The organism is Enterobacter sp. WCHEn045836, assembly GCF_003965585.1.
GTDB classification, from domain to species: Bacteria; Pseudomonadota; Gammaproteobacteria; order Enterobacterales; family Enterobacteriaceae; genus Enterobacter; species Enterobacter dissolvens.
Genome location: NZ_RXPT01000010.1, coordinates 113,638 through 169,129 on the forward strand (window position 1 = coordinate 113,638; position 55,492 = coordinate 169,129).

The window sequence follows — 55,492 nt, forward strand, 5'->3', positions numbered from 1 at the left end:
ATTTCCGCTACTCGTAGGGGCCGTGGCTGGCATCGATGGGCAGCAATAGCGTGTCGAAAATCAGCGAGAACGGCAGATCGAGCACCGTCAGGTAGCGCCATGCGGAATCCCGGACATCCCATTTCACGCCCGGATAATACTGATTCCCGTGGCCCTGCCCTGGAATGGTGCGACTGATGATGCTGCCACAGCCACTCAGCAGACATGCCATCATGACGACGATGATTATTTTCATCCGTTACCTCTAAAAAAATACCGGCGATTAAGCCGGTATTTTATCTGGCGGGCGGCACATTGCTTATCCGCCCACGTAGCCACTTACTTCGCCTTCAGCGCCAGCGGGTTAAGCTTCAGATCGTTGTAGTAGTTCACCCACGACGAGTATCGCTCCGGGGACGACCAGACACGGTAGTGTAAACGCGACATGGTCACCGGATCGCTTAACAGCACCAGACGACGGTCGCGGTTAAGTTTTTCTGGCGTTTCGTTCAGCGCCTGCTCAACGTGACGATCGCGGGCAATCTCCAGCACCTTACTGGCACGGTGACGCGCGGTAGCCATAGCCGTTGCGAGGGCGTTAAACGACGGGTTAAACACCGCGTGCATAAAGCCATCATCCAGCGTACGACTGCGGTTCTGCTCCAGATACTTGTCGGTATCCACCAGCACCTGCGGCGGTGAATACTCTTCCGGGATCAGGAACAGTTTCCAGCGCTTGGTACGCAGGCCAACCGTTGAACGGCTTGAAATGACCGACACAAACGGCGACAGGATCAGCGAGAAGACGATCGGCGCCAGCCAGAACAGGAAGCGCAGATCCAGCCATGCCATCCCTGCAGCCCACACCAGACCCAGCAGCAGCTGCGAGCCGTGACGCATAAAGGCTTCACCCCACGGCGTGGAGTCATCGTCACGCTGCGGTGAGTTCCAGACCACTTCCCAGCCCAGGAACGCGCTGACCACAAACACGGTATGGAACAGCATACGTACCGGCGCCAGCAGCACGGAGAACAGCACTTCCAGCAGCAGTGAAACCGTTACCCGGCAGAAACCGCCATACTCTTTCGAGCCCTTGCACCAGATCAGAATGATACTGAGCAGCTTTGGCAGGAACAGCAGCACCATGGTGGAGGCAAACAGCGCGATCGCCAGTTCCGGACGCCACTGTGGCCACACCGGGAACAGCTGACGCGGTTGCAGGAAGTACTGCGGCTCCGTCAGCGCATGCACCACCTGCAGAGCCGTGGACAGCGCCAGGAACATAAACCACAGCGGCGCGGACAGATAAGACATTACGCCGGTCAGGAATACCGCACGGTGAACCGGGTGCATCCCTTTTACGAGGAACAGACGGAAGTTCATCAGGTTCCCGTGACACCAGCGGCGGTCACGCTTAAGTTCATCCAGCAGGTTCGGCGGCAGTTCTTCATAGGAACCAGGCAGATCGTAGGCAATCCAGACGCCCCACCCTGCACGACGCATCAACGCCGCTTCCACGAAGTCGTGCGACAGAATCGAACCGGCAAACGAACCTTCACCCGGCAGCGGAGCCAGCGCACAATGCTCAATAAACGGCTTCACGCGAATAATGGCGTTGTGACCCCAGTAGTGGGACTCACCCAACTGCCAGAAGTGCAGACCGGCAGTAAACAGCGGCCCGTAAACACGGGTGGCAAACTGCTGGCAGCGCGCGTAAAGCGTGTCCATGCCGGACGCTTTTGGCGAGGACTGGATGATACCCGCGTTCGGGTTAGCTTCCATCAGACGCACCAGACCGCTCAGACAGTCACCGCTCATCACCGAGTCGGCGTCGAGCACCACCATGTAGCTGTACTGGTTACCCCAGCGACGGCAGAAGTCATCAATGTTGCCGCTTTTACGCTTCACACGACGACGACGACGACGGTAGAAGATCTGACCTTCACCCTGTACTTCTGCAATCAGCTCCATCCAGGCTTTTTGCTCTGCAACGCAGATGTCCGGATTGTAGCTATCGCTCAGGATATAGACGTCGAAATGGGCGGCGTTACCGGTTGCCTTAACGGACTCCCAGGTTGCGCGCAGCCCCGCGAATACGCGGTCAACGTCTTCGTTACAGATAGGCATAATCAGCGCCGTACGGTGCTCAGGATTCAGGGGTTCATCCCCGACCGTAGACGCCGAAATGCTGTATTTGTCTCGTCCCATCAGCAGCTGCAGGAAGCCCATCAGCGCGGTCCAGAAACCGGCCGATACCCAGCAGAAGAGAACGGCGAACAGCAGCAGAATGCCACTTTGCAGGATATACGGCAGCAGTTGCATGAAGGAGACCCAGATATCCTGGCCCATCATGTCTGCCGGGTTGATCAGCGCCCAGCCCTGGTAAGGCAAAATGGTCTTCATGTACCAGGTTGCGACCACCGTCTGTGCCAGGGTCAGCAGCAGCAGGATGTAGCGACGGATCGTCCCCACGGTACGCCATTTCTGTTCGGAGGCCTGCTCTTCTTTCGTCAGACGTGACAGATAACGAGGCGTAACGTCACGCCCGCGCAGGCGATCCCAGAAGCGGCCAACCGGGTTGGTACGCCAGGGGTCGGGGAACATGGAAGAACGCGTTGCCTTTGGCATCGCCTGAAGCTGATCGCGCCCTTCATCGTCTTTAATCAACTGCCCTTCTGCCAGCGAGTCCGGCCATGCCTGCTCCAGACGTGCCTTCACTGACCCCAGCGGAGAATCGTCATCACGTGAAAACTGACGATGTTCCCCATCCAGCGCGGCATGTACCGCGCGGATGTCGCTCTCAGGCAGTGCCGCTTTTTCAATATCCGTCAGCGGCATGGCATCAATATATTCAGATGTATTATTCATTGGCAGGTAGCTGATAGCTCCAGGTTTCACTCAGCGGCTGATCGTTGCTGACCAGCGCAGCGCGCATTTCAGTGGTCTGTTTCGGATCTTTCACTTTCACGCGCAGGGTCAGACGCCACCCTTTCGTTACCGGGTTGTAGCGTACGGCGTTCTCAACGATCTCACCGTTATCACCGATGCTGGCCTGGGCGGTCACGGCAGTGTCCGGCGCCAGTTTCTTCATGTCCTGGCCTGTAAAGTCCACCACGAAAGCGACGGTACCGTCAGGCTGACGGATAAGGTTTGACTGTTTCACGTCACCCGTTGAACGGCGAGTCTGCATGACATACGCGTTATCCGGCGCATGCAGTTTGTCTTCGTCACGGCTAAAGGTGATCGTGTATTTGAAGTTCATCTCTTTCCCGGCTTCCGGCAGCTGATCCGGCGTCCAGTAAGCGACGATGTTATCGTTGGTTTCATCATTGGTTGGGATTTCAACCAGTTCAACCTTCCCTTTACCCCAGTCACCTTTCGGGGTCACCCACGCGCTTGGACGCAGGTCGTAGCGGTCATCCAGATCTTCAAAGCGAGAGAACTGACGGCCGCGCTGCAGGAGGCCGAAACCTTGTGGGTTTTCCATCGCAAAGCTGCTGACGGCCAGATGTTTCGGGTTGTTCAGCGGACGCCAGATCCACTCACCGTTACCGGCATGAATAGAGAGACCATTGGAGTCGTGCAGTTCAGGGCGGAAGTTGGTCGCCGGTGACGGCTGGTTCGGCCCAAACAGGAACATACTGGTCAGCGGCGCAACGCCCAGTTTGCCCACTTTGTCGCGCAGATACACCTTAGACTGCACGTCAACCACCGTGTCACGTCCTGGCATAATCACAAAGCGATACGCGCCGGTTGCACGCGGGGAATCCAGCAGTGCGTAGATAGTCAGACGTTTATCCGTTGGTTTTGGACGTTCGATCCAGAACTCGCGGAAACGCGGGAATTCTTCACCTGATGGCAGCGCGGTATCAATAGCCAGGCCGCGCGCAGAAAGCCCGTACACCTGCCCCGCGCCAATAACGCGGAAGTAGCTGGCACCGAGCATGCTGACGATTTCGTCGTTTTTATCTTTGCTGTTGATCGGATAAAGCACTTTGAAGCCTGCGAAGCCCAGGTCTTTAACCGTATCTTTGTCGTGCTGCACATCCCCAAAATTGAAGTAATCCGGGCTGTACTTGATTTTACGTACCGCTGTAGCCGTCACTTCATTGATGGCGACAGGCGTGTCGAAGTACATACCCTGATGATAAAATTCAAGCTTGAACGGGGTCTTAATATTGTTCCAGTACGCTTTATCGTGATTGAACTGGATCTGCTGATAGTCCGCATACTTCATGTCGCGGAAAACGGAGGGCAAGTTACTTTTCGGCGCTTCGTAGCTCTTGCCTGCCATCGATTTTGCCTGTTTTGCGACATCGTCGATGTTAAAGGCCAGTGCCGATGAGGTATACAGGGACAACACCACTGCAGCACCCAACCAACGCATTTTCATCATCTGTGGTTTATGTTTCATAATAAGTAAGCACTTCCCCCTTTGTGTGCTTATATCGATCCGATCCATTTTAATGGAAACTCAGGCAATCCGACAACATTATCACTGCTTTGTTCAGCTCGCTGGCTCAGGGATTAAGCAAATGAAAGAACCCGCTTTTCACTTTGCGTGCTTATCCTGGAGACAGGGTGTCGGTCTTGGTGTAGGGTTGGCTTCGAATGTAACCATTATGAGTCTTAGGGATAAGGCGAAAAGTCTGAGAATGCACAAAGTTATATGAGCACAACACCAGTAGAACGTGAATATTTCCTCGACTCGATCCGGGCATGGCTGATGCTATTGGGGATCCCCTTCCACATTTCATTGATATACTCCAGCCACACCTGGCATGTTAATAGTCAAATGCCCTCCTGGTGGCTGACGCTGTTTAATGACTTTATTCACGCCTTCCGCATGCAGGTGTTTTTCGTCATTTCTGGCTACTTCTCTTATATGCTGTTTCTGCGCTACCCGATCAAGCGCTGGTGGAAAGTGCGCGTGGAGCGCGTCGGCATTCCGATGCTGACCGCCATTCCCCTGCTGACGCTGCCGCAGTTCATTATGTTGCAGTACGTAAAAGGTAAGGCGGAGAACTGGCCTAACCTGTCGCTGTATGAAAAATACAACACCCTGGTCTGGGAGCTGGTATCTCACCTCTGGTTCCTGCTGGTGCTGGTGGTGCTCACCACAGTCAGCGTGTTTATTTTTGGCCGCTTGCGCCGTCATTTAAGCCATAAAGCTAACGCCTTCTTCGCCAGTATCACCCTCGGGAAACTGTCGCTGCTCTTTTTACTGCTGGGCATCGCCTATGCCGCGGTCAGACGCACCCTGTTTATCGTTTATCCGCCGATACTGAGCGACGGTCTGTTCAATTTTGTGGTGATGCAGTCGCTGTTCTACATCCCCTTCTTTTTAATCGGGGCGCTGGCCTTTATTTATCCAAAGCTTAAATCGCTGTTCACGACGCCCTCGCCGTGGTGTGCTTGTGGTGCCGCCATCGCGTTTGCGGCCTATCTGTTAAATCAGCGCTACGGCAGCGGTGATGCCTGGATGTATGAAACCGAGAGCGTCATTACCATGCTGCTGGGCCTGTGGATGGTGAATGTGGTCTTTGCCCTTGGCCACCGCCTGCTCAACTTTAAGTCCAGCCGCGTGACCTATTTCGTCAATGCGTCGCTGTTTATCTATCTGGTGCACCATCCCCTCACGCTGTTCTTCGGGGCCTATATCACACCGCATATCGCCTCCAACACGCTGGGCTTCTTTACCGGGCTGGTCTTTGTGATTGGAATCGCCATCGTGCTTTACGAAATCCATCTGCGGATACCGCTTCTGCGTTTCCTTTTCTCCGGGAAACCGCAAGTAAGAGCATCATAAAAAAACGCGGCGCACTCAGTGCGCCGCGTGTATTTCAGGTCTCTAATTCCTGTCCGCGCTGGGTCAACAGCCGCTGATAAAGATGCAGTGTCTCCTCATCGAAACAGACAAATGTCACTTTTTCGGGCATCGGTTTGAGCGACAGGTAACGATATACGGTGTCTACCGCAATCGTCGCTGCGGCGGCTTTCGGATAACCATACACCCCTGTGCTGATCGCCGGGAATGCCATGGTTTTATAGCCATTGTCGGCGGCCAGGCGCAGGCAGTTTCGGTAAGCCTCTTCAAGGAGACTCGCCTCGTGTCGATCGCCGCCATGCCATACTGGCCCCACGGCATGAATCACCGCTTTCGCGGGAAGATCGCCCGCAAGCGTAATAACGGCATGACCCGGTGGGCACTCCCCCTGTTGCTGACGCACAGTCTTGCAGGCTTCCAGCAGTTGCGGTCCGGCAGCCCGGTGGATAGCGCCATCCACGCCACCGCCGCCCATCAGTGACGGATTGGCTGCATTGACGATCACATCAACGTGCATCGTCGTGATATCGCCATGAATAACGTCAATTTGCGGTTTCATAAATACCCTCTGCTTCCCGCCATTTTCTTAAGTGTATCGCAGAGGTACCCGAGAGAAAAAACTATCGGGAAAAACCTCTTCCGCCGGCAGGCGGAAGAGAACGAATCAACGGTATTGAATTTCCACCACCGCGAGCGTTTTTTCAGGATTGAGGTATTTCATGCTGAGGGAGGCAAGGCTGGAATCGGTCACATGCCCATTAAGTGCCTCTTCATAACTGACCATGCGCGTTTGCATCTGGTTATTTTCCGGGCATGACAGCGCAAATTGCCGCTGTTGTGCAGTCACTTCACAGGGGTCTGCGACAATCGCGCCGCGAAAATGAATCACCCCGCCCTCCACAACCGTCGCCGCAAAAACCGGGGTAATAAAAAGAGAGACGAGCAGACTAAAACCAGAAACGAGTTGAGCGGTATATTTGGTCACTTGTATGTACTCCTCAATGAAAATCGTCCTTGAGGGGTAAAAGCGCTCCATTAAAGCAAACGTAGTTTCACGTCCCGGAACATAGTTGCTCAGTTCCTGTTAACAGCATAGCTCAACGGTGAAGGCCTGCCACATTGGCAAATCATTGATTTTATAAATGATTAAAGCGCCCTTCCCGGCGGTGACCACTGCTGTGATAAATGAAGCGATTTACCATCAGAGACGGTGACAATAATGTTCACCGTATCCCCCGTAGCAATATTTAAACTCAGCCGCATTAAATCGATCGTCTGATTAGCGGGGATAAAAAGCTTGTTCTGCTGCCGTGATGTACTTTGGCCACTTTGCCCTTCTCGTTGAGCGACTATTTGCACCAGACACTCACACGACTGCGTCAATATGACCTGAGGAATAATGGTGGTCATATCGCCCTGCTGCGCTGTGTTAAACGTTATCTGACTGGATAGTGCAGCAAGAAGGATTAAGGTATTCATGATCAACTCCCGAAAAAAAACAGGGCCGCAGCCCTGTTTTTGTCGCACATATTTCAGTATTAATACTGATAGGCTGAAGCGTGGTTACCAAAACCAATCTGGGTAACATTGACCGTAGAATTAGAGGCGGTCTGATCGACGAGCGCGCCGTTGAAACCACCGTACTGACTTACGTTCATAGTAGAGTCGTGGCTGTTCCACTGGTCAAGTGTTGCGCTGTTGGCAAAACCATTCTGGGTCAGAGAAATGGTGCTGTCGTCAGAACCTTGTCCGACATCCGCGCCATTACCGCCACCACTCTGGCTAATAGACAGCGTTGAATCTCTGGCATTTGTCTGCAAGGCGACAGCTGAGTTACCGCCACCGTTCTGGTAAATATTCAGGGTTGAATTTGGGCCATTACCGCCGTGACCATGACCATGTCCGTGGCCCCAGCCACCTTGATCAATAAGACCGGCCATAGCACTACCAGAAACTACGATTGCTGCAAGAGCTGCCACTTTGATAAATTTCATGGTAAAACCCCCATCGGATTGATTTAAGTCGCCGCGAATAACTAACGTTGAATAACGCGAATTGCCATTTGCGACTGTTTTTGCACTACAACTGCGTTTTTCTGTGTACCGTACTGCGTAATGCTTGCTCTATTACCCGACCCTTTCTGGATAATTTTCGCACTATTACCAAATCCGTCTTGCGTAATATCTGCATCATTCGCAAAGCCGCTCTGAGCGATATATGCAAAATTATAAGTCCCTGATTGATCAACGCGCGCCCTGTTACCTGACCCATCTTGGGAAACAATGGACAGTAATTTTGAACCGTCCTGGCGTACCTGAGCGTCATTTAATACGCCCTGTTGACCAATAATGGCTGCCTGATTTAATGATGAACGGCTTATTTCATTAACCGCAAAGTTATATTCAGCGTTAGCCAAATCTGAATTCGCTGCGGTTACAAACCCAGGCACTCCCAGTAATGTAAACATCATAAATAACGATGTGTTTTTCATGTTGTCACCCTGGACCTGGCTATATTTAAAATTTCATTGCCATGTAACTGTGGCTTCATGTTAGAACGACTCGTATTTTGTTAACGCGTCGTTACGGTGAAGAGTATGTCCGTCGAAACATTATAAATATCTCACCCGCGCGGCTTATTTTTATTTATCACGTCACCTCAAAGTAGTAATTTTTCAGAAAAACAGCTGAAAACAGGACAGCTTAATTTTTTATTGCAGCGTTTAAAAAATCAGGTTGTACAGCACCAGGAAGCGCTGTCCAGACTTTCTTTACAGAAGGTTAAACGTAACGGCAGGATGACATTTCTCTCAGTGCGTGACACAACGCGTGTTTTCTTAAGATGCAGAACCGTTCATTCATGGTCTTAGATAAATCCAGCAACTCATACCTGTTCACAACTCAAAAACAATTAATAATAATCAATATAATCAAAATAATATAAATATTTGCATGATTTTTAAAATTTGTGCACACTTATTTCCATGTACAACTTTCTCATCATTTTACAGCATCCATGAAAGCTCATTTTCACAAATTAATATTGATTTTTACATCTTGTTACACGTTTAACACTTGCTTTAAACTTCGTAAAAGCTAGATTGAAATTAGATGTACGAAATTGGTTTTATATTTACCTCCCCTGTGGAGGCTATGGCTTAATTCTACACACAGCAGCGCAACATCTGTCAGTACTTCTGGTGTCCTCTTTTCACAGGAGGACAACTGCCAGGTGTCAAAAAAAAGTGGGGTTTCATCATGTTTAATGAAGTCCATAGTTTACATGGTCATACATTACTGTTGATCACAAAACCTTCTTTACAGGCGACCGCTTTATTACAACATTTAAAGCAATCTTTATCACTGAACGGAAAATTGCATAATATTCAACGTTCTTTCGATGATATTGCACCTGGCAGCATCATTCTTTTCGATATGATGGAAGCGGATAAAAAGCTCATCCATTACTGGCAAGATACTTTAAGCAGGAAAAACAATAATATCCGCGTGCTATTATTGAATACCCCTGACGAGTACCCTTTCAGGGACATCGAAAGTTGGCCGCATATCAATGGCGTGTTCTACGTCACTGAAGAAGAAAATCGGGTGGTAGAAGGCCTGCAAGGTATCTTGCGAGGAGAGTGTTATTTTTCGCAAAAGCTGGCCAGCTATCTTATTACGCACTCCGGAAATTACCGCTACAACAGTTCAGAATCGGCATTGCTCACGCACCGGGAGAAAGAGATCCTGAACAAATTGCGCATTGGTGCTTCAAATATTGAAATCGCCCGTTCGTTATTTATCAGCGAAAATACGGTTAAGACGCACCTTTATAATCTTTTCAAGAAGATAGCTGTTAAAAACCGAACTCAGGCGGTTTCATGGGCAAACGATAACCTCAGGCGTTAATCACATGAAACGCACCTTGAGTTGGATTGCCGCAGCGGGCTTTCTGCTCGCTGCCGGGAACCTGCAGGCCGTCGAGGTCGAAGTTCCCGGATTGTTAACAGACCATACCGTCTCCTCTGTCGGGCACAGTTTTTATCGTGCTTTCAGTGATAAATGGGACAGTACGTACCCTGGTAATATAACAATCAACGAGCGGCCCAGTGCACGATGGGGAAGTTGGATAACAATAACGGCTAACCAGTTCGTTATATATCAAACTTTTTTATTCCCCACCAAAATAGACTTCGATAAAAACGTAGCCTTAGCGCTGGCACAATCAGAAGACGCTATAAATCGCATGCAAATAGATAAAGCGCTATTAAGCACCAGCGATTTAGCAAAAGACGAGTTCTAGCGAACCTATATCCGGAGGCTGTCATGCGTATTGCATATGCAGTTGTTTCGTTAATGCTAATAACCCCATTAAGCTGGGCCGGGAATATGACATTCCAGTTCCGTAATCCCAACTTTGGTGGTAACCCGAACAATGGGGCGTTCATGTTGAATGAAGCCCAGGCACAAAATTCTTATAAAGATCCGAGCTTTAATGATTTTAGCGTGGATACCCCATCCGCACTGGACAACTTCACCCAGGCTATCCAGTCGCAAATTTTGGGCGGTTTGCTGACAAACATTAATACCGGTAAACCCGGCCGCATGGTGACAAATGACTTTATTGTCGACATCGCCAACAGGGACGGGCAGCTCCAGTTGAATGTTACCGACCGTAAAACCGGAAAAACCTCCACCATTCAGGTTTCCGGTCTACAAACAAACTCAACTGACTTCTAAACAACCCCAAAATAAGGACAACGATCATGCAGCGCTTCCTGATACTTGTTGCAGTGTGCTTATTGAGCGGTTGTTTAACTGCTCCCCCCAAAGAAGCTGCAAAACCGACATTATTGCCTCGGGCTCAAAGTTATCGTGATTTAACCCATTTACCTGCGCCTACGGGTAAAATATTTGTCTCCGTCTACAACATTCAGGATGAAACGGGGCAATTTAAACCTTACCCGGCAAGTAACTTCTCCACGGCCGTGCCGCAAAGCGCCACCGCCATGCTGGTAACCGCGCTGAAGGATTCACGCTGGTTTATTCCGCTGGAACGTCAGGGACTGCAAAACCTGCTAAATGAACGAAAAATTATTCGTGCGGCGCAGGAGAATGGAACCGTCGCGGATAATAACCGTATGCCGCTGCAATCCCTGGCAGCCGCGAACGTCATGATTGAAGGGTCGATTATCGGTTACGAAAGTAACGTTAAATCGGGTGGTGCTGGCGCACGTTACTTCGGTATCGGCGCAGATACACAGTATCAGCTCGATCAAATCGCCGTTAACCTGCGTGTCGTTAACGTCAGTACAGGGGAAGTTCTCTCTTCGGTAACAACCAGCAAAACCATTCTGTCTTATGAAGTGCAGGCTGGGGTGTTCCGCTTCATCGACTACCAGCGCCTGCTGGAGGGTGAAATCGGTTATACCTCTAACGAACCGGTGATGATGTGTCTGATGTCAGCCATTGAAACCGGAGTTATCTTCCTGATAAATGATGGTATCGATCGCGGGCTGTGGGATCTGCAGAACAAAGCAGACGTGCAGAATCCGGTACTGGTGAAATACCGCGACATGTCGGTTCCTCCGGAATCCTGACAGGACGCGCATAAAAAAGGCGAGACAGGTATCTCGCCTTTTTTTTATTCACTCACCGCAGGAATGTTTTGCGCTTTTTCCCGTCGTGCCGCCAGCCACAGGCCGCTGTTCTTCATGGCATAGCCAAACAGTAATCCCAGCGCCAGTGAGGGAACCACCAGCTTCCAGTCCCCCTGCCCTGCAAAGGTGGCGCACGCCCCCATAAAGGTGCCAGGTACAAACGACAGCAATAAATGCTTTGCCTGAACGCACATCAAAAAGGCGACCACGCCCGTCATGATATAGCCGAGGATCTCCAGATGTGGCGCGAGCGCACTGCCTTTCATGATAACCAGCGCCCAGATAACGCCGCTCATCAGCGTGCAGCCCGAGATAAAGAGCCCTTTGAGGCCTCCCTGCGGGCAGGCGAAATAGGCCGTGCAGCCGAGGAACCCGGCCCAGCTGAGCAATCCGAGGGACACGGCCACCCATCCCCACAGCCCGGAGAGAATACCCGTCGTTATTGCGATACAAAGTAATATGTTCATGGCGCGCATCTTAGCAGAAGCGCGCCATGGAAATGAGATCAGAAGCACATTACATGCAAGATGATGCTCATTGTTGCAGAATTATTGTGATCTAAATCACTCTTCGTTCTCTTCTTCGAGCTCATCCCACATTGCAGCGATGGCATCACGTGTCAGCGGAGCCAGCGTTCTCCAGAATGGCGAGGTGGCATGCGCTTCAACTTTCCCAAGGAATGTCCCGACCCACGGCAGCAGGTAGGCTTCGAACAAGGTTTCGATGGCTTCGTTCTCATCATCTCCGGCGTGGTCTTCGATCCAGGACGCGGCCAGCAGCAGCGTACCGATATGATCGGCAGGCGTATCGGTCAGCGGCATACCCCGTTCGGAGAGAAATGCGCGCACTTCCGCTTCCGTTGCCCCTTCCTGCCAGGCTGAGCGGTATGGTGAAACACGGCACTCGTCACCCACAAACAGCGCGTTGTAATCTGTTGAAATCTGCTGCATGTCGCAACTTTTCTGCAGGCGCTCCAGCAAATCATCCTGTTCCAGCGGCCAGTTCTGTGCCAGTTTCCCTTCACGAATTAATGTAAAGAGCGGAACCAGCAGCGGGTCTTGTGGCTGGCGATAGTACAGCGTACCCAGCACGCGGCAGAGGATGGAAAACTCATTCATTTTTTTTATTCCATTACACAATTAAAGATCGGCAAATTCAGCAATCGGTTCCATTCCGCGTGACTCCAGGAAATCGAGCATGCGGCGTGGGGTCACGTTCAGGATTTGCGCTTCCGGGAAGTTAACATCTTTCAGCACTTTCAGGCACTCGCTGAAATCGCCCAGAGTGAACGCAGTATGGGAATCTGAACCCAGCGCCACCATGCCTCCGGCATCACGCACGGCGGCCGCCACTTCGCGACAGTTGGCTTCACTGCCCTTACGCGAGTGAACAAAGGAGGAGTTGTTAATCTCCAGCGCCACGCGGTGCTTCGCAGCCGCCTGTGCGACAGCCTGAATATCAATCGGGTACTTCGGGTTGCCGGGGTGGCTAATAATATGCACATTGCCGCTGGCAATGGTGGCAATCATCGCCGCGGTATTGGTCTCTTTATCCTGAGGTGCAAAGACAGGCTCATGGAAACCGGCGAGAATAAGATCAAGAGACGTCAGCATCGGGCCGGTGCAGTCGATCTCACCGTCGGTATTTTTGATGTTCGCCCCAATGCCGCGCAGTATCCCAATACCGTCCACCAGACGTGGCCAGATCCGCATATTCACAAAATGCCAGTAGTGCGGCGCATCCGCCATATCCGGGCCATGATCGGTGATGGCAAAAAGCTTGATGCCCTTGAGCTTCGCTTGCGCAATATAATCATGGAGGTTGCTATACGCGTGGGTACTGGCGACGGTGTGCATATGCAGGTCAACGGGATACATCTCTCTCTCCTCTGCGGTTTTTCCAAAGGATAGCAGTTATCTGCAGCGATTATTAGCAAAAACCCGGCTAACGCCGGGTTTCACTCAGTAGCCGCGCTGTCTGTTGACCTGTCCGGTCACCGCGTTGCCCTGCTCTATCTCACTGATGGTGTGCGTAATATAGGCCACCGCCTCTGCCGGACGCGTCACGGCGGCGACGTGTGGGGTCATCGCCACCCGCGGATGCGCCCACAGCGGACTTTCTGCCGGCAAGGGCTCGCGGCTGTACACATCCAGCATCGCGCCTTTCACCTTGCCACTCTCAAGGGCCTTGAGCAGATCGACCTCTACCAGATGGACACCGCGCGCCAGGTTCATCACGTAACTCTGATCCGCCAACTGATGCAGAAGCGCACTATTAATAATGCCGACCGTTTCCGCCGTATTCGGCAGCAGGTTGATCAGCACGCGCGTGCCCTTCAGAAACGCCGGGAGTTCATCTGTTCCGGCAAAACTTTCAACGCCAGGGTAGTCCTTGCGGCTGCGGCTCCAGCAGCGCAGCGGAAAGCCCCACGGCGCCAGCGCTTCCGCCACTTTTGAGCCGAGCACGCCCGCCCCGAGAATACCGATGGTAAAATCTTCACGCTGATACTCAGGCAGCGGCTCCCAACGGGATTGCAGTTTTAAGGCCTGATAATCATCAAAGCGGCGGAACCAGTGCAGCACCTGACTCACGGCATATTCCTGCATTTGCTGGCCCATGCCGGTATCTTCCAGGCGGAACAGGGGAATATCTTCCGGCAGCATTTCAGGGTGCGCGTTCAGTTTGCTCAGAATGGAATCCACACCGGCACCGAGGGCAAAAACAGCCTTCAGCTTGCGCCCCTGGAGCATCTCAACCGGGGGATGCCAGACCAGCGCGTAGTCTGCGTGTTCGTTATCACCGCGCTTCCATTCACGCACGCGCGCCCCCGGCAACGCCGCCGAAAGTGCATTAATCCAGTAAGCCGTATCAAAAGTGGGGTGATAGAAGATAATATCCATACTCATTCCTGCCTTTTTTGCGCTGTTTTATTTTCATTTTCAACTGGATTGCCAGCATAACAAATTTATCGCCGGACCGCGTTGCTGATAAAAAAGGCGCTTTCAGCACATTTAAGAATCATGTTGTTTGAAGTTTGTCTAAATGCGCTAATTTACTGAAAAAGTGAGTTGACGGCTGTTCGGCTTTTCCTTACATTAGCGCCCGTCCCGACAACAACGGGATGACAATATGGTGAGGTGTCCGAGTGGCTGAAGGAGCACGCCTGGAAAGTGTGTATACGGCAACGTATCGGGGGTTCGAATCCCCCCCTCACCGCCATATTCAAGGCAAGAGCTCGTACGAAAGTGCGGGCTTTTTTCTTTTATAGTCTCCGAAAGGGGGGATGAGAATCCCCGACCGGGGTTCGACAACTGGCGACAGCCAGTTGGACAGACTGCGAGCGCAGCGAACAGGCTGCCCGAAGGGCGAGCGAAGCGAGTCAATCCCCCCCTCACCGCCATATTCAAGGCAAGAGCTCGTACGGAAGTACGGGCTTTTTTCTTTTATAGTCTCCGAAAGGGGGGGATGAGAACCTTGAGACTCCCTGCGCTCTTTATGTCGGGTGGCGCTGCGCTTACCCGACCCAGACAAAGTTACTCTTCAACCATCTTCGCATACTCTTCAGTGAGAAAATCCACCAGTGCCCTGACGGACGGCAGCAAGCCGCGTCTTGACGGATAAACTGCATGAATCACCTCCCGTCGTGGTTCCCACGCCTCAAGCACCCGAACCAGTTCTCCTGACGCCAGCTGATCTTTCACCATCAATATCGGCAGTTGCACCACACCGATACCCGCCATAGCCGCTGCACGCAGTGCCAGCATGTCGGTGGTAATAAAGCGAGGAGTAAAATGGATTTCCGCTTTCGCCCCTTGCGGACCACACAAATCCCACTTATGAATGTGTTTACCCTCGCCCATACTTAACCCGGGCCAGGCGCTAAGTTCGGACGGCATCAACGGTTTCCCCAGGCGTTCAATTAACGCGGGGCCCGCGACCAGGCAATGTCCCCTGTCGGCCAGCACACGTAATACCAGATCGCTGTCATCAAACGGGCGCGGACGCACGCGGATCGCCACATCAATTCCCTCCCCCACCAGATCAACCCGCCGGTTCGTTGCTTCCAGCTGAAGGGTGATACCGGGGTAGCGCGCCATAAACCGCGCCAGCATCGGGCCGACATGCACATGCAACAACGTGACAGGACAGGTGAGCCTGACGATACCGCGCGGTTCCGCCTGCAGCGCGGCCACGGCTTCCTCCGCCGCTTCCGCTTCAACCATCATGGCTTTGCAGTGCTGATAGAACGTCTGCCCGACCTCCGTTACCGTAAACTGACGGGTTGTACGCTGTATTAACCGCACACCAAGCCGTTCTTCCAGCTGCGCAATCCGGCGGCTCAGCCTGGACTTGGGCAGGTCAAGCGCTCTTCCCGCCGCCGCAAAACCACCGTAGTCGACCACTTTCACAAACCAGACGAAGTCATTGAGATCCTGCATAAATCCTCATCGTTCTATTTTCAGAACAGTGAATGCCATTTTCACTCTCTACCGGGATATTAACGCTGAATATAAGCTAATTACATCGACAGAACATCAGGAGTTCATCATGAAAAACGTAACAGGCGTCTATACCGCACCCCGTCAACACTGGGTTGGCAATGGTTTCCCGGTGCGTTCGATGTTTTCTTATCAAACCCACGGCGAGTCGCTGAGCCCGTTCTTACTGCTGGACTACGCAGGCCCACATACCTTCCCGGCGGACGGCACTAAGCGCGGGGTGGGCGAGCATCCGCATCGTGGTTTTGAAACGGTCACCATCGTCTATGCCGGCGAAGTGGAGCATCGCGACTCCACCGGCAGAGGCGGCGTTATTGGTGCGGGCGACGTGCAGTGGATGACAGCCGGTGCAGGCATTCTGCATGAAGAGTTTCACTCCAGCGCGTTCGCGCACAAAGGCGGAGAACTCAAGATGATGCAGCTTTGGGTCAACCTGCCGGCGAAAGACAAAATGGCCACGCCGGGCTATCAAAGCATCACCAAAGCCGATATCCCGGTGGTGACGCTGCCCGATAACAGCGGCTCGCTGCGGGTTATCGCCGGTCACTACGACGATGTTAGCGGCCCGGCGCATACCTTCTCGCCGCTGAACGTGTGGGACATTGCCCTCAACCAGGGCAGCCACATCACGCTCAGTCAGCCAGAGGGCTGGAGCACGGCGCTGGTGGTGCTGGAAGGCCATGTCACGGTGAACGGTACGGCTCACGCGGGAGAAGCACAGCTGGTGGTCATGAGTCAGGAAGGTGAGACGTTACATCTGGAAGCCGGCAGCGATGCCAAAGTATTGCTGATGGCCGGTGCACCGCTGAATGAACCAATTGTGGGCTACGGCCCATTCGTGATGAACAGTAAAACCGAAATCAATGAAGCCATTCGTGATTTCAATTCCGGCCGCTTTGGCCAGATCTAACCGTAATAAAGGAGAAGAACATGTCTACACCTGCCAATTTTAATGGAGCACGTCCGGTCATTGATGTGAACGATGCGGTGATGTTGCTTATCGACCACCAGAGTGGCCTGTTCCAGACCGTCGGAGATATGCCGATGCCTGAGCTGCGTGCCCGTGCGGCGGCTCTGGCGAAAATCGCGACGCTTGCGAACATCCCGGTGATCACCACCGCTTCCGTTCCGCAGGGCCCGAACGGTCCGCTCATCCCGGAAATTCATGCCAACGCGCCGCATGCACAGTATGTGGCACGTAAAGGGGAGATCAACGCCTGGGATAACCCGGAATTTGTGGCCGCGGTTAAAGCCACCGGACGTAAGACGTTGATTATCGCCGGTACCATCACCAGCGTCTGCATGGCGTTTCCGTCGATTAGCGCAGTGGCGGATGGTTATAAAGTCTTTGCGGTGATTGATGCGTCCGGTACTTACAGCAAAATGGCGCAGGAGATCACCCTGGCCCGTGTGGTGCAGGCAGGCGTGGTGCCAATGGATACGGCGGCCGTTGCCTCTGAGATCCAGCGGACATGGAACCGTGAAGATGCGGCCGAGTGGGCAGACGTCTACACGCACATTTTCCCGGCGTATCAACTGCTGATCGAGAGCTACGGCAAGGCGCAGGAAGTGGTGAAAAACAGCGAAGCGCTCGATTCACAGCGTTAAGCGCCGATGATGTGACCTGAGCTGATTAAGGCTTAACCGAACACGCACTAAAGCTGAAAATCTGCTTGACCGTTTTAGCGCAACTCCCTATAGTAGCGCCCCGTTGCCCCCCAAGCGGTCAGGCAGCAAAACAATATGGTGAGGTGTCCGAGTGGCTGAAGGAGCACGCCTGGAAAGTGTGTATACGGCAACGTATCGGGGGTTCGAATCCCCCCCTCACCGCCATATTACGAGCGCATGTTATTAATTAACATGCGCTTTTTCTTTTGTACGTCTTTTCGGTATGCCATCCAGTATGCCATTGCCGTCTGGCTTGCGCTGGCTCACTTGCGAAGGCATCGGACAGGGCACTCCCCTTTCATCTCGCTGCCAGTGCTCCCGGATAGTGCCGGGCGATGATGTCATTCAGTTTATCAACCAACTCTGGTCGCTTAAAAGTTATGTGGGCTGTTCCCTTCTGAAAGTATTTGATTGCAAACATTTCATCCTCGTACCGATTGCTGTGCCTGTCATCATGGATGTGATCACCTAACCGACGGGTAACGTCAGCGCGGTTGTCAGGTACGGGCTTCCCATCCAGAAGAATCAGCATGCGCTCCAGGTCGGCTAAACGATCGCGCTGCCAGCCCCACCTGAGCCCAAATCCCCACCGGTCACATTTGACCAGCCTACTGACGATGATTTTCTTTCCAAATTTGCAAGGGCTGTTCGTCTCAAAATCCCAGCTAAGTCCTTTGAAGACGTTAATTACACCCCGTTCAAATACCTCGCCCTTATTCAGATGCAGTTGCTCGAATGTGTTGAGAATATTTTCTTCGCTTACGGCCGGAATATCCCCCTTTTCCAGGCTATTGTGCCACTCATCACGGGCCTGAGCATCCATCAGGCTCAGCATGCCGGAGCGCTTCATTAAATCCCGCCAGATGCCGCGATCGAGATTGCAGGTGATGGCTTTCATCGCCGCTTCTCTTTTTTCCATCAACCAGCAGCCGCAACGGAAATCCTGTTTCATAGCCCAGTCCAGAGCTGTTTTTCCGCCGATACTACGGGTCAGCGTCGAAATATCGTCAATCTGCTGTATCAGCGTCTCAATCTGTGCAATCGCGGCATTACGTCCGGTGACTATACGCTCAATGCTGGTGGAGCAAATCACGTCGGTGTGACCGATTAAAACCTCGGGGTCGGTGAGAGTCAGTTCTGACATCATTTCTTTCCTTATATAAAGCAAAGCGCCAGTCGGTGAGGACTGGCGCTTATGCGCGTGCGTTGAGTATGGTTCGGTGGCTAATTTGTTCTGGCCTGTTGCAGAAGCTGCAGATGGCGGAGATCGCGAACGTTCTGTAATGCCTGTTCAATCTAGGGCAACAGGGCTGCTGAGTCGGTGTTGTCTTCGTCGTTATCGAAGATAATCTCGCTTCAGAATGTTGAGAGCGGCTTCAGTGGTTAATTCTGGCATCAGAGCGCCTTGAGGTGGTTGATGTTGAATTACCAGTCAAAAGTGGTAAAACCCGGCAGCACTTCGCCAAAGGCATCCAGATGAATGATGCCCGCGGCGTAGCGACGGATAAGCGTCACTACTAACCGGCGGCAGGCTTTCGACAGACCGAGGCGTTTGAGGCGTAAAACTGGAAATGACCATGCGCCCAGGTAGAGCAGATAACCCGAGCCGGTATAGCTAATCCATTCCGACTCGCCAAAGTCTTCATGCTGGTGTGAAAGGGTAAACAGCAGAGCATTGTCTTCCACCGTGATATGCGCGGTGCTGCACTGAATGCCGTTTACGCGGGCGAGGGGCGGCAGCGGATCTTCCACGACCAGTTTTCCAGGCTCGTCAGCAACGCGAAGCGAATACCCGTTTTCACAGACCACATTGATCAGGTCAGCCAGTTCAATACCGTCAATATCTACAGCGATCCGGCCCATATTGAGGGCCAGAACGTTGATGCTATCGGCTTCCACGTTAACGGACAGCTTCACTGGACCTCCCCGCTGTATTTACCGGTGGTGATGTCGGTAACGGCTTTATACCTGCTGCGGGTATAAAGCCCGGTAGCCTTACGGGCGCGAAAAATATCGATGCTGCTGATAAGCGGTGACTGTGTTTCTGCGTTAAAACCGCGACGGTCCGTACGAACCAGGTCGTATTTCTCCACGATAAAGTTCACGGCGTCGCACAGTGAGATCCCGGCGTTGATGTGGTCCTGGATTACGCCATCGTTGCCAAACGGCGTGTCGTTAAGCGTCAGACCGTAGTGGCGGTCCAGCAGGTGGCTCAGGAGGCGCTGCCAGATCTCCACGGGTGACGGACGCGGATAAGCCTCCCGCGTTGAGGATAGTGATTGGGTTTGCATTGGGTTTACTCCATTAATAATGGCCGCGCCAGCCGTTACGACAACGGTTACTGCCGCTGGTGGTATCGCCTGTACCAGACGATGGTGTGATGGTGGGGAATTAGCTTCTGGCTGACGACTGTCCGCTGATAATGAGGGTGTTGTTGCTGCCTTCCAGACCCATCGCGTTTTGGGCATTCCGGATATCTGCTGGTGTGAGCAGTGGTGAGACGGGCTGGAGTGATTTTCCCCGATTATCAGTGCGTTCCAGGTCGCAGCCTTCAGCCACCTCGTTCAGGGCATCAACCAGAGCATCACCGGCATAAATGCATTCCTGAATGGCATCATCATCGCCAAACGGCGTGTCGTTGAGGGTAAGGTCGTAGTGACGATCCAGCAGATATGTCAGGAGGCGCTGCCACACGTAAATCGGTGATTTATGGGTTAACCGCTCAATCTCTGCGACCCGTTTTGCGGGTACAGGATAAATTATCATTAAGGTTATCTCTGTTAAATAAAAGAAAGGTGTTGGTGAGAGGGGATTTACCGCGGTACGTTACTGCCGGATGGCGTCAAGTGCAGCTTCCAGTGTGAACCAGTTAATACCCTGTTCTGCGTCGTGATGGCTGGCAGCATGGCGTAATGCCGCTCTGGCCTCTTCTGTGGTGGCAGCGTCATCCACATTGCGTACATCGTCTTCGTACCAGAGTGAACATAATACGAAGTCGTCATGTTGATGCTGTTGCAACAGTTCAATAACCTCGCTGATTTTACAGGCGTGTGGCATGGCGATTAGCCTCCCGGTTGTGCTTCATGTGGTGTCGGATAAATCGCCAGGTACACGTACCCGTGTGAACCGAGGGTATCTGCGTCGAGGGTCAGACCTTTTGCATACAGCGTGACACAGTGCTGATGGCGGGCATTGAGTTCACCGGAAACCAGCATCAGTTCCAGCAGCTTGAGCAGCTCCGGAAACGCCTGGTCCAGATGGCGTAAGTCCGCATCGCTGAACGTCCCGGTAATACTGGCGCGGTCTGCCAGGTAATGCAGGCGATTGCCCTCCTGCACCAGCCGTGCGCCAAAACAGGGCGTGATATTACGTTTAAGTCCCCACCAGGGTTTAGAAACATCGTGGTTTACTGCCGGTATTTCATTCGACAATTTTAGCGTTCCTTAAATTAACGTTAATTTAGCGTGACGCTGCGCAATACGACATACGGGCCATTGCGGTCCTGGCGACGCTCCGCGAAGACCGCGAGCACACCGCTGATATCCTGAACCTCCCGACCCGCGTAGTGGCAGATACTGCCGCTCCATTTGTATTTACCCGTGCAGAAGCGAAATAACCGGGACTGCGGATGCTGGCGGTATATCGCCATTGCCTGACGTTTGCTGATGATTTTCATCGCTATTTCTCTCCTTAAATCCAGCCTCTCTCAGAAAACGAAACTATTTCCATGCCGCCGACCACCAGGTGATCCAGCAGACGGATATCCACTAGGTCCAGCGCCTGCTGAATACGCGTGGTGACCTGACGATCGGCCTTGCTGGGTTCGGCAAGCCCTGACGGGTGGCAATGGGCGACAATGACAGCGGCGCAGTTGTATTTCAGACCGGCCTTCACCACTTCGCGGGGATGGACCTGCGTATGGTTGATGGTGCCGGTAAAGAGCGTTTCGTGGGCTATCAGGCGATGCTGGTTATCGAGGAAGAGTGCGGTAAACTCTTCGCGCTCCAGTGACGCGAGCTGCAGACGCAACCAGTCACGTACTGAGCTACTGGAGGTAAATGCCACGCCAGGTTCGCGTAGCTGGTACGCCAGCAGGGTTAAGGCTTCCCTGATGGTTTGCTGGTCAGCAGGGGCTAATTCACGTGCAAACAGCGGTAACTGTTGTTCCATCGTCTTATCCCTCAGTCGATGATGTGCATGATGGCACCACATTCCGCGTGGTTCAGCGCATAGTCGCGCAGGCGGTAGTAGTGCTCCGTCATGGCGTCGCATTCGGTACGGCAGGCGTGGTGGCTGTATGCCATCAGACAGACGGCTATTCCGGCAGCTTCGGCACTGAGTTCACCGCCGTTGCCGTTCATAGTGTTGAACAGCGACCACGACTCGCTGTTCTCCGCTTCCGGGGCCATAAACGCCCCGCCGTTGCTGAGAGTATAAAAATTCCAGATACCGCTGTTGTAGTCTGCGCAGAAGCGGTCCATCCACGTGAAGATGGTCGGCTCAAGGATTATCCACTGCGGGATACTGCCGAAGTGCTGCGGCCAGAAGCTGATGCGCTGCTCGTCCTGTACGAGGGTGGCGGTCAGCGCTGGCGAAGAACTGGCAGGTTGTGGCGGAAACGGGAGGGTATCGTTAAGGTTAATAATGTCGTTCATGCTGGTTTTTCCTTGTTTATTTATCGGGTTGGGGATGCTGGTTAAGCCGGAGTGACGGGCAGGCCTGCGCATAGCCATCCTCATCACAGCGTGACGGCCAGTGCCCCTCCGGGAGGCTTAAGCTGTACAGGCTGCGTTCACCGGGGCGATAAAGAAGGTGAGAGCACCAGGCGCAGAGGTCGTCGTCAGAGATGGAGCGGCTGCAGGGATTGTTCTCCGGAGCGGTCGGATAAAGGGTGGCCTGGCGGGCGTTATCAGGCTGCGGTGGCATCAGCTCAGCGCCTGCTGCAGTTCTTCTGCCATTACCCAGAGCGCCCGGTTGAGCTTCACATCGCCGTCGATACCTTTAACCTCGCGGGTATGGCTGCGTTTGCCTCTGGCAGTACGTCCTGGCAGACCCCCTTTCAGCAGGTTCTCCTGGCAACGATTGAAAACTGACCACAGGTCGTCCTGACGGTCTTCATAGCGTCGGGGCGTCAGTATCTGGGATGCCGTCACCGGCTGATGCTCTTCACCAAAGCGGTAAGTCAGCGCGGCTCTGGCAAACGCCTGTTGTGCAGGGGGCGGGAGTAAAAGCGACTCCATAACGCCACGTTTTTCTTCCACCTTGTCAAATATCCCCAGGACTTCATAAGCGCCTTCAATGACTTTCTCCACCACGTTACCCCGGTGCGGAACTCTGATTTCGCCAAACGACTGTCCGCAGACGAGCGAATTCGTGCAGACGCTTCGGAATATTCCAGGCAATAGCTGAAAACTGGACTCGCCACCGTGCGAATTGAGGATGATGATTTCAGGCACCTGCTGACCGTTTATCTGACCGGCGCGACGCAGGCGGAGCATATGCTTTGTGTGCTCCCTGCGGTCCGGGTCGCGGACGCGTGACTGGCAGGCAAAGAACGGCTGGAACCCTTCACGCTGCAGGTTCTCCAGCAGGGTGATGGTGGGAATAAACGTGTACTTTTCGCTCCTGGAAGCATGTTTATCTTCCCCGAATACGCTGGGGACATGCTGCATGAGTTCTTCACGGGTTAAGGGACGGTCACGGCGTATCTGATTTATATGCCCGAAGCGGCTTGCTAAGCGCATGGTGAGTACCTCTGTAGTTAATGAAACGGCATAAATAAAAAAGCCATGCTCCCCGAAGGGAACATGGCCTGTTGGTGTGGTTACTGGTGGAGGGAACTACGGTAAGTCAGTGTCGGGGTATACCGTGGCTGAGCGGATAGCGGTTAAGCCATTCTCCGGCACTAGTTTCAAAATTCCATGCTCGCCAGATCAGCAGCCCCTCGCTATCTCGAATGACCAGCCGAAAATGCGTGCCCTGGTCGTCTTCAATAGCAACGTTGGTGTACAGCGTGGCGACGGTTGCCGCCAGCTCACGGGTGAACGGACCGGGTGGTAACGGTGTATTGTTAGTGTCCTGCATGCTGAGTTCCTCTTATACCTGGCACAAAAACAAACGCCCCGCTCGATGAGCAGGGCGTCCGGAGTCTCTGGTTAAAACGCAGTGATGAGCTTACTGCGGGGGGTGTTCTGTCGTTGTAGTCGTGACGGGAGCCTGTGGCGCTGCAGGCGCGGCGGTTGCGCCATGAATAATCTGGTGCTTCGCCAGCGCCTGCTGCATGTCGTTGATACAGAAAGTGATGTAGAAGACGTTGAAAATCACGGTGTAAAAGGCGTTCATCTTCAGGTCGAAGCGGAAGGTGTTCAGCGCATAGTGGCGCAGTGCGGCTCTGGCCTTAAATGCCCATACCACATACATCACTGCGCAGGCGAATGACAGAATACCGCTTAACGCCAGCAACGTATCGCTGGTCGGATCATAGCCGTAAACGTCAGACGACACCATGCTGGCTAGCTGGCGACCGATGCCAGAGCAGACGGCGAGCCAGATAATGAACAGATGACCGCTGACCGGATAACCGGTAGTGTCGCTGATGATATCCTGCTTTTTATACAGCCAGAGCAACGGCCAGACGCCGCAGGTGACGAGGGTCAGTAAAACAAAATTCAGGGTACGGGTGTTCAGCCGCTGGCTGAGGGTGTTGATATCCGTCATCGGGAGATTCCTTGTTTATACGGTGTACGGGTGAAAATGAGAGTGTGTGGCGAGTATGGGCCTTGAGCCATTACGGAATGTCAAATTTCGCCACGCAGCCGTTATCGCCGAACGCAGGTATCACTCCGGCAGCGCCGTTCAGAGTGAACACCGCCGGTTTGACGCCGCTGCCGGAGACGACCACGCGCTTACCGGTACGCAGCTTGTTCCACGCCCACATCAGGTTGTCTTCTCCCACGTGAGAGTCGCTTTCGCTAATATTTGCCTCTTCTTCGTTATCAATTTTCATGGTCAGGGTCTGACCGCTGTCCATGCTGACCTGATGGCCGTTCGCGTCGGTGAAGATGACCGAGGCAGCCTGAGTGCCAGTGCTTTCACAGGCGAGGTACAGCTGTGACTGCCCCTTGCCGAGGATGGTGTATTCGGCTGTACCCTGCGCGTAGCCGCTTGTCCAGGTATCACGGTTACCGAAAGCCTGTGAGACGGAAGGCATCAGCGCCGATGCCAGAAGCGTGGAGATAATCAGTGTTGTTTTCATAGGCGTTTCCTGTCAGAAGCCAGCCATATTGCCGAGGGTGGTGATAATGAACAGCAGGCAGGCCATAAAGATAATGAGGGTGATGTACCAGCGGGTGAACTTACCGAACAGACGCAGAAGGGTTTTCATCAGCGGTCCTTAGCGATAAGCCAGTACAGCAGTCCCGCCAGTATCGGGTCGATAAGCAGAGCGAGAATGAACCAGCCCCAGAACGAGCGTCCGTTTGCGGACGCCACAAAACCCAGCAGCAAAGCCAGTCCGGCCCATAACAGTATTAATGGCATATACTTTCCTTAATGCGTGACAAACCCTGCGATATATCGCATTGATTTTTCAGGGGTAAATAATATAACAACATGATTCCCGGTGGATTATGCAATCACGGGATTCATCATGTACAACGATGAATGTCGATCTGTTCGATCGACAAAATCGATCGTCATTGAGCAAAAACACTTATCGATGCACGTCTTCAGGTTTATAGAAAGTGAAGCCGTTAACCGAAGAAAAATCCCCAGAGGGAGCCTGCTGCAAGGGCGACGGTGTGGGTCACCGCATGCAGTGCTGTGCGGGCCACCTGCGGCAGCGGTGCGAGGTCAATGATGTTATCAATCACCTCTACCACGGCATCGCCAAAGCTGCTGCTGGCGGTATTGATAACGGTATCAGTGCGATACCGGTTCTGCAGATGGGGAACCAGCGGGCTGCGGGCCTGCTTTGGGAGCCGGGAAATCATGGCCTCCACCAGGCGTGACAGACGGTAACGCCCCCGGACCGAAACCGGCATAATATCTGTTTCTGCTATCTGCAACTGCCGGGCCACTGCCTCCAGTTTTTGCGCAATACGTTCAGCCTGTAACGCCGAGGGCTGCGCCGATAACCAACGCCACTGCTCGGCGGGTTCGGTTTTATCCACCTGGTTGAGTATCCAAAGCACTGGCGGCAGCGGTCCACTGAACTGGGCGAAGACGTCCTGATAAAACTGCTCTTCCACCGCAAATGCGCGGTCATCGGCCTTGAGCACCCACAGCACCATATCGAGCTGTGGCATGAGGTCACGATACAGCTCACGGTATTCACCGTCGCGGGTAACAGACTCGCCCACGCCGGGCAAGTCGACCAGCGTCAGATAATGGCTACCGAAGCGCAGCCGGACACGCTGTGGCTGACGGGTGCAGGCTTCCACCGCGTTCACGGCGCAGACTTCGCTACGGAATAGTGCATTACACAAACTGCTCTTCCCGACACCGGTTTTGCCCATAATGCCAATCACGGGTTCATACGTGACGAGACGGTTAAGCTCCTGGATAAGGTGCTGACGCAGTGCGTGCGGATAACGCCGGAGATGGCGACGGATAAGGGCATAGCCTGAGGGATGTTTCATATCGGCCTCTGAATGAAAAAAGGCCATCCGGTGATGGATGGCCTGACTGGAAATAAAAGGGAGGGAATTCAGTAAGGTGATATATAACTGAGAATTATTTAAAATCACCCAACATCATATTAACTGGCAGGGTATAGCCAGATCGGCAGTATTCACCTGCTTTTTTGTTTTTCTACTAAAGGAAGTATCGATAAATGAAATTTCCGGAAACTGCCACTTAACTAATTTAGTCCAACGCTGTCGGACTGGACTAAATATCAGTTTTTCATATTGACTTGCGATCGCATTACAGATTAGTTTTCAATTATCAAAAAAAACATTTTCTGGAGGTATTGTCATGCAGGAGTTTCCATTTAACGCTTTCCCCACGTCATTACTTGAAACTATTTTTGATATTGAGGATTGTACACGGGCCCCGGCGGAAATGATTGCATTAACATTGCTGAGTGGATTATCACTGGCATGTCAGAGCCTGATTAAGGTGAAAATAACAGACACCATGAAGTCTCCGGTATCATTGTATTCATTCGTGATAGCAGATTCTGGCGAGAGAAAAACAGCGGTGGAAAAACTGCTTTTCAAACCTTTTCATGAGCATGATCTGCGTGTATTACTCCAGTATGAAGAGCAGAAAAAAGAACATGAGGTCCAGTCCAAAATATGGAGCAAGAAAGAAAATGCACTTCTGAAACGCATTGATAAAGACACTATGAAAGGAATGTGTACAGATGAACTTTCACGGCAATTAGAGAAGTTATCCGCTGAAAAGCCAGTACCACCGAAAGCCAGAAGGTATATTTATAATAATGTCACCCCTGAAGCCCTGCAGTTTGAAATGTATACCCACTCGCCACAAACAGGACTAATAACTGATGAGGGGGCTAATATACTTAGCAGACGGACCATGAGTGATTTGGGATTTATGAACTCCATATGGGATGATGAAAGTTTTCATGTCAATCGGAAAACAGGACCGAGTTTTACGATTAAGAATGGACGTATTACGTTATTAGTCATGGTACAAAAAGCAATATTTTACGATTTTTTAAAACGCAAGGGTGAAAATGCACGCGGGAGTGGTTTGTTTGCACGCTGTTTTATCTTGTATATTGATACGAAATTATCGACACAGGGCCAGCGTTTTATTAGTCGTCTATCTTCCCCTCAATCAGGTGAGCTGGAGAATCTTAATCGCTTCTACCAACGTATGAATGAACTGATAGAAAAAAGTGCTTCTCAACACGGGACCGGGCATCAGACATGTTTATCATTCGAGCCCTCAGCCCTGGAAGCGTGGAAAGAAATTCACGATGAAATAGAAAGCGGTATTGGCCCCGACAGGGAATATGCAAACATGAATGATTTTGCATCCAAACTTCCGAATAATGTTGCACGTCTGGCCGCGCTGCTGAGTTACTATACAGAAGGTGAATGCGCGATAAAAAAAGAATATGTTGAAAATGCCTGGTTGCTGTGTGAATGGTACATGCAACAGGCAATAAAGGTCTTTGGGGCTCAGGAGGGCTACTATGAGGCGCTGCTATTATCATGGCTGCGTCGTGAGTTCAATGAAACAGAGATGGATCATGTCAGATTTAATATAATACGAAATGCCGGGCCTAATGTATTACGTAAAGGCAAGTTACTGGAAAGAGTCATTGAGAGACTTGAAAAGGAAGGCGCGATAGACATCGTCCGCTCAAGGCGCAGGGCACGAATGGTTTATGCAGGTCGTTATTTCCGTAACAATCCATTTACAAAAAATGCCGCGTATAAGCACTACTGGCCGCGATAGTTGCGACTGATCGCAACTAATCGCGAGGTAAACCTTTGGAAATGCCTAAAATTGTTGAAAACTAATATCAGAGTAAAATTATTACCTTACTTACCATTTTCCGTGGGGGATACTCAGGCTGAGGGGATTATTGATATATTTCCACTGATGAAATTACTGTCGGTATAGTAATATATGTTTATTAGCAATATATACTTACTGGTAATATTATACTTATTGATAATATATCTACTTCCTACTAAGATTGATTATTATTAATATACTATACCAATGCAGTCAGCTAATTATACTAACCATGTAAGACCATACGGTTAATGATTATTATTCGATAATGTTCATGTACATATCTGCATGTAACATTACCACGATTGTTAATCGTATGGTTACTTATTCTTACTTATCTCAATGTTAATTATTGAGCAGGATATTGATTCAGGTTTACATATGCCAAACTATTCCTTAAATGCTGATTACCAGCAAGCATTTTACGATGTGATTAGTAATGCTACAGAAGAGTTTACACGTACAGTTACGTTACGTATTGATTTACGTTTTCCGGGAGATTATCAGTATGGTGATTCGAACAGAGAGGTTACTCGATTTATTGAATCACTGAAGGCTAAGTTGCTGGTCGATTGCCAGCGTAAAAACCGCCGCTGGAAACGTAACTGGCATAATCGATTACGGTATGTATGGGTCCGTGAAGTCGGTGAACGGAATCGTCGTAAGCATTACCATGTATTACTGCTGCTCAATAAAGACTTCTACCGTGGCGCGGGAACTTATAATGCCGATGACAGTTTATATGCATTAATCCAGCAGGCATGGTGTAGTGCGTTAGGCCTGTATGCTGAGCAATATTCAGGTTTAGCGAATATGACTGAGAACGGGTGTTTTTATTTAAACAAAAAATCCCCTAATTATATGCAGCAGGTTACCGAATTGCTGAAACGTATGGAATACCTAGCTAAAAACCATACCAAATGTTATGACGACGGCTATAGGTCCATTGGAATGAGTCGCAGGTAAGGTGTCGGCTAAGGTGGACTTAAATCATTTTGCCGGGTAATCCTGCGCAGTTGTTTCTCTGATAGCGGTGTATGGTAGAACAACAGACATATCCATAGAGAGTGTTTATCATGATGGTTCAATTGAATTTGATGCAGTACATTTAACACATTGTCTTAACAGGGGGCTATTCTCTTGTAATCAATAGGGGGATTGAGCACTATAACTGTTGCAGAACCGAGGATAAAAATGGTTGAGATAATTGACAGAAGCAAAGGACTGTTATTTTCAAGCAGCCATTTGGACAGTTCACTTCGCAAGACTATTGAGGCTATGCGGCAGGAGGTTGAAAAGCTGGACAGTAACCGCTTGCTCAACACGGCTTCTGAAGATCTAAAAAATTATCTTGTTGAAAAGTATTCCGTGACGCCAATCACGCTGCTATGTGATCAATGGTATGTCGAACACCAGGAAGTAGAGGTTGATGTTCGCTATGATGATCGTCGGTGGATTAGCGACCGAAGCCGACCGGCGATGATTGCAGGTGAAAGGGTGACCCTGTACACGATTCTGTGTAAATGCCTTTCTCAGAAGTGACCGTCCAGGCGGTCACCGAACTCGATATTAAAGCGACTCATCGCCATACGCCAGTCCCTCAGCGGCATCGTCCATTTCTGTGAAGCTGCCTGGATTGCCAGCCATACCACCTTCTGTACCGAGTCATCCGTTGGGAACACCTTGAGTTTTTTGATGGCATGCCGGATCGCGGTGTTCAGCGATACGGTAGCGTTGACAGTGTAGATCACTTTGCAAAGTTCCTGTGGTTATTCAAAGAACGTCGCCAAGTTGTTCCAGTTTGACTGCCAGTTCGGGCTTATCTACGGATAACTGTGATCCCATGTCCCCCCGAACGTCTCAAGAGCTGGAGCGTGGCCTTTTCGGTTGGGGTCTCATACGTGCCACCGCCTTATCGTCCTTCCAGGTGACGAAGTGCAGCCTGTAGCGTACCATATGCACGATACCCAACTGGATGTGGGCTTCCGGCTAGACCGTGTTGATGGCCCTTTCGGACCGTCCATAATACCTTGAACGTCTGCCCATGAGTTTCTTTCAGGAGGCACGAAACGAGAACTTCGAAAACCTTCCACCCAAGTTTGTAGAAATCGAACTGGAATGATTGCATTAAGTTACGCCAGAGAAAATGAATATGAGTATTGTTACCCTTTCCAGGGAACGCGCCAGGTGTTGCCATCAGCACCTTTGCCTCCCTTGCCACTGCGTTCATCTGTGCGGAAACATTTTTCTTTTCCACACATTCCCCAGTACAACGGAGCACCATCAAGTTGCTTATTTAAATCGGCCAGTTGCGCCCGGCGTTGCTGTATTTCATCTAGCGAAGGCACCAGAAATATAATGGATACGATAAATACCAACACCAGTACTATCTGAGTACCCAAGATATAGAACCAGTTTCTAAAGTTGAGGTTTTTTGAAGCTTCCTGGTACTGCTCTGTTGCTCTCAGGGCCGCCTCATTCGCCTGTCGAAATTGGACACTCAGCAGCTCAGCCGCACGATTGGCAGTCATTTCCGCTGAGCCGTTTATTTTGTGAGAGACATCGTTCTCCAGCCTTTTGAGACGAGCATCTAACCGGTTGATGAAAGAAGCCAATTCTGCCGTTGCTTTCCTGGCCTTCTCACCGTCGCATTCTGCAGCTTCCCGCAGTGTTTCTGCCGCATCAAAGAACAACTGGACATCATGATCTGTCAACCGTTTTTCCACGTTATCGCCCATATTCCCACCCTCGCTCCATCTTCGTTTCTTTTTGCTTAAACTCCATCTCCAACGCCCTCTCCAGCCGCAACTCCATTTCCTGTCTGTATGTCACCCATTTTCCATAAGACATGTTCAACGCCATCAAATCTTCCAGCGCGACAAACTCCATACCGCCGCCAGCACCCACAATAACAATCAATGCCCCAGCGCCTGTCTCGCCCACGCCCTGGCACCAGCGTACAAGTTTCAGATACTCCTTCTCCTGCACATCCCGTTCATCACTCCTTGAAGTAACCACATCATCAGCCACGGATTCAATGTATTTCTCCAGTGCAAAGAGTTGCTTCGCTGGTTTGACTGTGTCGAAGGCATCAAGGTAAGGAGAAAAAAAAGCTTCAACTCCTTTCAGAGGAGACGGTGCTGTTTCGACGTACCAGTGGACTCGGCGGGAAATAGTCAGCATTTCCTGCCCTCTACAAGAAATATTCCGAAATTCCTGTTTGCCTTTGAGGATCGTCGATAATTTACTGTGACGGCGGCGTTCCTTGGTTGAGTGATTCCCCTGTGCCTTGAATTCGATAAGACGCAATGTACCGGGAAATTCGAGCAGGACATCCCCCAACGCCTTATCCTCAGGAGTCTGCTGTAATAAACTGACAGTCCCCGGTAGGTATCCGGATTTGAGCCGATTTCCTATGGAAACACCCAACCCATAGAGAAAATTACCAATCACCACATTTTCGTACAGTTTCATGGTCCTCCCTTCGCTTCACAGTAGTCACGTCTTACCTGTTCACTTATCCACCGTTACCGAGAATGACTTCTACAATGAAGTATTCTGCGACAGGACACTACACATTCTTAATTTTAATCAAATCGCTATCCTTCGACACAGGATCCTGAGCATCGGAGATCTCTCAGATGCGTTTTTCATGAGCAAATTCAATTACATTATCCTTCTGTAGAATAAAAAATTCAAAAATGTTTACGCTACGATCTAACCAGTCCTGCTTGTGGAAAACGCACACCCTGGTGATGTACGAGCACGTTATCGTGCTTTTGGTGCTGAAGGGCTTGTCTGTCGTAAACGTGGGCAGCCCAGCAATTGGCGTTTAACAGAATCACTCAAACTGCGGGTACTCACGCTGATACGTGAAAACTAAAGTGACTTTGGTTCCACACTGGCCGCAAAAAAACGCAGCGAGCGCCATGGTATCCGGCTTTCAACCGAGACGGTCCACACCTGAATGACGTCTGACGGACTCTGCGTTCCACATGCCCCGTCGTAAGTTGCGAGTTAACCAGCCCCGCCATCAGGGGGATTGTCTGGGCGAATTTATTCAGATCTATGGCTCCCACCATGACTTGTTTGAAGATCGTGCGCCGAAATGCTGCCTGCTAGTCTTTATCGATGATGCCACCGGCCGTCTGATGCATTTGTGGTTCAGCGAGTCAGAAACAGCCTTTGACTACATGCTGGCGAGCCGGGAATACATTGAGCAGCATGGGAAGCCGGTATCGCTGTACAGTGACAAACTCGCAATATTTCGCGTCAGTGGTCCGGAGAAACGCACTACCACCGTTACCCAGTTCGGACGCGTGCTCTATGACCTGGCAATCGAGCTTAATTGTGCCAACAGCTCTGAAGCTAAAGGCCGCGTGGAACATGCGAATCAGACACTTCAGGAACGACTGATCAAAGAAATGCGTCTGGAAGGTATAACCGGCATTGAGGCCGCAAATGCCTGGCTTGCCACATTCATCGCTGACTTTAACAGCCGGTTTTCACGACCGGCCAGATTCCCTAAAGATTTGCATCGTCCGGTGCAAGAAAGCCCCGTTGAGTTAAGAGATATCTTTGCCTGGCATGATGTTCGTACCGTGTCGAAATCACTGACCTTTCAGTACGATAAAATCCTTTATCTCATGGAACCAACAGAAGAAAATAGCCGTCTTGCCGGTGAGAAAATTAAAGTGCTGGACTATCCCGATGGCACTATCGCCTTCCACTACGGACATGGGAGCCTTGAGTGCCAGGCATTCGATAAGCTGGCCTGTGTCGATCGGGGGCAGATTGTCGATAACAAACGACTCGGGACAGTACTCAGACTGGCTCAGGAACAACTCCGGGCAATCGAACCCGTTCTGGCAGACCCAAGCTTGTTTGTGGCAAATTCTAAGCGGTAGAATAGGCCATCAGTGATGCAAAGTACCGGGTAACGGTGAGCACCCAAAAGGATACTTGAGATGATTAAACTCCCGACTAAAAAGCGCGTTGATTTGTATAAAAATGCCGTTAGTTCTGAGCAATTACAGCTGGATCTGGCTGCGGCTCAAGAGTTTATGTTCGATGCTTGGGAAACTGATGACCTGGAAATTGTGCTGAAGCTCATCAGAAAAGCAATCAAGAAATCCCCGCTTTGTGCTGACGCATACTCATTCTATTGCGAGATATCTGAAGAAACTCCTGAGTCAAAAATCGGTACTCTGGAAACGGCTTTATATGCGGCCAGTGTCGCACTGGGCGAAGATTTTCGGGAATTTGCAGGCAATTTCTGGGGATTTGTCGAAACATGTCCTAATATGAGAGCAAAAGCAGCTTTGGCTGATGCCTTATGGGAGTCAGGTAATTTCTCCCCAGCCATGGCTCATTGCCGCGAAATGCTCAAGCTCAACCCGAACGACCATCAGGGGATTCGCCATTTATTAACTAAATATTACCTTGAACTCGAAATGGTGGATGATCTGACCTTGCTACTGGATGATTATTCAGGTGATATGCGCCCGTTTCTTCAGTATACACGCGCCCTCCTCGCTTACCGGCAGTCATCCCCAGATGCCGATGATATCGCTAAAGCAGCTATTAGCTCTAATAGACACATCCCAGATTTGTTATCGAACTGCAAATTGCAGCCTAAGTCTAACAGTGAATATATTACGTTAGGTGGAATGGATGAAGCCATATATTACGTGAATAATAATTTAAAACCCTGAATTCGCATCCCTGGTGCAATTGAATGGATAAATACAAAGTAAATACCAACTTAAAACAAGGATCTTTATGAGAGGAAAAGATGTTGTTAACTTATTCGGGGTCAAAATCTCGACACCTCTTGAAAGAGATACAGTCAAGCAAGTCCTTGATAATTTACCTAAACTAGCGATTGATAAATTTGCTAGCGAAAACACCACTATTGAACAAGTAATGCAGGCAGTAAATAATGAAATAAAAAACTTCCTAACCATACTTGATGAGGTTGATGCGGAGTTTTTTTGTGAGATTGCAGAGGAATATTTACCATTATCCAATGAATATGAATTAAATATAACGCAGTCTGAAAAAGATAAGTGGAATTTTTACATTAGATTTCAGATTCCAAGACCTCTTGGGATTGATTGTGATTCATTAGTGTTTTTAGATAAGTTTATCATAGAGTCAGATTCTGGCCTTTCATTAAAGGAAGCTAAAATTCTCAGGCTGAAAAACATAGAAACCGCAGTTTATAGAGATATTGCAGTGATTTCCAGAAAAGTAGAGCAGGCTTTGATATTAGCTTTCTCTGACTTAGGAATAGGTATTGCGTACCCTGATAATTTGGCATCCGCAGCATTGCTTGAAAGACTCAAGAGAGCGGCGGAAAAGATTTTGTAGAGCAACATACCGTGCGGCATGATGGTTTTTATGACGTACCGTTAATTCACTGGAGTGACAAGTTCGGAGTTCAGTTATTTCCGGAAAAATCTACTGCATGGGATACCAAAGCCGTTCAAGAATATGATGTTGTCGATGTCGAAAGATTAGATCACTTATTCAACCAACATTATAATCGTTTTAAAAATGTATTCATTGCAGGTGAATCGTTCCAAAAAATAAAAACGGCAACTTCGATTCTTGCCACTTCACTTTTTGATGACTCCCTCATAAATAAAATCATTTTATCAATGACTGCCATTGAGGTTTTGTCGGAAAGGATTCGTCGCCCTGATGCTGAGATTGACGCATTAGCATATTTATCCAAAAAAATGAATGAGTCGGAATTCGATGTTAATGTTAAAGAGGCCATCAAAAAAGGTTTGGATTCTTTACAGTACCAATCAATCGGAAAGAATTGTAGAGTTCTTGTAAAAAAACTATTGGGTAAAAAGGATTCTCAACTGTTTCATAAGCTATATGATTTTAGATCGCAATTAGTGCATGCAGGAGCTATAAAAAAAGATGAAAAAGAAGAGCAAATAGAGATGTTTAATATTTATATGGAATCTTATAGCTTGGCTAAGAGGCTACTAGTGGCATATGTAGAAAATTCCATAGAAGATGAAACCTAATATATTGACGTCAAATCGTCGAGGCAACGCCTTTATATGCGTAATGGTCAATGGCCAGCGACCACTGGCCGGATCTGGCTTACCAATGATAAAGTACTTCGTGATACCATTTAGTGACTTACAGCCATAAACCAAAGGAGCTTTTATGGAACGGCCTGTTCACCATACGGTGGCTATGAGCGTACATGCAACGGAATCCATTACCGATAGCAAAACAGCAGAATTTGGTTTTTACCCAAAGCGTCTTGATCTTAAGACCGATAGTTTTTCGCTCGATACACTTTCAGGCCACGATTCAGCGTCAAAATATATAAAGGACCATCCTAACGTTGAAAATGGATGGTTTTATTCCGAACTTCAAGAAACGTATGACCTAAGGGGTCATGTAATTACCAAACCTTATAGCGGTCGGGTTTTCTGCATGCCTAAAACTCATAAGTTGGTGCTGAATGGATCCTATAGTGAGAATGACGTATGCTTCGTTATATGGTGCCTGTCATTCTTCACAGGAATGCGTCTGACAAGTACTCAAGCTGGATTTTTAGATGCAACTCCGGTTAAACCCGGGACACTGGTCGATTTTTGTTTATCAGGTTCCAATGAGTCGGATGCTATACAGTTAGCTTTAAACTTTCTGAATAAAGAGGACCGTCAAGTAACAACTTGTATGCGCTTAGCAGCTGTCATACACGCCCTGTTTTTGTCACAAAACCCAAAAAACCTTCACTTTGAAAAATTCCAGTATCTATATATGGCTCTTGATGGATGCTTTTCCATTATATGGGATGAAAGAGATAAGACTAAAAAAATCAAAAAACCTCTACATTCGGAGAGAGTTTACTGGATGTGTGACACATTAGGGATGCCTATACCCTTCTGGGCAGATGGTAAGGATAATATTGCTGCTGTCCGTAATGAAAACTTCCATGAAGCGATTTTTTTTGGCCAACCATTAGGCTTCTCTGCATATGGGTCTGAACAGTCAGGAACAGTTCGGAATGCCATTCTTCTACAAATGGAAGCTTTGATATGTCGTTATCTTGTTGCATTACTTGGTGGGACAGATACTAGTTATATAAATTCACCATTAAATACTCGTGAGTATTTTCCCCTTAAATTAAAATAGTTTAGACCTGAGGCGATTTTAATGAGTGCAAAAGAAATTGAAAATATATCTAATAGACCTGAGGCACTTTACAGTATACCGTTCTATAAAGATATGCCTAACCTTCCCGTAAAAATAGATCTGGAGGGTATGGCGGGCGATTTTTTGAGTTATGATATTGCAGATTTGTTCGGGTTACAGCCGATTGAGAAAGAACATCTAGATACTTATGATGAGATAATTACTATAAATCCATCAAAGGAGTCCCTTGAACTTTATAAAAAGAGAGATGATTCCTTTCAAATGGTATTTTTGGTAATTAACGCCTATGGTTTTAAAGAAATTGATGGGGTAATGCATTGCAAGCCGTACAACATTTCACTCTTCCCAGCAAGCAAAAGAGGAGAGTTGACTTCACTCAAGACAGATTTGATTGAGAAGTATGATCTTGAGATGGATGCTAAAGTGCCGAAGCTTTACTATGGGTTCAATCCATTTAAGGGCGCTTTTGGACTTTATATGTATAATTCCGTGGATTATTCTGGAATTGAATCTGATATGATTGGTTTCGTAAATAATATGTATCTGTTGTCAGATAAATATAACTATCATAATGTCGTGCCGCCATTCATTAAATCTATTGATAACAGTCCGCAAGTTAAAGCTGATTACAAAAAATACAGAAAAGATAGATACTTCAAAAAATTTAACAAGATAAAGCCCAGGAAAATATGGGGTTGTGATTCTCCTATAGAACTTTTTTTACTTCAGGCAATGGATAGCCTGGGCTTAACGCCAGAAATTCAAACAATAATTACTGAAGACGGACTAACAGTCCCTAGCCTGCATAAATTATGGGAAAACTCGCGCTCACGTAGACGGTTAAAAGCCATAACAGATGCTGATTTCTATTTCCCTGAAAAAAAATTAGCAATTTTTTGTGATTCTAAAGAACATCATTCTTCCACAGAATCTATTGTTAAAGACAGAAATATTGATAAGTCGTTGGCGGAAATTGGTATTGTTAGCCTAAGAATATATGGTAAGGATATTGTCGCAGATCCATTAGCATGTGCCACGATAGTCAGAGATCGTTTAAGCGAGTTGTGAGCTAAAGATAAAGTGTTATTGGCCTGAATTCTCAGGCCAATAATATTCAACGATATCTTGCTTCACGGAACTTGAATCAATCTCTGGCTGTAAAATCAGGACTGTATAACCCATGCTCACAGGCAACTTCTCAGTTTTGAGCCCGCACTGCTCCAATAATGGAAATATCCCGTCTGGAACGCCAGTTACACGCACCTCAAGTGGCAGTATAAGATTTCCTGATTCTGTAAATGAACTATGGAGTCGAGATTTCTGTGTATACACAGCCGATACATCTGTACCGCATTTCCAACCATCCTGCCACTCGGTATCGGATAATAGGTGATCCTGCCAGCCCATTGAACGTAGCGTGTCAATCATGCAGGTGAATCTAAACAGCGTGCTCTGACTGGCTAACTCACCAGAGCTTGCCAGCCAGATATACTCCCCCTTGCTGTAAAGCCGTGCTGAGGGCCCTTTCAGTTTCCCTTGTCCCTGTAACCAGATAATGTCAGGCGCCAGAGATTTAGGAAAAACCTTGCGCTTCTGAGCGGTTGAAAGCCACTGCATTATGAACATGTGTGTTTGAAGAGACGTGAGAGATCTTCCCTCTTTCCGTGCAAGCTTTACCGCTACGATGATGCACCAGGCGAGATGAGCTAGTTCAGTATCAGGGCGCTTAGTAGTTAGCTCAGTCAATACTTTCTCCACGACTGTTAAGGAAAAATTTTAAGGCCGGAGATTATCATGAAATTGGTTGTTGGCGAACCGGCGAAATGAGGTCAAGTTTCGAGTTTCGAAGTAGTTAGAGGTGAGGTGTATGAAGCCAAACCGGCGTGTCTTCATCATTACCTGGTATGTCTAAACTCAAAATCTATTTTTGGTTGTTTGACGTGGCCATGATATAGGAGTTATTCAGTTGCCTGAGCTGTAGATCTGCCCGGTTGAGCAGGTCTCGGGACAGCGGTTGATCTTGCGGGGAATTTTGCAGTTGCCGGATTAATTCTTCAACTGGCACGCTTTCGTTTAAGGACTTTGATATTGAGAACACAGCCGTTTTAAGCTCACTAACGGTCAGGTATTTGCCCTTCTTCTCGTCGAGTTGATTAAGTCTGTCCTGAAGCGCCTGAAGCTCGGATACTCCCCTGTACCAACCTGAGATGGCGGCATTGGGCAAACTGTTGGCTCGCAGCTTTGACCGCCAGTCCGCCGACAGCTCCTCTGAAAATTTGGCGTTAGGGTAAAGATGGCGAGTTTGTTCTACCAACTGATTACCGTATTGCAATGGCCAATACGGTGGAAGAGTGCTCAGTTCGTGCAGACGGGAAGTTAATTGTTTTTCGTAGGTATCACTGGATTCAAGCCACGCCGGGGCGTCCTGGCGTAGCTGATCGACAGCCGGAAGAGGCATGCTGGTCGGTAAAGCTGCGAGAGAGTTGTTCAACGCATCTTCTCCGGGGTGGCTGAATACTATAGGTGTAAAAATATAGGCGGCTATGCCCAGTACGGCAGCGGTTAAAATACCGCCAAAATAAGCCACTAATGGAGTGACCCTGGAGGCTGATTTTCTGATTACTTCAACTTCAACTGCTGGTTCAGAATTCACCACATATACCCAGCGCTGACTATTCTGCCTTTCAGCCCTAACAGGTAGTGCTACATCTGTTAGATTGCTCTCTGTCTGGCTTGAGGGGACATCGCTATTCTCCAGCCTGATGGTTGTGTTTTGCAGCATCTGACGAAGCGGCTGAAATCCGCTTGCATTGTGGAGTTCGAGCCGTTGCAAAGCTTCACCTGTTGAGCTCAAAAGCCTTATGCTCTGATTCAGGCCAGGTAAATCTGACCTCTGGAGTGATAGGGTCCGGAACAGCTGCTGAAGACGTTTACTCAGGCTGCTGAGTATTTCTATTCTGGCATGCGCAGAAGCGGGCCACATTGCGGACCATTGATAGCGTATCAGGGCATCCAGAATCGCCATACCTTCATTGAAACCCTGTATACCCGCCTGTTGTGCCCTTGCCAGGGTATACCACGCCGCCGTCTGAAGCTCGACACCATTGGTATCGAAAAGGTTTAATGCCAGTTTTTCAACATTCATCCAGTTCACATCCGGACGGGCAGGATGGGAGAGTTTGCCAAGCTCATCACGTAGCGCTGAATAATCAGGCATTGTGCGTGGATCGTTTCCGGTCTTAAGGTGGCGTTCGGTTGTGTGGGACATTGTGAAATCCGTATCGAATGAGGGTATGAGTGGATTAGATAAATTGATGGTTTTCCAGATGTTGCTGCTGTTTCAAATGCCTGATCAGCACTTTCCCTTCAGGCATAAACTCGGTGCCATACCGTACAAGTCCGATACCTCTTAGTTCCGCATCGATGGCGTAGCGCAACTCCCCGGGCACATGCTGTTCGAGTAAAGTGACATTAAGGGACTGCAAACGGGGTTCATACTTGAGCAGAACACCGGCCAGCGTATCGATCAGCTCGTGGGCGGTCCCGGGCATGCCTTGCAGAATTTTGGTCATATCGGGCAAACCATAATCTGGTAGATGGGATATGGTCCCGGCCCGGGCGTTCAAAATACGCTGGATGTTATCCAGTACGGATAAAATGACCTGGTCTTCTTCGTTTACAACTTCAAGGGGAAGATCCCCTGTAAAGTTGCCAGTAAGAATTTCATATAAAGATGGGGATTTTCTATTTGGCATTTAGACCTCAAGAGTCAGCTTCAGAGTCTTTAAAAAGCGGGAGGCCTTGAGATTTTCTCCACTCCTTCACAATTTTGATAATATTCTTTGGTTTCCCTTCTTCTGGTGAATCAGGGTAGGCTATTAGGTCTCCTTGTTTAGGATGCTCGGTGACACTTATAAAGTGGTCCATTAGTTTATCCAAGTAAGAATCTAATTTTTTCCCTTTTAGAGATTTATCTTTCTTTGTTGCTCTTCTAAATTCATGTAAGAATTCGAGAAATTCATTTTCAGTGTAATCATTAAACGCACGCTTAAATTCAAACATATTTTTCTGTCTGTGATTATAGATTTTGTAAAGTGTCATTCTCTCTTGGAGTTACCTAGGGATAAACTGGTCCAGTTTAACTATCTTTGAACAGTGGGAGGCCTTGGGATTTTCGCCAGTTCAAAACTGTCTCAAGCAATCCTTCCGGAGTACATTTTGAATTATCCTCGGGGTAAAATATTAAATCGCTCTTTTCAGGATGCTCCGTTATTTTGTCAAAGTGATTCGATAATTTTGTCAAATAATCACTAAGGGCTTCTCCCTTTAAATTCACTTTCCGTGAATCCTTAAAAAATTCATTCAAAAAAAGCAAAAATTCTTGTTGTGTATATTCTGAAAATGAGTCTTTAAGTTCCATAAATCACCTTCTATAATGAATTTCATCGTGAAGTCGTGGTGTCACAACTCGCAAATTGTCAATATCATAAACAGCACCACCATCTTTTATTGGTTTAACATGGTGTATTTGGAATTTTTTCACAACTTCTTTTGGTCCCTCATACCATCCGGCTTTCGGTGATAACGGGGACCCGCTCTCTGAGATGATATCCTGATTTACTGGAGAAAACTGAGACAACAAGTCCGGATCCTTGCTGATTTCGCTCCAAATATCGCCTCTTAGATCATCAAATTTCCTATAGTTTTTACCTCTTAATTTGTCAGCGATGTGCGCTGGTATTGGAGCTCCGTCGCCTGAGTTGGTCACGCTCATGTCCAACCATCGTTGACCTTGGGGTAACTCTACGCCTTTTCCTGTCGCCGTTCCTGGTAAATTGCGAGCATCATCCTTCAGATAAACATAAATCGGCTTAATCCCAGAGTCCGCAGGGAACACCAGAATATAATCGTTAAGGTCTCGTTCATCCGGCACCGGGATTGGTGGGGTCGTGTATTCATCTTTGCCGTCAGGAATTGGCGTGACGATTATTGTAGCCTGGTCTATTGGCTTGATGTCGCTGCCGGTATGTGGGGGAAGGTCACTGCCTTCTGGTCTCTCAGGCGTCCAGGTAATCAGCGGACCATCGGCACCGTGAGCTGGAGTGAACTCATATTGATTATGTTCACTATTCCACACCATGTTTGCCGTACGAACACCTTCATACGGGGTACCTTCACCCGTATGGACGCCATAGACCCGCATGTTGCCCTGCTCATCCTGGCGCCAGAAGAATCTCACCCGGGTTGTCGCTTTTGCCCCGGTGATGGCTTTCTGCCGCAGCTCTTCCTCGTACCAGAATTCATCCCGGCCAGGGACCCTGTCACTCCCCTCACCCGCAGATGGAACGTAAAGCGCGGACATCATCGCTCCGACATACGGAATTCCCCGGGCCGCGCCCAATACGCCGGTCAGGGACCATTCCCCCCAGACCTGGGTCATCACGCCCGTAGCAGCCCCAAGAGCAAGCGGTGCAGCTGTTGCCTGAGCATGAGCATTTGCGCCCCCGGCGTCAGGCTTACGTTTTTTGGCTGACTGGGCATGCTGAACGACTTCATCATCAGCATGCTCATGCTCATGCTCATGCTGATGGCCGTAACCGCAGCAGTCGTCCTCGACAGGCTGGGCAAAAATTGTCATCTGTCCAAAGTTATCAACGGGCTCTTCGGCAGTACCGGCATCCGTGCAGCCTTTCTCCTTCAGGCAGGATTTTGCATACACCGGCGTCACCCACGGGGTGAGCGTTTCGGGATTGAATTCTCGCATGGTCGCCGGAGGCGGCAAGGATACGGCCTCCGGAGGTTTAGCACTGGCCGATGCAGCCATCGTCCGCTTCACTTTGCGCAAATACGACACTGTCGTGCCGTATTCGACCTTCCCGGCCTCAAGCTTCAGGTAACTGCCACCACCAATTAGGGTGATACGTTTTTTTCCGGCAAAGGAGATGTCACTCGCTGAGCTCAGCGTCAGCTTCTTCTCAGCAAATAACCGCATGTTAGCGTTTTGCGCCTGGACATCGATTGGCCCTTCTCCGGACTTCAGGCTCAGCTGACCGGTGCGGGCAAAGAGCCCCAGCTTCTCCCCGGTCAAAGCGGTCGCATTGCCCATCACGCCAACACTGAAGTCTTCTCCGGCGTTAAGCGCAAGATTACGGCCAGCGGCCAGCTGCATATCTTCTCCACTGGTCATGGCCATGCCTTCCGGCGCCGAGAAAAGCACCGCTTCATTGAGCAGTTTCAGCCGCTGCTCAAACATCTGTATTTGGCTGTCGACATCCCCCTTCAGCGCCTGCGCTTTTTCTGCGGCCATTTCCAGCTGTTGCAGTTGCTGATTAAGCCTGTCGATTTCCTTCAGCGCGGCATCCATGTCCAGCGCATCACCCTGCGCTTTCGCCTGCGCATCCGCAGCAATAAAGAGTCCCTTCCCGGCTCTCAGCGTTCCCCACTCATCGGTGCGCAGCTCTGTGCCTTTACCGCGAAGCTGCCCCTTGCTGTCCACCATGTGCCCGCTGTTGAGCTGCGTCTTGCCGTATTCCGTGGCGAGTTTGATGTGCTCCTCACCGCGCTTATCCTCCATCCGCAGCTTGTTGTTGGCTGGTGTGCGTAACACGTTACGGGTATGGTTGTCGCGGGTGACGTGGTCCGGGTGATCCGAGTCGTGCAGCGCATACGCGATGTACGGGAGGTCAATATCACCATTGCTGTACGCAATCGCCACTTCGGTGCCATCGATGAGCGGCGTATGCCAGCCCAGCGTTTCACCAGCATAAGGCTTCGCCATCCGCAGCCACAGGTAACCGTAACCGGGTTCAGTCCCCTCCCGGTCGAAGTCCAGCTTCACCCGGTATCGCCCCTGCTCGTCGAGGTGGGCGTATGTATCACTTTTTTCGCGACTTTCGATCCGGGCCGGAAGCGTACCCGGGATGACCGGGCGAGGGATCTCTACCGGACGGAAGCAGTAACGTTCCGTGTAAGGCAGGCCCCAGACCGACACCTGCAGACGGGAATCACGGGCGCCACGGAAGGTCACCAGCGTGAGGATCACGCCTTCTTGTAGGGCCGTAATGATATCCCCCTGCGGCTCCAGCACCTGCCCGGGAGTGAGGTGTGCAGCATTGCTGAACAGGTGAATGCGGGCCGACCTGTTGAGCTCTCGCTCGTGGTGAAGTCGGGCGTAGAACGCGCCAGATTCGGTTTCCGGCTCCGGGCTGGCGTCATCGCCCGCTTCACGATAAGGTACCGGGTAGCGGTAATGCTCCCCGGTGGTGACCGCATCACTGCGCACACTCACCGCCGCATCCATCGGCGTGGTGGCGGTCCGATAGTTGTAATCCCGCGTGACGACAGTGCCGGTGGCTATGTTGTGCCAGGTCCGCACATCCCAGACCGATTCTGCCGCACCGTCAAACAGGCCTGATGGTTCGCGGTACGGCAGGCGCACGTCAAACTGGTAGTTCAGCTGGCTGTCGGCAAAAATGTACGTATCCAGACCGCGCACGTCATCCATCTCCGTGCGCCAGTAAATCCCCACTTCAGACAGAATGCGCCGGATAAACTCAAGGTCCGTTTCCCGCCACTGGGTGATAATTTCACGCGGCGGGTAGATGCGCTCCAGGCGGAAGTCAAAATCAGGTCCCTCCAGCCCGTGCTTGCGCAGCACCTGCTCCACCACTTCCGGAACGGACTGGTTCTGATATACCGCGCACTGTCGGGTGTAACCCAGGAGCGCCAGGCGCGAACTGAGCGTTAGCCGGTAGTGAGACTGGTCCCTGGAGGTGGAAAGCCATTCCAGGCGAGTCACCATGCCGTGAACACTTTTGCCGCTCCGCATCCGGAAAGAGGCATACTTCATCAGCACCGCTTCCGGGGGAATGTTCGCCTGAAGCGTCGTGAACTCGATGTCCCAGCGGAATGGTTCGCTCAGTGCTTCCCTTCCGTAAAAGCGCAGAACATCCGGCTTCACTGAACTGTCATTGATATCCAGAAAATATCGGGTCTGTCCGTCAAAAAGCGCTAACCAGTTATCCATCACGTCACTCCTTCAGCGGCACGAGGCTGAGCCAGCCATCACCCAGTTCAATCGTGCGCGGTTTGTCCGGGTCGAGATCGTCACGGGTCAGAACCAGGCGCCAGCGGTTGTCCTTCTGATCCGGGCGGTTAAACAGTCCCACCACAGCCACGAATTGAGCATCTTCATCCATGGGCATATTGAGCGTCACGCTGCCTTTGGGCATCACCAGCAGCGATTTTGACGCCAGTACGTCGTCTTTAAGGACCGTATCGGCATTACGAAGCAGCGTCTGGTAATCGGCGGCATCAACCGCTTTACGATCCCTGAGCTGATAGACTCTCACCATTGCCGCCAGCGGTGTCTGTGCCCCATCAGCGTTAATGGCCGTACGCGGGGTAAAATCCAGATGCAGCATTTTGATTTTCTTGTAGAAGATGGATTTCGTGATGCTGACCGTACCGTCCGTAACGGTCTGAGTCAGACCGCAGCCAGCGAGCAGGCTACAGGCAATAAGCGTCAGCGCCCACCAGCGGGTTACTGTTGCCATTCAAAAGTTCCTTTATTGAGAGTGGGAGTACGTGATTATTCGAAGCGGTAGTGTCCGTCTTCAGCGGACGGTAACGCAGAACATTGCAGCCCTTCATAGCAGCCCAGACTGACGGTGAGACTCTCCCGGTTATTGCTGAGCTTGCCCGCTTTCAGGCCAAGCAAACCGGTACGGCCCAGCTGGATGCGTCTGCCTTTGCCAAGGCGAGGCTCAGGCAGCAATCGTACGGGTACGGTGAGACGCAGTCGGGCGTCACTGCGGTAGCCGAGATAAACGCGTAAAAGAACCAGCAAATCGGTATGGAGCAAACCACCAGGCAACCAGCCTTCCGCCTCGACCGGATCTTCCGTTTCCAGGGTCAACAGTACCCGGCTGCATGCTTCTTTTGCGTTTTTACCCAGCGTCGCCCGCTGAGAAAGACGGATGCGGTTCCCTGCACCCAGCCCGCTACGGTTATCGATATGGACCTTCACCGGATCCGGTTCGGTGATAATTGCCCGGGTATTCGGTGCCAGCAGGCTCACCAGGGCCCGGATGCCTTCTGCATTGCGGGTGGGTAATCGCATGGTGCCCAGCAGGGCCAGAAAGCGGGAAACCGGCGTCGCCACCTGCTCAGCCGTTCCCGGTATACCGAGTCCCACCAGCCCCAGCAGACACTGAGATGTGTCATCGCGGCCACCTGCCTCGAAGGTGGCCGGATAGGCGTATTTTCGCCAGATCCGGTAATACTGGGTGGTGATGCGGTGGCTGAAAATATCCAGAAACGAGGTGACCGCCTCGTGCCCTTCGCGGCGCTGCGCAATGTCGTCCAGATAGGACGTTGGCAGAGGGGAGTCCACGCCATACATTCCCAAAAATGTCGTACGGACCGTTGGGGGCAATGTCGGGTTGTCTTCGTCGGTCTCCACCGCTTTCAGGGTACTGACCGGGAATCCCATACCAGGCCAGGGCCTGAATCGTACCGGATCGTTGGCCGGATGGCTGGTGGTGCCCAGTTTCGGCGCGTCCGGATTTTCCTGCTCCAGCAGCTGGCAGAAACGATAAAAATTGGCCCGCCAGATATCTTTGCTCAGGACTAATGTCAGCCCGGTACGTGCTGGCTGTGATTCTCTCGCCATCTCAGTCGTTTTCCTGTTGGTTGCAGCACCAGCGTGAGCTGATTAAAGAGGTGAATATCCGCGTAGAGCGCAAAGAACCGATGCAGCATCTCGCCGAAGAGATTCACATCGCCCTCACCTGCAAAATTATCCATATTTAGCGTGACCTCTATATCCACGCCCCGGAGCATAAAGCCCTTCTCAAAACGGCGGATCAGTGTGTGCTTCACCGCGACGATTGCTTCAAGCCGACGGCGGTTCATCTCATCGTCAGTCCAGTCATAGAGCGCCAGCGTTCCCCGCAGAACCTCCGGATTGTCCATCATGCTGAGGAAGTTTGAGCCGAGGTGGCTCATCACTCGCCAGTGAAAACGATCATTTGCAGGGGGATACAGCGGCATTGTCGGTGCTGTGACGTTTAATACTCTGACGGGTACTTTGCCGGTTTTGACCACCCTGTCCAGCAGGGTACTTTCCAGTGCCTTACGCGGAAGCTGACCATTGGTTCCGGTGATCCGCATCGAGAGCGACTCTGGTTTCTCTGACAGCTGCTCCAGTTCGAACGAGCGACCGCCGAGGATCAACCAGGTGTCATACAGGCCAGAGGGGCCGCGTTTCACGCGGGTGTGATAATAACGTTCAGGGGCATCGTGACGCATCATACCGCCCCGGTGCCGGAAGCTGGTGAAAGGTACATAGGGGTGTTTGCCATTCTTCACCGCGCCATGGATGTTATCGACGCTGTAAATCTCGGTGTGGCCATCCTGAAGACGCAGCGGCCTGAGAAGGTATTCGTTATCCAGCGGATTAAGCGTTAGCGGGTCGGCTTCCAGGGTGAAGAGGTTGATGACCGGCGCACAGTGCAGCCGGAAGTTTTCCGTTTCAAAAGGCAGATCGGATGACCAGGCTTCACTGAGCACGATGTCGATTTCAAACCAGGAGCTGGCTTCATTTAGTCCGATGGTATCGAGACCGCGCAGCTCAACAAACATAAATTTCGGACGGAAGCTGAAATATTCCAGCAGCAGCTGGTAACCGCTGAAGGCTGTATCTGCTTTCTTCCACAGGCCGTCATTGTCATCAAAGCCCATGGGTTTGCACCAGCCATCAAACTGATGGCGTTCGATGTATGTCCCTGCATGGCGGGCATACATGGCGTGGACGCGACGGGTCATTGCCAGATGCAGCGCAGAGCTAACAGGACTCTCAGCGTTAAGGAATATGGTGACCTTGTCGATCCCGGCTTTACTCCAGTCCACTTTTTCAGGGCATTCGAAGCGCAGACGGATAGCAGAGCGGCCATCGGTTTCTGTATGCAGGCGGGCGTCAGCAAGGTGCAGCGGTTGTAGCGGCACATCGCGGGTCGTCCGGTACTGACAGGCGGTTTTATGCGGCCCCACAGGGCGTGAAAGCACGGAGAAGCCTTCAGCCAGCATTTCGGCCTGACGCAGGCCACGCCAGTCTGGCGAGAATTCGACGATGGCCAGCGACGGGATGGTCCGCATATAGTGCGGCCACAGCAGACTCACCAGCCCTTCGGTCAGTTCCGGCAGGTCATCATCCAGCTTTTCACGCAAACGGCCCATCAGGAAGGCGAAGCCTTCAAACAGACGTTCTACATAGGGATCGCGGGCGCCGGGTTTATCCAGATTAAGCATAGCTGCCCGATCCGGATGGGCACGGGCAAACTCTTTACCCGCCTCACGCAGGTAACGCATCTCAGCTTCGTAGTAGCGAAGGGTTAAATCATCCATGCACGGCATTCCTGAAAATGATTAAAAAAAACTTTAGCCACAGAGCACCATGGCACGGGCAGGATCGATGGCGATCAGACCCGCCAGTAGCGTATCCATCTCAGGCATCAGACGGGCTTTATCGGATTCGCTGCGACCGGCTTTCAGGCGCAGCAGTTTCAGGCGACGAGCCTGGACTTCAAACAACAGTGCGGGTTCCCAGTCTTCCAGCGTCAGCTTTGGTGCGCTGGTGGTCAGTTCGCCAAGCAGGTGAAGCGCCATATCGTTTCGACCATACTGCTCTGCCACCCGGGCCATCAGCAGGCGTATCAGCCAGCGATGGCGTGGTGTGTCCATCCCCGGTCGGGACTGGAGCCACGCAAGCGCCGCCTCGGGTCCTTCCGCGTCACCTTTTTCCATAGCTTCGGATTCAAGAAGCAATACATCGTCGGACTGGCTATTAACAACGGTGGCGGGTTCATCACCGTAAAGCAGACCTTCCTCATTCACTTTTTCAGCGATCCAGGCGGTGGTGACTTCATCAGCGAAGGGCGTTCCGTCATTCCATGCCAGCCCTTCAAGGCCAGGAAGGCGCTGAAGAAGAAGCCGCAGATCGAGAAGGACAGAGTTTGTCCAGGCATCCCACGGGTGACCGGCATGGCTGAGCCCCTGCCAGAGATACCACTGGAGATCGAGCCAGAAATGATTCACTCCCTCGCAAAACATCTGGCTGGCCTGCTCAACCAGTTCAGTCCAGTTTTTCTGAAGGTAGAGCCGCTTGAGTTGAGCCCGGTACTCGGCCTTCGGCGGTACCAGACGGGTGCGCCCGCTACTATCCAGCGGAGGGATCTGGTTGACCGTATCCCATCGCACGGTCTTTATCAGCCGGTGAGAGGCAAGCCAGCCCTGCGGCTGCTCGCTCAGCCAGCGGGAAAGTAACTTTGCCTGGTCGAGTAAATCGCGTCCCGATTTCACCGCTGACAGTTGTGGTGAATCCGAGTGGGCGGCTTCACGCCCGTGTTCCTGAGTACTGCTGTTCTGGGGGACCAGCACTTCCATACCACCCGAACGTGCCAGGCGGTTTTCAAGCGCGGTACAAATCCCTGCAAAAGACGGTTTCTCGGCTTCCGGCCAGTCTGCCACTGTGGATTCAAGCAGGCTTATGGCTCCCGCCGTCAGACCGGCGTCATTGCTGTCCACCTCGGGCCATAACAGCAATGCATCAATCACTTTTGCACTGTTCAGCCACTCCAGCGCAGCTTTCCGGGCTGTGGGGCGCCGGGGATGGCAGGCCTGCCCGTAGCGGGTCAGCATCGCAGCAAGAAGCAGTAAGCCTTCGGACAACCCTTTTTCACCGTCGCGACAGAGTCGGGCCTGCACGTACCAGGTCACAACACGTACGTCTTTGGCACATTCGCAAAGACATTTCTGGGCCAGCTCGCACAACAGCGTTGAATCTGTACCCGAAAGCTTATTGATCTCTTCACGCATAAGCTGAAAATTATCATCGTAAGCAGGATCGTCCCCGGTTTCAGACCCCGAGGTGAACGGGTGCAGCCAGTTATCCCAGAGTGACAGGGCATCATTTGCCCGGGAAATGAGGCGCTGCCTTTCTTCCAGGCTGGTGGCGCAGGCGGTTAACAGATCTTCCGGTGAACTCATTCTTTTTCCCGTTTGTTAGTCTCTTTCATAAATCTCACGACCGCTTCCAGTGAATCGTCGTCCTTGCCATTGACGATTTGTGGTGGCTTCCATTTCAACAGCATACTTTTCTCCTCCCCCTGAGTGGGTTTGCCCTTCCAGTAGCTTTGCCAGTGGGCTTTTCTGACATGGGGGCGAAGGCGCCGATGGGGTGTGGAGGGACTGTACCCTGATGTACTGGCTTCCGGCGCTCGCGGTACCTGCCTGAGCGCGGAACCGGCCCTGGCACCTGCAAAAATCTGCACAGGCTTGTCCGGCGGGATGAGGCGTTGATGCTTTCCTACGCGTCTGGGCGCGGGTCTCACAGGTTTCCCCTGCCTTCCCCACTCGCTGTTCTCCGAGCAAAGCCAGAACAGCACTGGCAGCACGGCGTGCCAGAATCCTCGGATCCCCTCCTCCTGCTGATTGATGGCAGTGGAGACAGGATCGGTTAAGGCGAGATACTCCATTCCCATCGGAATGTGCTCCCGGGAAAGTGGATCCTGAGCGAGCGTCAGGGCGAGCAGTGCATCCGTCTGGTTATCATGATCGGCAAGGGTGAAAAATGCGCCCATCAGCGCACCCTGGCCTTCAGCAAAAACCATGTCAGCCGGAAAATCGAACCAGAATCCCCAGAATGGCAGGCGGCGAAGCATTACGCCTGACAGAGCATCGGTCTGACGGGTTTCACCCAGCATCCGGAAGAGAGATTCGTCGCAATGAAGCAGTGTTTTACCGGTTCGCCAGGCTGCAAGCGTCATGTAAACAATATGCGGCGGGAAACGCTTCATAATTTGAGGACAAAGGAACCCTTCTTCTGGCGCCGGGTTACGCTTCAGCCAGTCCGCAAGCCAGTGTTTACACTGGCGAAACGACATAAACCGCCATGGGGCAAGTGAATCGGTCTCCCGCCACTTATCAACCTGACTGAATACGCCCGGAGACCAGCCCTCTACCTGTTTAGCAAAGGCCAGCGCAGGATGAATGCCCCTGTTCATCTTTACTCAACGCCTTCGGTGCCAGCGGCAACGTTAAAAATGGACGCTGGTAGCCTAAATCCCTGTAGCTTCAGTAAGGCAAGCGGACCGTCGCCCAGCTCGCTGCGCATGACGAACTTCAGAGGATTGCCATCGGCGGTGATCCACACCAGCTGTGTACGGCTGGCATCGAGTGGAGTGATCAGGGCTTTGTCCAGCAGGCGAATGAGACCCCAGTTGCCCTGGTTACTGGCGTAGAGCTGCATACCGCTGTTGACACTTCGCCAGCTGAGTGACACGCCAGGATAGTACGTATTCCCCGGCCAGGTGAAGCTCTGCCAGCTTTCCATCTGATTGAAGTAATCCAGGTTCTGCTCATCGAGGGTAAGCTGCACTCTGGCAACATCCCGTGAAGGACGCGCCATCAGTTCGAAGTGAACACCCGCATCGCCCTGTGAGAACACGATATCTGACAGTTCCGCCAGCTGATTAATCGCCCGGAGAAAATCCGGACTGACAACCATCCCCTGACTTGCGGAAGGATCAACGATCCAGCGATTCCCTTCCTGGTGAAGGATCCCGCCGAGATTCGTTTTCAGGAAGGTAGTGATTCGACCCGAGTCGCTGCGCAGGAACTGAGCCAGTAGCGGCAGGGAAGCATCGCTGCCGGTGGCTTTAAACGGGTACCGTCCCGCAAAGGCCTTATTCCACTGATCGACAATGGTTGTCTGCCAGCGGGCATTGAGGCTACCCGCAGCAGGGGCAAGAACCTGCCGCCAGGCCAGATCCAATGGTTGCACAAACAACGACTGGCCAAATCCGTTCCACTCCTGCCCCAGGCTTGCCGCAACCAGACTGCCATAATCGCGGGTATCGGTCAGATCGATGGCTTTGCCCTGGAACACGGTCTGGGCCAGCATCTGCGACATAGCCTGCGGATCCGGGGCGCTGGTGACCTGCTGAAGCTTCAGCCGCACCTGGGTTACGCGAGCCAGCCAGGACTGGAAACTGAGGTTACCGTTGGCACCGGTGCCCTCTTTACCTTCCATCAGCCCCATCAGCGGGCCAAACACGCCATCGAGCGGACCTTTAGGGCCCTGTGCCTGTTCAATAAACTGTCTGGCATTTTTTTTCTGACCGATCAGCTTTTTCGCTGAGTCCACTATCGAATCAGCCAGTGCCTCACCCTTTTGCCCTGTTTTTCCCTGGAAGTTTAGCGTGTTCATCAGTGCCACGAGCGGTGACTGGCGGACATCGCCGATCAGACTGAGCTGGGCAATCGCTTCGGAAAGTGACGTGGCTTCCTGCCACTGAATGCTGTTGACCATGTTCAGCCAGGCGTTACCAAAATCGGTAAAATAGCGTTCTGTCAGACGGGCTTTCAGCGCCTCCGGGGAGATATCGCTCCCTGTCTGGTGCGTCTTATCCGTCAGTACCCAGTCAATTTCATCGCGGCGTGTCTTGACGGCCTCGTTAATCGCATCCTGAACCTGCTCTTCCCAGGCCTGACGCGTAAACATACCCGGGACGACTTCGTCAGTGCTGAATACCGTTGAGGCATCGGTGTCGCCGGTCATATCGGCAAGCGTTAAATCAGGCCAGTTGCTGGCCACGCGCTTAAGCATGTCCTGATATAACCCGGACTCAGCGTTCCGCTGGCCAATCTGCTTGAGCAGGATCTGACGAACCGTGCTGATTAATTCAGCGTCGGGCTTAATTTTCCATTCCGGATGAGCCGGGAGGTTCTGCGCATAAAAGCCCAGCAGTTTCGGTGCCAGGTCCTGCCATATGCCATCCGGCACATTCTGGCGTTTCGGTAAGGCTTTCAGGACGTTTTTTGCCAGCCAGTCTGCGTCTGCTTTGTCAGGACGGGCCAGCATCAGATAACTCTTAAGCACGTCATAGGTATGCTGTGTGCCCTGCGTTCGGGCATCACTGGCAGGAGGAAGTTGCACAAACGCATTAAGCTGCTGCCTGAGACTATCTGCTGTAGCATCCCTCATCAGCTGTGCGTTATTTTTCGCATACAGGGGCCAGAGTGCGGCCAGCGTATCGCTGTCCTGATTAAGACCAAATCGGGTGTACCACGGAGCACCGGTCGCCTCACGATGTTGCAGACGGGCAATCGCTTGCTGGAGGACGAGCTGGTTGTGCAGGCGTTCTGCAAGTGGTTTTGCGGTATCCGCTGCCTGCCTCGCCGTTTCCTGTGCCTCATAAATCTGGGTACGGTTAACGATCAGGGACAGCAATGTACCGGTCCCCCACAGGACAATAAGGGAAAGCAGAATTAACCTCAGCATCTTCTGCCAGTCGAAGCCCAGTTTCCTGCCGTTGACGGCATCACAGTCATCAATGACGGCTTTCCATGTCGGTGTGTCGAGGCGCGTGTTCGGTACCGTTCCGGCAATGGCCAGTTCAGGGCTGAACATGACACCGCGTAAACGCCAGGCCGCAGATCCCTGCATCAACCCGCTGAGCAAAACAGTCAGACTGGCTTTCAGTTCGTGTTGCAGACGGGAAGATAACTGGAGCAGGCCGTTATGAGCCGGATTATTCAGTATCTGTGCCATACCGACTTTTTGCAGGCGCTGAGACAGCGTAGTCAATGCCTTATCCGCCTCTTTTACAGTGCCTTCCGGTCCGAATATCACCCCTGTCGCAGCCGTGTCCGCGTCCTGCTGAGCACCTTTGGCTTTATCAGTCAGCCACAGCCAGACAGGGGCCTGCCAGCCCAGCTGATGATCGGCTTTCTGGCGGCAACGCAAGAAAGCATCCCGTTCGCTGTCCGTCGGGAGGGCTGAAGTACTCATCACCTGAATAATGCCATCAACCGGCTGGCCAGATCGCAGACGCTTCAGTTTTGAAAGGAAGGTCTCATCCGGAAGTGACTGCGCATCACCGCCATAAATCAGTACGTTGCCGTCACCTTCCTGCCAGAGGTCATGGCACAGACCCGGGGCTGTTTTATGGACGTCGTCCGGGTTGCCCATCACCAGCAGGAGTCGCACCTTACGCTGCCATCGGCGTCCATAGCGAAAGCGCAGGTGTTCGGACACGGCGTCTTCGCTGAAGACCGGTTCATCGTCATCTTCTTCACCGGGAATGGTGTTCGTCACCGGAGTGATACTCTCAGCCTTTTTCTGGCCCCACTGGAAATACAACCCGGATTTACCGGCGAAGTCGAAAGCCTTCTCTGTCAGCCAGCCGAGTAAAAACATCGCGGCAACCATAATGGCGCAGAATGTGAGTATGCGCTGTCCGTCATACGGTCCGAAGCCGGTGGCTGAGGCCACATTTTCCGGAAATGCATAAAACAAAAATGCCACGATGGCTGTCAGGAAAAAGGCGACAGTCACAACCGAGCCGATGAGAGTTTTTACTTTTACCTTAGACATTCTTAGGCGATTCCTTGCGAACTTCTTCTTTGGTGATGACGGCGACCCAGATGTCGTCCTTATCAGCGGCGGGTTGTGCGGCGATAACCTGCGCCCCTCGTTGTTCAACGTCAGCATTAGCAAGCGTGATGGCCAGCCATGGAGCAGCATGGCCGGTAAATCCCAGCACGGGATCGATACTGGAATTGTCTTCTGAAAGACTAAATTCCACTTCACTCTCTTCGCAGGCATTATTCCAGCCGCTGCCCGACGTCAATGTGGGACCGGAGATCCAGCTTCCTTTGAGTTCATTGGGCAGGGTCTTCGACCAGAGCAGCGCCCGGGTAAGTGTCTTTGTAAGCGTTGTTTCTGTACCCCTTTCGGGGCGATGAAGGCGAAGCGCATCCGGCCAGGCATGGGCTTTGCGGTTGCTCAATACCACCATTGAGACGGCATCTGCGTCATCTTCCCGGGGGGACGCCGGTAACGACAGCGTGATGGCAACCAAAATGCCAGGGTTGTCCCATCGCTTGTCCAGCCAGGCATCAAACGCACCCAGCCCTTTTCCGGCCATCAGGCGAAAAATCCTGCCCGTCTTGAGTGAGAGATCGGCTTTAAGCTGCTCTTCAATCAAGGGGTACAGGTCGTTATCACAATCCAGCACCAGCCAGCATGGCAACTCCGGCGGGAGCGGCTTAACTATCCCCTCTACACGCGTGGTCAGTTTATTAACCGCTGCATTCAGGGCCTTCGTTAAATCAGTCTGATATTCTGGTAATGCCGCGTATCTGACCGGTTTGTCACATCCTCTTGGGCGAGAGAATTCGATAACAGGAGCTGCGACTTTCATTGCCTTCAGCAGGTCATCGGCTTTGTTTCCGGCCGGACTCTGAATATAAGTACCGAGGATCCAGGCGCAGCGTTGACCGCGCAGAATTTCACTGTCAATAAGCGCTTCTCGCTGGACATTTCGGGACTCGGCCCCCACCTGTTCGGCTTTGTAGGCAAACCGGCGTAAGCCGAAAATAAGCCCCCAGGTGCAAAATGGAAGACCCAGCGCGGTGAACCAGAAGACAAATCCGGTTCGCTCTGACGTCCAGCACCATAGCGTGAGCGCTATGCCCCCCAGCATGACAAACGCGAGGAATAGCAGCCAACGGCCGGTGCCGGGACGCGCTACCTTAGGAGCCTTTTCAGGGATGGCATCCAGCCAGACGGGCATAATCAGGCAACCTTTGCTGCGGCAAATGAACTGATCAATGTGCAACCACAGGCACATTTGTGACCGTGAAAGGCAACCGGGATACCATGATCAAGGTAATCAGAGTTGCCTTCTACGATGGTTGTAGGGCCATGTCCCGGAACCGGGCAGGACACTTTGTCACCTTTACGGGCAACGCCAATACCGCCGAATTTCATCGTTTCTGAGGCGGTCAGTACTGAACCACCGTGGGTAGTTTTATCGCCTTTGCGGATAATCTGGAGCATTAATAAGGACCTCTGCGAGTTAATAATTTTCATTAGGTTAAAGTAACTAGCCTCCAGAAATATTAATCCTGAATCTGTTCCAGTAAGTCATTTAACTCATTCACTCTTGAAATATTCATGTCCATACGGCATACGCTGTACATTGGCGAACCGATTATAAATCCTTGAACATCACACCTATTTTCACGTGAAGCAATCCAGTTTTTTTGCGCCGTCTCGAATTTACTTGTAATGTCAGGTATTCCACGCGCTTTAATGATTCTGTA

The 55,492-nt window shown here is 51.3% G+C and carries 62 protein-coding genes, 2 tRNA genes, 1 other RNA gene and 4 pseudogenes (2 of these 69 running past the window's edge); 20 read left to right on the plus strand and 49 right to left on the minus strand.

Translation table 11 applies throughout. From position 1 onward, the window contains the following. Position 1 carries a 1-nt sliver of a MysB family protein gene (locus EKN38_RS14825; RefSeq protein ID WP_014831418.1) on the plus strand. Its footprint begins 374 nt before the window's first position, so a 1-nt sliver of its 375-nt coding sequence is all that appears in the window; its start codon lies off the left edge, out of view; only part of the stop codon is in view: it crosses the left edge, with 1 base visible at position 1. Between the two features lie 6 nt (positions 2-7). On the opposite strand, the gene EKN38_RS14830 is transcribed toward EKN38_RS14825, so the two are convergent. The 3 genes from EKN38_RS14830 to mdoG form a co-directional block, all read right to left on the minus strand. Continuing rightward, positions 8-235, minus strand: coding sequence for a YceK/YidQ family lipoprotein (locus EKN38_RS14830; RefSeq protein ID WP_013097162.1), 228 nt, complete (start codon positions 233-235; stop codon positions 8-10). Between the two features lie 83 nt (positions 236-318). After that, complete coding sequence (gene mdoH, locus EKN38_RS14835) at positions 319-2,847, minus strand: glucans biosynthesis glucosyltransferase MdoH (RefSeq protein ID WP_014831417.1); 2,529 nt, start codon at positions 2,845-2,847, stop codon at positions 319-321. Next, complete coding sequence (gene mdoG / locus EKN38_RS14840; RefSeq protein WP_043951602.1) at positions 2,840-4,393, minus strand: glucans biosynthesis protein MdoG; 1,554 nt, start codon at positions 4,391-4,393, stop codon at positions 2,840-2,842. The genes mdoH and mdoG overlap by 8 nt, the downstream gene beginning before the upstream one ends. A 255-nt stretch (positions 4,394-4,648) precedes the next feature. On the opposite strand from mdoG, the gene mdoC reads away from it, so the two are divergent. Then, the gene (mdoC, locus tag EKN38_RS14850) at positions 4,649-5,788 is read left to right on the plus strand and encodes a glucans biosynthesis protein MdoC (protein ID WP_043951601.1); all 1,140 of its coding nucleotides are present in this window, start codon (positions 4,649-4,651) and stop codon (positions 5,786-5,788) included. 34 nt (positions 5,789-5,822) lie between these two features. Here the strand turns inward: mdoC and ymdB are convergent, their stop codons facing one another. The 5 genes from ymdB to csgB form a co-directional block, all read right to left on the minus strand. After that, on the minus strand, positions 5,823-6,365 hold the full coding sequence (gene ymdB, locus EKN38_RS14855; RefSeq protein ID WP_014831414.1) for an O-acetyl-ADP-ribose deacetylase: 543 nt from the start codon (positions 6,363-6,365) through the stop codon (positions 5,823-5,825). A gap of 105 nt (positions 6,366-6,470) precedes the next feature. Then, complete coding sequence (locus EKN38_RS14860) at positions 6,471-6,791, minus strand: type 1 fimbrial protein (protein ID WP_014831413.1); 321 nt, start codon at positions 6,789-6,791, stop codon at positions 6,471-6,473. A 161-nt stretch (positions 6,792-6,952) separates the two neighbouring features. Next, positions 6,953-7,285 carry a curli assembly chaperone CsgC gene (gene csgC, locus EKN38_RS14865; protein ID WP_014831412.1) on the minus strand — a complete coding sequence of 111 codons (333 nt, stop codon included), beginning with the start codon at positions 7,283-7,285 and terminating at the stop codon, positions 6,953-6,955. 59 nt (positions 7,286-7,344) lie between these two features. Continuing rightward, positions 7,345-7,800, minus strand: a complete 456-nt coding sequence (gene csgA / locus EKN38_RS14870) for a curli major subunit CsgA (RefSeq protein WP_014831411.1) — start codon at positions 7,798-7,800, stop codon at positions 7,345-7,347. Positions 7,801-7,841: 41 nt separating this feature from the next. After that, positions 7,842-8,297 carry a curli minor subunit CsgB gene (gene csgB / locus EKN38_RS14875; RefSeq protein WP_046888595.1) on the minus strand — a complete coding sequence of 152 codons (456 nt, stop codon included), beginning with the start codon at positions 8,295-8,297 and terminating at the stop codon, positions 7,842-7,844. A gap of 766 nt (positions 8,298-9,063) precedes the next feature. On the opposite strand from csgB, the gene csgD reads away from it, so the two are divergent. The 4 genes from csgD to csgG are packed head-to-tail and all read left to right on the plus strand — an operon-like array spanning position 9,064 to position 11,405. Further along, the gene (gene csgD, locus EKN38_RS14885) at positions 9,064-9,714 is read left to right on the plus strand and encodes a biofilm master transcriptional regulator CsgD (protein ID WP_014831409.1); all 651 of its coding nucleotides are present in this window, start codon (positions 9,064-9,066) and stop codon (positions 9,712-9,714) included. Between the two features lie 4 nt (positions 9,715-9,718). Beyond that, complete coding sequence (gene csgE / locus EKN38_RS14890; protein ID WP_014831408.1) at positions 9,719-10,108, plus strand: curli production assembly/transport protein CsgE; 390 nt, start codon at positions 9,719-9,721, stop codon at positions 10,106-10,108. Between the two features lie 23 nt (positions 10,109-10,131). Next, positions 10,132-10,545, plus strand: a complete 414-nt coding sequence (csgF, locus tag EKN38_RS14895; protein WP_014831407.1) for a curli production assembly/transport protein CsgF — start codon at positions 10,132-10,134, stop codon at positions 10,543-10,545. Between the two features lie 26 nt (positions 10,546-10,571). Continuing rightward, on the plus strand, positions 10,572-11,405 hold the full coding sequence (csgG, locus tag EKN38_RS14900) for a curli production assembly/transport protein CsgG (protein WP_014831406.1): 834 nt from the start codon (positions 10,572-10,574) through the stop codon (positions 11,403-11,405). Between the two features lie 44 nt (positions 11,406-11,449). On the opposite strand, the gene EKN38_RS14905 is transcribed toward csgG, so the two are convergent. The 4 genes from EKN38_RS14905 to ghrA all read right to left on the minus strand — a co-directional run bounded on the left by EKN38_RS14905 (position 11,450) and on the right by ghrA (position 14,365). Then, positions 11,450-11,932 (minus strand): DUF1097 domain-containing protein, encoded by a 483-nt coding sequence (locus EKN38_RS14905; protein ID WP_072095085.1) that lies wholly within the window; start codon positions 11,930-11,932, stop codon positions 11,450-11,452. Between the two features lie 96 nt (positions 11,933-12,028). Further along, positions 12,029-12,583: a molecular chaperone gene (locus EKN38_RS14910; RefSeq protein WP_014831404.1), complete on the minus strand. Its 555-nt coding sequence runs from the start codon at positions 12,581-12,583 to the stop codon at positions 12,029-12,031. 21 nt (positions 12,584-12,604) lie between these two features. Continuing rightward, positions 12,605-13,342, minus strand: coding sequence for a phosphatase (locus EKN38_RS14915; RefSeq protein ID WP_126522279.1), 738 nt, complete (start codon positions 13,340-13,342; stop codon positions 12,605-12,607). Between the two features lie 84 nt (positions 13,343-13,426). Further along, positions 13,427-14,365: a glyoxylate/hydroxypyruvate reductase GhrA gene (ghrA, locus tag EKN38_RS14920; protein ID WP_050861031.1), complete on the minus strand. Its 939-nt coding sequence runs from the start codon at positions 14,363-14,365 to the stop codon at positions 13,427-13,429. A gap of 231 nt (positions 14,366-14,596) precedes the next feature. Here ghrA and EKN38_RS14925 point away from each other — a divergent pair. Together EKN38_RS14925 and EKN38_RS14930 are read left to right on the plus strand one after the other, a co-directional pair. Next, positions 14,597-14,684, plus strand: a tRNA-Ser gene (locus EKN38_RS14925). A gap of 43 nt (positions 14,685-14,727) precedes the next feature. Continuing rightward, a non-coding RNA gene (locus tag EKN38_RS14930) (RtT sRNA) lies at positions 14,728-14,865 on the plus strand. Between the two features lie 133 nt (positions 14,866-14,998). Here the strand turns inward: EKN38_RS14930 and EKN38_RS14935 are convergent. Next, complete coding sequence (locus EKN38_RS14935; RefSeq protein WP_014831401.1) at positions 14,999-15,904, minus strand: LysR family transcriptional regulator; 906 nt, start codon at positions 15,902-15,904, stop codon at positions 14,999-15,001. A gap of 109 nt (positions 15,905-16,013) precedes the next feature. Here EKN38_RS14935 and EKN38_RS14940 point away from each other — a divergent pair, with 109 nt between their 5' ends. The 3 genes from EKN38_RS14940 (at position 16,014) to EKN38_RS14950 (ending at position 17,797) form a co-directional block, all read left to right on the plus strand. Further along, a complete protein-coding gene (locus EKN38_RS14940) occupies positions 16,014-16,874 on the plus strand; it encodes a pirin family protein (protein ID WP_014831400.1) in 861 nt (286 codons plus the stop codon). A 20-nt stretch (positions 16,875-16,894) separates the two neighbouring features. Further along, positions 16,895-17,572, plus strand: a complete 678-nt coding sequence (locus tag EKN38_RS14945) for an isochorismatase family protein (RefSeq protein ID WP_014831399.1) — start codon at positions 16,895-16,897, stop codon at positions 17,570-17,572. A 137-nt stretch (positions 17,573-17,709) separates the two neighbouring features. Continuing rightward, positions 17,710-17,797 (plus strand) — tRNA-Ser (locus EKN38_RS14950). 133 nt (positions 17,798-17,930) lie between these two features. Here EKN38_RS14950 and EKN38_RS14955 read toward each other — a convergent pair. The 17 genes and pseudogenes from EKN38_RS14955 to EKN38_RS15040 all read right to left on the minus strand — a co-directional run bounded on the left by EKN38_RS14955 (position 17,931) and on the right by EKN38_RS15040 (position 26,271). Continuing rightward, complete coding sequence (locus tag EKN38_RS14955) at positions 17,931-18,776, minus strand: DUF4942 domain-containing protein (protein WP_126522397.1); 846 nt, start codon at positions 18,774-18,776, stop codon at positions 17,931-17,933. An 80-nt stretch (positions 18,777-18,856) separates the two neighbouring features. After that, positions 18,857-18,988: pseudogene (locus EKN38_RS25795) on the minus strand (hypothetical protein); the annotation flags it as partial. 69 nt (positions 18,989-19,057) lie between these two features. Further along, entirely contained in the window at positions 19,058-19,549 is a 492-nt protein-coding gene (locus EKN38_RS14965) for a DUF5983 family protein (protein WP_126522281.1), read from the minus strand. After that, positions 19,546-19,923: a TA system toxin CbtA family protein gene (locus tag EKN38_RS14970; RefSeq protein ID WP_126522283.1), complete on the minus strand. Its 378-nt coding sequence runs from the start codon at positions 19,921-19,923 to the stop codon at positions 19,546-19,548. Before EKN38_RS14970 ends, EKN38_RS14965 begins: the two co-directional genes overlap by 4 nt. Before the next feature lie 100 nt (positions 19,924-20,023). Further along, entirely contained in the window at positions 20,024-20,398 is a 375-nt protein-coding gene (locus EKN38_RS14975) for a TA system toxin CbtA family protein (RefSeq protein ID WP_126522285.1), read from the minus strand. Positions 20,399-20,458: 60 nt separating this feature from the next. Then, positions 20,459-20,689, minus strand: coding sequence for a hypothetical protein (locus EKN38_RS14980; RefSeq protein WP_126522287.1), 231 nt, complete (start codon positions 20,687-20,689; stop codon positions 20,459-20,461). 5 nt (positions 20,690-20,694) lie between these two features. Further along, positions 20,695-21,063 (minus strand): type IV toxin-antitoxin system YeeU family antitoxin, encoded by a 369-nt coding sequence (locus EKN38_RS14985; RefSeq protein ID WP_126522289.1) that lies wholly within the window; start codon positions 21,061-21,063, stop codon positions 20,695-20,697. Positions 21,064-21,086: 23 nt separating this feature from the next. Beyond that, positions 21,087-21,308, minus strand: a complete 222-nt coding sequence (locus EKN38_RS14990; RefSeq protein ID WP_049857616.1) for a DUF987 domain-containing protein — start codon at positions 21,306-21,308, stop codon at positions 21,087-21,089. A gap of 14 nt (positions 21,309-21,322) precedes the next feature. Then, on the minus strand, positions 21,323-21,802 hold the full coding sequence (gene radC / locus EKN38_RS14995) for a RadC family protein (protein ID WP_126522291.1): 480 nt from the start codon (positions 21,800-21,802) through the stop codon (positions 21,323-21,325). An 11-nt stretch (positions 21,803-21,813) separates the two neighbouring features. Next, positions 21,814-22,287, minus strand: coding sequence for an antirestriction protein (locus EKN38_RS15000; RefSeq protein ID WP_126522293.1), 474 nt, complete (start codon positions 22,285-22,287; stop codon positions 21,814-21,816). A gap of 16 nt (positions 22,288-22,303) precedes the next feature. Further along, complete coding sequence (locus EKN38_RS15005) at positions 22,304-22,558, minus strand: hypothetical protein (protein WP_126522295.1); 255 nt, start codon at positions 22,556-22,558, stop codon at positions 22,304-22,306. After that, positions 22,558-23,376, minus strand: coding sequence for a DUF932 domain-containing protein (locus tag EKN38_RS15010; protein ID WP_126522297.1), 819 nt, complete (start codon positions 23,374-23,376; stop codon positions 22,558-22,560). The genes EKN38_RS15005 and EKN38_RS15010 overlap by 1 nt, the downstream gene beginning before the upstream one ends. 106 nt (positions 23,377-23,482) lie before the next feature. Next, positions 23,483-23,716: a DUF905 domain-containing protein gene (locus EKN38_RS15015; RefSeq protein ID WP_126522299.1), complete on the minus strand. Its 234-nt coding sequence runs from the start codon at positions 23,714-23,716 to the stop codon at positions 23,483-23,485. Positions 23,717-23,806: 90 nt separating this feature from the next. Further along, complete coding sequence (locus EKN38_RS15020) at positions 23,807-24,349, minus strand: DUF4234 domain-containing protein (RefSeq protein ID WP_126522301.1); 543 nt, start codon at positions 24,347-24,349, stop codon at positions 23,807-23,809. A 70-nt stretch (positions 24,350-24,419) separates the two neighbouring features. After that, on the minus strand, positions 24,420-24,887 hold the full coding sequence (locus tag EKN38_RS15025; RefSeq protein ID WP_126522303.1) for a hypothetical protein: 468 nt from the start codon (positions 24,885-24,887) through the stop codon (positions 24,420-24,422). A gap of 128 nt (positions 24,888-25,015) precedes the next feature. After that, on the minus strand, positions 25,016-25,171 hold the full coding sequence (locus EKN38_RS15035) for a hypothetical protein (protein ID WP_126522305.1): 156 nt from the start codon (positions 25,169-25,171) through the stop codon (positions 25,016-25,018). A gap of 212 nt (positions 25,172-25,383) precedes the next feature. Next, positions 25,384-26,271: a GTPase family protein gene (locus EKN38_RS15040; RefSeq protein ID WP_185812850.1), complete on the minus strand. Its 888-nt coding sequence runs from the start codon at positions 26,269-26,271 to the stop codon at positions 25,384-25,386. A 337-nt stretch (positions 26,272-26,608) separates the two neighbouring features. Between EKN38_RS15040 and EKN38_RS15045 the strand changes: the two genes are divergently transcribed. From EKN38_RS15045 to EKN38_RS15055, 3 genes are all read left to right on the plus strand, one after another. Further along, positions 26,609-28,066 (plus strand): YfjI family protein, encoded by a 1,458-nt coding sequence (locus EKN38_RS15045; protein WP_126522310.1) that lies wholly within the window; start codon positions 26,609-26,611, stop codon positions 28,064-28,066. Positions 28,067-28,510: 444 nt separating this feature from the next. Next, on the plus strand, positions 28,511-29,095 hold the full coding sequence (locus EKN38_RS15050; protein WP_126522312.1) for an inovirus Gp2 family protein: 585 nt from the start codon (positions 28,511-28,513) through the stop codon (positions 29,093-29,095). A 228-nt stretch (positions 29,096-29,323) separates the two neighbouring features. After that, positions 29,324-29,671 carry a hypothetical protein gene (locus tag EKN38_RS15055; protein ID WP_126522314.1) on the plus strand — a complete coding sequence of 116 codons (348 nt, stop codon included), beginning with the start codon at positions 29,324-29,326 and terminating at the stop codon, positions 29,669-29,671. On the opposite strand, the pseudogene EKN38_RS15060 reads toward EKN38_RS15055, so the two are convergent. The 3 genes and pseudogenes from EKN38_RS15060 to EKN38_RS15070 form a co-directional block, all read right to left on the minus strand. After that, positions 29,662-30,118: pseudogene (locus tag EKN38_RS15060) on the minus strand (transposase); the annotation flags it as partial. The gene EKN38_RS15055 and the pseudogene EKN38_RS15060 sit on opposite strands and share 10 nt — an antisense overlap. A gap of 173 nt (positions 30,119-30,291) precedes the next feature. Next, complete coding sequence (locus EKN38_RS15065; RefSeq protein ID WP_126522316.1) at positions 30,292-30,867, minus strand: hypothetical protein; 576 nt, start codon at positions 30,865-30,867, stop codon at positions 30,292-30,294. Continuing rightward, on the minus strand, positions 30,857-31,603 hold the full coding sequence (locus EKN38_RS15070) for a hypothetical protein (protein ID WP_126522319.1): 747 nt from the start codon (positions 31,601-31,603) through the stop codon (positions 30,857-30,859). The genes EKN38_RS15065 and EKN38_RS15070 overlap by 11 nt, the downstream gene beginning before the upstream one ends. Before the next feature lie 292 nt (positions 31,604-31,895). Here EKN38_RS15070 and EKN38_RS15075 point away from each other — a divergent pair. The 6 genes and pseudogenes from EKN38_RS15075 to EKN38_RS15100 all read left to right on the plus strand — a co-directional run. Beyond that, positions 31,896-33,036, plus strand: a pseudogene (locus EKN38_RS15075) (ISNCY family transposase); the annotation flags it as partial. Positions 33,037-33,096: 60 nt separating this feature from the next. Next, positions 33,097-33,843, plus strand: a complete 747-nt coding sequence (locus tag EKN38_RS15080; protein WP_126522321.1) for a tetratricopeptide repeat protein — start codon at positions 33,097-33,099, stop codon at positions 33,841-33,843. Positions 33,844-33,910: 67 nt separating this feature from the next. Beyond that, entirely contained in the window at positions 33,911-34,501 is a 591-nt protein-coding gene (locus tag EKN38_RS15085; protein ID WP_126522323.1) for a hypothetical protein, read from the plus strand. 11 nt (positions 34,502-34,512) lie between these two features. Beyond that, positions 34,513-35,175 carry a HEPN domain-containing protein gene (locus EKN38_RS15090; RefSeq protein WP_126522325.1) on the plus strand — a complete coding sequence of 221 codons (663 nt, stop codon included), beginning with the start codon at positions 34,513-34,515 and terminating at the stop codon, positions 35,173-35,175. Between the two features lie 145 nt (positions 35,176-35,320). Next, on the plus strand, positions 35,321-36,301 hold the full coding sequence (locus tag EKN38_RS15095) for a hypothetical protein (RefSeq protein ID WP_260480560.1): 981 nt from the start codon (positions 35,321-35,323) through the stop codon (positions 36,299-36,301). Positions 36,302-36,322: 21 nt separating this feature from the next. After that, on the plus strand, positions 36,323-37,390 hold the full coding sequence (locus tag EKN38_RS15100) for a hypothetical protein (protein WP_126522327.1): 1,068 nt from the start codon (positions 36,323-36,325) through the stop codon (positions 37,388-37,390). 15 nt (positions 37,391-37,405) lie between these two features. Here the strand turns inward: EKN38_RS15100 and EKN38_RS15105 are convergent, their stop codons facing one another. The 16 genes and pseudogenes from EKN38_RS15105 to EKN38_RS15175 form a co-directional block, all read right to left on the minus strand. Then, positions 37,406-38,068: a DUF2913 family protein gene (locus tag EKN38_RS15105; RefSeq protein ID WP_126522329.1), complete on the minus strand. Its 663-nt coding sequence runs from the start codon at positions 38,066-38,068 to the stop codon at positions 37,406-37,408. Between the two features lie 175 nt (positions 38,069-38,243). After that, positions 38,244-39,590, minus strand: a complete 1,347-nt coding sequence (locus EKN38_RS15110) for a VasL domain-containing protein (protein WP_126522331.1) — start codon at positions 39,588-39,590, stop codon at positions 38,244-38,246. A gap of 34 nt (positions 39,591-39,624) precedes the next feature. Next, positions 39,625-40,077, minus strand: coding sequence for a type VI secretion system baseplate subunit TssE (gene tssE / locus EKN38_RS15115; RefSeq protein WP_126522333.1), 453 nt, complete (start codon positions 40,075-40,077; stop codon positions 39,625-39,627). A 7-nt stretch (positions 40,078-40,084) separates the two neighbouring features. Further along, complete coding sequence (locus EKN38_RS15120) at positions 40,085-40,384, minus strand: bacteriocin immunity protein (protein WP_126522335.1); 300 nt, start codon at positions 40,382-40,384, stop codon at positions 40,085-40,087. 76 nt (positions 40,385-40,460) lie between these two features. Next, positions 40,461-40,742, minus strand: a complete 282-nt coding sequence (locus tag EKN38_RS15125) for a bacteriocin immunity protein (RefSeq protein WP_111465597.1) — start codon at positions 40,740-40,742, stop codon at positions 40,461-40,463. A 3-nt stretch (positions 40,743-40,745) separates the two neighbouring features. Then, positions 40,746-42,086, minus strand: coding sequence for an S-type pyocin domain-containing protein (locus tag EKN38_RS26040; RefSeq protein WP_312024363.1), 1,341 nt, complete (start codon positions 42,084-42,086; stop codon positions 40,746-40,748). A 30-nt stretch (positions 42,087-42,116) separates the two neighbouring features. Continuing rightward, positions 42,117-44,348 (minus strand): annotated as a pseudogene (locus tag EKN38_RS26045) (type VI secretion system Vgr family protein); the annotation flags it as partial. A gap of 4 nt (positions 44,349-44,352) precedes the next feature. Next, a complete protein-coding gene (gene tssJ, locus EKN38_RS15135; RefSeq protein ID WP_126522339.1) occupies positions 44,353-44,877 on the minus strand; it encodes a type VI secretion system lipoprotein TssJ in 525 nt (174 codons plus the stop codon). A 35-nt stretch (positions 44,878-44,912) separates the two neighbouring features. Further along, positions 44,913-45,995, minus strand: a complete 1,083-nt coding sequence (gene tssG / locus EKN38_RS15140; protein WP_126522341.1) for a type VI secretion system baseplate subunit TssG — start codon at positions 45,993-45,995, stop codon at positions 44,913-44,915. Then, positions 45,959-47,728: a type VI secretion system baseplate subunit TssF gene (gene tssF, locus EKN38_RS15145; RefSeq protein ID WP_126522343.1), complete on the minus strand. Its 1,770-nt coding sequence runs from the start codon at positions 47,726-47,728 to the stop codon at positions 45,959-45,961. Before tssF ends, tssG begins: the two co-directional genes overlap by 37 nt. Before the next feature lie 33 nt (positions 47,729-47,761). Then, positions 47,762-49,369: a type VI secretion system protein TssA gene (gene tssA / locus EKN38_RS15150; RefSeq protein WP_126522345.1), complete on the minus strand. Its 1,608-nt coding sequence runs from the start codon at positions 49,367-49,369 to the stop codon at positions 47,762-47,764. Next, positions 49,366-50,385 (minus strand): hypothetical protein, encoded by a 1,020-nt coding sequence (locus EKN38_RS15155; protein ID WP_126522347.1) that lies wholly within the window; start codon positions 50,383-50,385, stop codon positions 49,366-49,368. Before EKN38_RS15155 ends, tssA begins: the two co-directional genes overlap by 4 nt. Before the next feature lie 2 nt (positions 50,386-50,387). Continuing rightward, a complete protein-coding gene (locus EKN38_RS15160) occupies positions 50,388-53,759 on the minus strand; it encodes an ImcF-related family protein (RefSeq protein ID WP_126522349.1) in 3,372 nt (1,123 codons plus the stop codon). Continuing rightward, on the minus strand, positions 53,752-54,960 hold the full coding sequence (locus EKN38_RS15165) for a hypothetical protein (RefSeq protein ID WP_126522352.1): 1,209 nt from the start codon (positions 54,958-54,960) through the stop codon (positions 53,752-53,754). Before EKN38_RS15165 ends, EKN38_RS15160 begins: the two co-directional genes overlap by 8 nt. A gap of 2 nt (positions 54,961-54,962) precedes the next feature. After that, positions 54,963-55,226, minus strand: a complete 264-nt coding sequence (locus EKN38_RS15170) for a PAAR domain-containing protein (protein ID WP_126522354.1) — start codon at positions 55,224-55,226, stop codon at positions 54,963-54,965. Between the two features lie 62 nt (positions 55,227-55,288). After that, positions 55,289-55,492 carry the 3' portion of a lysozyme inhibitor LprI family protein gene (locus EKN38_RS15175; RefSeq protein WP_260480561.1) on the minus strand. It continues 198 nt past the right edge of the window, so 204 of the gene's 402 nt are visible here — the last part of the coding sequence; the start codon falls outside the window, past its right edge; it ends in the stop codon at positions 55,289-55,291.

Excerpts from the sequence above, each read along its gene's own strand:
- csgE (WP_014831408.1), top strand. The coding sequence starts at position 9,719 with ATGAAACGCACCTTGAGTTGGATTGCCGCAGCGGGCTTTCTGCTCGCT.
- EKN38_RS15100 (WP_126522327.1), top strand. The coding sequence starts at position 36,323 with ATGAGTGCAAAAGAAATTGAAAATATATCTAATAGACCTGAGGCACTT.
- mdoG (WP_043951602.1), bottom strand. The coding sequence starts at position 4,393 with ATGAAACATAAACCACAGATGATGAAAATGCGTTGGTTGGGTGCTGCA.
- EKN38_RS15125 (WP_111465597.1), bottom strand. The coding sequence starts at position 40,742 with ATGGAACTTAAAGACTCATTTTCAGAATATACACAACAAGAATTTTTG.
- EKN38_RS15000 (WP_126522293.1), bottom strand. The coding sequence starts at position 22,287 with ATGAACGACATTATTAACCTTAACGATACCCTCCCGTTTCCGCCACAA.
- EKN38_RS15050 (WP_126522312.1), top strand. The coding sequence starts at position 28,511 with ATGCCAAACTATTCCTTAAATGCTGATTACCAGCAAGCATTTTACGAT.
- EKN38_RS15005 (WP_126522295.1), bottom strand. The coding sequence starts at position 22,558 with ATGCCACCGCAGCCTGATAACGCCCGCCAGGCCACCCTTTATCCGACC.
- csgB (WP_046888595.1), bottom strand. The coding sequence starts at position 8,297 with ATGAAAAACACATCGTTATTTATGATGTTTACATTACTGGGAGTGCCT.
- EKN38_RS15070 (WP_126522319.1), bottom strand. The coding sequence starts at position 31,603 with ATGAAACTGTACGAAAATGTGGTGATTGGTAATTTTCTCTATGGGTTG.
- EKN38_RS14945 (WP_014831399.1), top strand. The coding sequence starts at position 16,895 with ATGTCTACACCTGCCAATTTTAATGGAGCACGTCCGGTCATTGATGTG.
- EKN38_RS15035 (WP_126522305.1), bottom strand. The coding sequence starts at position 25,171 with ATGCCATTAATACTGTTATGGGCCGGACTGGCTTTGCTGCTGGGTTTT.
- EKN38_RS14905 (WP_072095085.1), bottom strand. The coding sequence starts at position 11,932 with ATGAACATATTACTTTGTATCGCAATAACGACGGGTATTCTCTCCGGG.
- ghrA (WP_050861031.1), bottom strand. The coding sequence starts at position 14,365 with ATGGATATTATCTTCTATCACCCCACTTTTGATACGGCTTACTGGATT.
- csgG (WP_014831406.1), top strand. The coding sequence starts at position 10,572 with ATGCAGCGCTTCCTGATACTTGTTGCAGTGTGCTTATTGAGCGGTTGT.
- EKN38_RS14975 (WP_126522285.1), bottom strand. The coding sequence starts at position 20,398 with ATGATAATTTATCCTGTACCCGCAAAACGGGTCGCAGAGATTGAGCGG.
- EKN38_RS15055 (WP_126522314.1), top strand. The coding sequence starts at position 29,324 with ATGGTTGAGATAATTGACAGAAGCAAAGGACTGTTATTTTCAAGCAGC.
- csgA (WP_014831411.1), bottom strand. The coding sequence starts at position 7,800 with ATGAAATTTATCAAAGTGGCAGCTCTTGCAGCAATCGTAGTTTCTGGT.
- EKN38_RS14990 (WP_049857616.1), bottom strand. The coding sequence starts at position 21,308 with ATGAAAATCATCAGCAAACGTCAGGCAATGGCGATATACCGCCAGCAT.
- EKN38_RS15080 (WP_126522321.1), top strand. The coding sequence starts at position 33,097 with ATGATTAAACTCCCGACTAAAAAGCGCGTTGATTTGTATAAAAATGCC.
- tssF (WP_126522343.1), bottom strand. The coding sequence starts at position 47,728 with ATGGATGATTTAACCCTTCGCTACTACGAAGCTGAGATGCGTTACCTG.
- EKN38_RS14830 (WP_013097162.1), bottom strand. The coding sequence starts at position 235 with ATGAAAATAATCATCGTCGTCATGATGGCATGTCTGCTGAGTGGCTGT.
- tssG (WP_126522341.1), bottom strand. The coding sequence starts at position 45,995 with ATGGCGAGAGAATCACAGCCAGCACGTACCGGGCTGACATTAGTCCTG.
- tssA (WP_126522345.1), bottom strand. The coding sequence starts at position 49,369 with ATGAGTTCACCGGAAGATCTGTTAACCGCCTGCGCCACCAGCCTGGAA.
- EKN38_RS15040 (WP_185812850.1), bottom strand. The coding sequence starts at position 26,271 with ATGAAACATCCCTCAGGCTATGCCCTTATCCGTCGCCATCTCCGGCGT.
- EKN38_RS14935 (WP_014831401.1), bottom strand. The coding sequence starts at position 15,904 with ATGCAGGATCTCAATGACTTCGTCTGGTTTGTGAAAGTGGTCGACTAC.
- EKN38_RS15120 (WP_126522335.1), bottom strand. The coding sequence starts at position 40,384 with ATGTTTGAATTTAAGCGTGCGTTTAATGATTACACTGAAAATGAATTT.
- EKN38_RS15170 (WP_126522354.1), bottom strand. The coding sequence starts at position 55,226 with ATGCTCCAGATTATCCGCAAAGGCGATAAAACTACCCACGGTGGTTCA.
- EKN38_RS15160 (WP_126522349.1), bottom strand. The coding sequence starts at position 53,759 with ATGTCTAAGGTAAAAGTAAAAACTCTCATCGGCTCGGTTGTGACTGTC.
- EKN38_RS14970 (WP_126522283.1), bottom strand. The coding sequence starts at position 19,923 with ATGCAAACCCAATCACTATCCTCAACGCGGGAGGCTTATCCGCGTCCG.
- mdoH (WP_014831417.1), bottom strand. The coding sequence starts at position 2,847 with ATGAATAATACATCTGAATATATTGATGCCATGCCGCTGACGGATATT.
- csgF (WP_014831407.1), top strand. The coding sequence starts at position 10,132 with ATGCGTATTGCATATGCAGTTGTTTCGTTAATGCTAATAACCCCATTA.
- EKN38_RS15165 (WP_126522352.1), bottom strand. The coding sequence starts at position 54,960 with ATGCCCGTCTGGCTGGATGCCATCCCTGAAAAGGCTCCTAAGGTAGCG.
- EKN38_RS15085 (WP_126522323.1), top strand. The coding sequence starts at position 33,911 with ATGAGAGGAAAAGATGTTGTTAACTTATTCGGGGTCAAAATCTCGACA.
- tssJ (WP_126522339.1), bottom strand. The coding sequence starts at position 44,877 with ATGGCAACAGTAACCCGCTGGTGGGCGCTGACGCTTATTGCCTGTAGC.
- EKN38_RS14955 (WP_126522397.1), bottom strand. The coding sequence starts at position 18,776 with ATGTCAGAACTGACTCTCACCGACCCCGAGGTTTTAATCGGTCACACC.
- EKN38_RS15010 (WP_126522297.1), bottom strand. The coding sequence starts at position 23,376 with ATGCGCTTAGCAAGCCGCTTCGGGCATATAAATCAGATACGCCGTGAC.
- mdoC (WP_043951601.1), top strand. The coding sequence starts at position 4,649 with ATGAGCACAACACCAGTAGAACGTGAATATTTCCTCGACTCGATCCGG.
- EKN38_RS15020 (WP_126522301.1), bottom strand. The coding sequence starts at position 24,349 with ATGACGGATATCAACACCCTCAGCCAGCGGCTGAACACCCGTACCCTG.
- EKN38_RS15110 (WP_126522331.1), bottom strand. The coding sequence starts at position 39,590 with ATGTCCCACACAACCGAACGCCACCTTAAGACCGGAAACGATCCACGC.
- EKN38_RS15015 (WP_126522299.1), bottom strand. The coding sequence starts at position 23,716 with ATGCAGGACACTAACAATACACCGTTACCACCCGGTCCGTTCACCCGT.
- radC (WP_126522291.1), bottom strand. The coding sequence starts at position 21,802 with ATGGAACAACAGTTACCGCTGTTTGCACGTGAATTAGCCCCTGCTGAC.
- EKN38_RS14910 (WP_014831404.1), bottom strand. The coding sequence starts at position 12,583 with ATGAATGAGTTTTCCATCCTCTGCCGCGTGCTGGGTACGCTGTACTAT.
- EKN38_RS14980 (WP_126522287.1), bottom strand. The coding sequence starts at position 20,689 with ATGCCACACGCCTGTAAAATCAGCGAGGTTATTGAACTGTTGCAACAG.
- EKN38_RS14915 (WP_126522279.1), bottom strand. The coding sequence starts at position 13,342 with ATGTATCCCGTTGACCTGCATATGCACACCGTCGCCAGTACCCACGCG.
- EKN38_RS15045 (WP_126522310.1), top strand. The coding sequence starts at position 26,609 with ATGCAGGAGTTTCCATTTAACGCTTTCCCCACGTCATTACTTGAAACT.
- csgC (WP_014831412.1), bottom strand. The coding sequence starts at position 7,285 with ATGAATACCTTAATCCTTCTTGCTGCACTATCCAGTCAGATAACGTTT.
- EKN38_RS15025 (WP_126522303.1), bottom strand. The coding sequence starts at position 24,887 with ATGAAAACAACACTGATTATCTCCACGCTTCTGGCATCGGCGCTGATG.
- tssE (WP_126522333.1), bottom strand. The coding sequence starts at position 40,077 with ATGCCAAATAGAAAATCCCCATCTTTATATGAAATTCTTACTGGCAAC.
- EKN38_RS15095 (WP_260480560.1), top strand. The coding sequence starts at position 35,321 with ATGGAACGGCCTGTTCACCATACGGTGGCTATGAGCGTACATGCAACG.
- EKN38_RS15065 (WP_126522316.1), bottom strand. The coding sequence starts at position 30,867 with ATGGGCGATAACGTGGAAAAACGGTTGACAGATCATGATGTCCAGTTG.
- EKN38_RS15155 (WP_126522347.1), bottom strand. The coding sequence starts at position 50,385 with ATGAACAGGGGCATTCATCCTGCGCTGGCCTTTGCTAAACAGGTAGAG.
- csgD (WP_014831409.1), top strand. The coding sequence starts at position 9,064 with ATGTTTAATGAAGTCCATAGTTTACATGGTCATACATTACTGTTGATC.
- EKN38_RS14940 (WP_014831400.1), top strand. The coding sequence starts at position 16,014 with ATGAAAAACGTAACAGGCGTCTATACCGCACCCCGTCAACACTGGGTT.
- ymdB (WP_014831414.1), bottom strand. The coding sequence starts at position 6,365 with ATGAAACCGCAAATTGACGTTATTCATGGCGATATCACGACGATGCAC.
- EKN38_RS26040 (WP_312024363.1), bottom strand. The coding sequence starts at position 42,086 with ATGCGAGAATTCAATCCCGAAACGCTCACCCCGTGGGTGACGCCGGTG.